Source organism: Variovorax boronicumulans (assembly GCF_040544675.1).
Classification (GTDB): domain Bacteria; phylum Pseudomonadota; class Gammaproteobacteria; order Burkholderiales; family Burkholderiaceae_C; genus Variovorax; species Variovorax boronicumulans_D.
In genome coordinates, this window is the sequence record NZ_JBEPKK010000001.1 from 334,060 (window position 1) to 389,805 (window position 55,746).

Annotated in this window: 51 protein-coding genes and 1 riboswitch (2 of these 52 cut by a window edge); of the genes, 18 read left to right on the forward strand and 33 right to left on the reverse strand. The window is 67.6% G+C overall.

Annotated elements, in window-relative coordinates:
- On the reverse strand, positions 1–1,575 hold the 5' portion of the coding sequence (locus ABIC90_RS01560) for an ABC transporter transmembrane domain-containing protein (protein WP_354352275.1). 210 nt of this gene lie to the left of the window's left edge; the window shows 1,575 of its 1,785 coding nt (coding positions 1–1,575); it begins with the start codon at positions 1,573–1,575; its stop codon lies off the left edge, out of view.
- Between the two features lie 76 nt (positions 1,576–1,651).
- On the opposite strand from ABIC90_RS01560, the gene ABIC90_RS01565 reads away from it, so the two are divergent.
- The 4 genes from ABIC90_RS01565 to ABIC90_RS01580 are packed head-to-tail and all read left to right on the forward strand — an operon-like array spanning position 1,652 to position 6,681.
- Complete coding sequence (locus tag ABIC90_RS01565; RefSeq protein ID WP_354352276.1) at positions 1,652–2,191, forward strand: MarR family winged helix-turn-helix transcriptional regulator; 540 nt, start codon at positions 1,652–1,654, stop codon at positions 2,189–2,191.
- Entirely contained in the window at positions 2,184–3,677 is a 1,494-nt protein-coding gene (locus ABIC90_RS01570) for an efflux transporter outer membrane subunit (protein ID WP_354352277.1), read from the forward strand. Before ABIC90_RS01565 ends, ABIC90_RS01570 begins: the two co-directional genes overlap by 8 nt.
- Positions 3,678–3,734: 57 nt before the next feature.
- A complete protein-coding gene (locus tag ABIC90_RS01575; RefSeq protein WP_354352278.1) occupies positions 3,735–5,081 on the forward strand; it encodes an HlyD family secretion protein in 1,347 nt (448 codons plus the stop codon).
- 37 nt (positions 5,082–5,118) lie between these two features.
- Complete coding sequence (locus ABIC90_RS01580; RefSeq protein ID WP_354352279.1) at positions 5,119–6,681, forward strand: DHA2 family efflux MFS transporter permease subunit; 1,563 nt, start codon at positions 5,119–5,121, stop codon at positions 6,679–6,681.
- 58 nt (positions 6,682–6,739) lie between these two features.
- Here ABIC90_RS01580 and ABIC90_RS01585 read toward each other — a convergent pair whose 3' ends face one another.
- The gene (locus ABIC90_RS01585) at positions 6,740–7,939 is read right to left on the reverse strand and encodes an AGE family epimerase/isomerase (RefSeq protein ID WP_354352280.1); all 1,200 of its coding nucleotides are present in this window, start codon (positions 7,937–7,939) and stop codon (positions 6,740–6,742) included.
- Between the two features lie 252 nt (positions 7,940–8,191).
- On the opposite strand from ABIC90_RS01585, the gene ABIC90_RS01590 reads away from it, so the two are divergent.
- The 6 genes from ABIC90_RS01590 (at position 8,192) to ABIC90_RS01615 (ending at position 14,152) form a co-directional block, all read left to right on the forward strand.
- Positions 8,192–8,962 (forward strand): ABC transporter ATP-binding protein, encoded by a 771-nt coding sequence (locus tag ABIC90_RS01590; RefSeq protein WP_354352281.1) that lies wholly within the window; start codon positions 8,192–8,194, stop codon positions 8,960–8,962.
- 87 nt (positions 8,963–9,049) lie between these two features.
- On the forward strand, positions 9,050–9,757 hold the full coding sequence (locus ABIC90_RS01595; RefSeq protein ID WP_354352282.1) for an ABC transporter ATP-binding protein: 708 nt from the start codon (positions 9,050–9,052) through the stop codon (positions 9,755–9,757).
- 48 nt (positions 9,758–9,805) lie between these two features.
- Entirely contained in the window at positions 9,806–11,005 is a 1,200-nt protein-coding gene (locus tag ABIC90_RS01600; protein ID WP_354352283.1) for an ABC transporter substrate-binding protein, read from the forward strand.
- A gap of 35 nt (positions 11,006–11,040) precedes the next feature.
- Entirely contained in the window at positions 11,041–12,234 is a 1,194-nt protein-coding gene (locus ABIC90_RS01605) for an ABC transporter substrate-binding protein (protein WP_354352284.1), read from the forward strand.
- A gap of 45 nt (positions 12,235–12,279) precedes the next feature.
- Positions 12,280–13,155 carry a branched-chain amino acid ABC transporter permease gene (locus ABIC90_RS01610; protein ID WP_042581796.1) on the forward strand — a complete coding sequence of 292 codons (876 nt, stop codon included), beginning with the start codon at positions 12,280–12,282 and terminating at the stop codon, positions 13,153–13,155.
- Between the two features lie 10 nt (positions 13,156–13,165).
- On the forward strand, positions 13,166–14,152 hold the full coding sequence (locus tag ABIC90_RS01615; RefSeq protein WP_354352285.1) for a branched-chain amino acid ABC transporter permease: 987 nt from the start codon (positions 13,166–13,168) through the stop codon (positions 14,150–14,152).
- 64 nt (positions 14,153–14,216) lie between these two features.
- Here ABIC90_RS01615 and ABIC90_RS01620 read toward each other — a convergent pair whose 3' ends face one another.
- Entirely contained in the window at positions 14,217–15,284 is a 1,068-nt protein-coding gene (locus ABIC90_RS01620; RefSeq protein ID WP_354352286.1) for a carotenoid 1,2-hydratase, read from the reverse strand.
- A 4-nt stretch (positions 15,285–15,288) separates the two neighbouring features.
- Positions 15,289–16,365 carry a PLP-dependent cysteine synthase family protein gene (locus ABIC90_RS01625; protein ID WP_354352287.1) on the reverse strand — a complete coding sequence of 359 codons (1,077 nt, stop codon included), beginning with the start codon at positions 16,363–16,365 and terminating at the stop codon, positions 15,289–15,291.
- A 130-nt stretch (positions 16,366–16,495) separates the two neighbouring features.
- On the opposite strand from ABIC90_RS01625, the gene ABIC90_RS01630 reads away from it, so the two are divergent.
- Both ABIC90_RS01630 and ABIC90_RS01635 read left to right on the forward strand, forming a co-directional pair.
- Entirely contained in the window at positions 16,496–19,003 is a 2,508-nt protein-coding gene (locus tag ABIC90_RS01630; RefSeq protein WP_436318165.1) for a penicillin acylase family protein, read from the forward strand.
- A gap of 5 nt (positions 19,004–19,008) precedes the next feature.
- Positions 19,009–19,728 (forward strand): O-methyltransferase, encoded by a 720-nt coding sequence (locus tag ABIC90_RS01635; RefSeq protein WP_354352289.1) that lies wholly within the window; start codon positions 19,009–19,011, stop codon positions 19,726–19,728.
- Between the two features lie 19 nt (positions 19,729–19,747).
- Here ABIC90_RS01635 and ABIC90_RS01640 read toward each other — a convergent pair whose 3' ends face one another.
- Positions 19,748–22,360, reverse strand: a complete 2,613-nt coding sequence (locus ABIC90_RS01640; protein WP_354352290.1) for an ABC transporter permease — start codon at positions 22,358–22,360, stop codon at positions 19,748–19,750.
- A 109-nt stretch (positions 22,361–22,469) separates the two neighbouring features.
- Here ABIC90_RS01640 and ABIC90_RS01645 point away from each other — a divergent pair, with 109 nt between their 5' ends.
- On the forward strand, positions 22,470–23,921 hold the full coding sequence (locus tag ABIC90_RS01645; RefSeq protein ID WP_354352291.1) for a serine hydrolase: 1,452 nt from the start codon (positions 22,470–22,472) through the stop codon (positions 23,919–23,921).
- Between the two features lie 19 nt (positions 23,922–23,940).
- On the opposite strand, the gene ABIC90_RS01650 is transcribed toward ABIC90_RS01645, so the two are convergent.
- From ABIC90_RS01650 to ABIC90_RS01660, 3 genes are read right to left on the reverse strand one after another with little or no spacing between them, the layout of a single operon-like run.
- Positions 23,941–24,840, reverse strand: a complete 900-nt coding sequence (locus ABIC90_RS01650) for an ADP-ribosylglycohydrolase family protein (protein WP_354352292.1) — start codon at positions 24,838–24,840, stop codon at positions 23,941–23,943.
- Entirely contained in the window at positions 24,837–25,412 is a 576-nt protein-coding gene (locus tag ABIC90_RS01655; protein ID WP_354352293.1) for an NADAR family protein, read from the reverse strand. The genes ABIC90_RS01650 and ABIC90_RS01655 overlap by 4 nt, the downstream gene beginning before the upstream one ends.
- 12 nt (positions 25,413–25,424) lie before the next feature.
- Complete coding sequence (locus tag ABIC90_RS01660; RefSeq protein WP_354352294.1) at positions 25,425–26,045, reverse strand: DUF4291 domain-containing protein; 621 nt, start codon at positions 26,043–26,045, stop codon at positions 25,425–25,427.
- A 182-nt stretch (positions 26,046–26,227) separates the two neighbouring features.
- Between ABIC90_RS01660 and ABIC90_RS01665 the strand changes: the two genes are divergently transcribed.
- The gene (locus ABIC90_RS01665) at positions 26,228–26,881 is read left to right on the forward strand and encodes an NUDIX hydrolase (RefSeq protein WP_354352605.1); all 654 of its coding nucleotides are present in this window, start codon (positions 26,228–26,230) and stop codon (positions 26,879–26,881) included.
- 9 nt (positions 26,882–26,890) lie between these two features.
- Here ABIC90_RS01665 and ABIC90_RS01670 read toward each other — a convergent pair whose 3' ends face one another.
- From ABIC90_RS01670 to ABIC90_RS01685, 4 genes are all read right to left on the reverse strand, one after another.
- Positions 26,891–28,126: an RNA polymerase sigma factor gene (locus tag ABIC90_RS01670; protein WP_354352606.1), complete on the reverse strand. Its 1,236-nt coding sequence runs from the start codon at positions 28,124–28,126 to the stop codon at positions 26,891–26,893.
- Positions 28,127–28,313: 187 nt separating this feature from the next.
- Positions 28,314–29,675, reverse strand: coding sequence for an NAD(P)H-dependent oxidoreductase (locus ABIC90_RS01675; RefSeq protein ID WP_354352295.1), 1,362 nt, complete (start codon positions 29,673–29,675; stop codon positions 28,314–28,316).
- A gap of 4 nt (positions 29,676–29,679) precedes the next feature.
- The gene (locus ABIC90_RS01680; RefSeq protein WP_354352296.1) at positions 29,680–30,555 is read right to left on the reverse strand and encodes a phytanoyl-CoA dioxygenase family protein; all 876 of its coding nucleotides are present in this window, start codon (positions 30,553–30,555) and stop codon (positions 29,680–29,682) included.
- Entirely contained in the window at positions 30,552–31,253 is a 702-nt protein-coding gene (locus ABIC90_RS01685) for a GntR family transcriptional regulator (protein WP_354352297.1), read from the reverse strand. Before ABIC90_RS01685 ends, ABIC90_RS01680 begins: the two co-directional genes overlap by 4 nt.
- A gap of 115 nt (positions 31,254–31,368) precedes the next feature.
- Here ABIC90_RS01685 and ABIC90_RS01690 point away from each other — a divergent pair, with 115 nt between their 5' ends.
- On the forward strand, positions 31,369–32,325 hold the full coding sequence (locus tag ABIC90_RS01690; protein ID WP_354352298.1) for a threo-3-hydroxy-L-aspartate ammonia-lyase: 957 nt from the start codon (positions 31,369–31,371) through the stop codon (positions 32,323–32,325).
- 9 nt (positions 32,326–32,334) lie between these two features.
- On the opposite strand, the gene ABIC90_RS01695 is transcribed toward ABIC90_RS01690, so the two are convergent.
- From ABIC90_RS01695 to ABIC90_RS01720, 6 genes are all read right to left on the reverse strand, one after another.
- Positions 32,335–32,988 carry an ABC transporter ATP-binding protein gene (locus ABIC90_RS01695; RefSeq protein WP_354352299.1) on the reverse strand — a complete coding sequence of 218 codons (654 nt, stop codon included), beginning with the start codon at positions 32,986–32,988 and terminating at the stop codon, positions 32,335–32,337.
- On the reverse strand, positions 32,985–34,010 hold the full coding sequence (gene miaA / locus ABIC90_RS01700; protein ID WP_354352300.1) for a tRNA (adenosine(37)-N6)-dimethylallyltransferase MiaA: 1,026 nt from the start codon (positions 34,008–34,010) through the stop codon (positions 32,985–32,987). The genes ABIC90_RS01695 and miaA overlap by 4 nt, the downstream gene beginning before the upstream one ends.
- Positions 34,011–34,087: 77 nt before the next feature.
- On the reverse strand, positions 34,088–35,065 hold the full coding sequence (locus ABIC90_RS01705; RefSeq protein WP_436318158.1) for an alpha/beta hydrolase: 978 nt from the start codon (positions 35,063–35,065) through the stop codon (positions 34,088–34,090).
- Between the two features lie 187 nt (positions 35,066–35,252).
- A complete protein-coding gene (gene mutL / locus ABIC90_RS01710; RefSeq protein WP_354352302.1) occupies positions 35,253–37,145 on the reverse strand; it encodes a DNA mismatch repair endonuclease MutL in 1,893 nt (630 codons plus the stop codon).
- A gap of 27 nt (positions 37,146–37,172) precedes the next feature.
- Positions 37,173–38,390 carry a dienelactone hydrolase family protein gene (locus ABIC90_RS01715; RefSeq protein WP_354352303.1) on the reverse strand — a complete coding sequence of 406 codons (1,218 nt, stop codon included), beginning with the start codon at positions 38,388–38,390 and terminating at the stop codon, positions 37,173–37,175.
- A 27-nt stretch (positions 38,391–38,417) separates the two neighbouring features.
- Positions 38,418–38,909 (reverse strand): GNAT family N-acetyltransferase, encoded by a 492-nt coding sequence (locus ABIC90_RS01720; protein WP_354352304.1) that lies wholly within the window; start codon positions 38,907–38,909, stop codon positions 38,418–38,420.
- 49 nt (positions 38,910–38,958) lie between these two features.
- Between ABIC90_RS01720 and ABIC90_RS01725 the strand changes: the two genes are divergently transcribed.
- A complete protein-coding gene (locus tag ABIC90_RS01725) occupies positions 38,959–39,618 on the forward strand; it encodes a DedA family protein (protein ID WP_354352305.1) in 660 nt (219 codons plus the stop codon).
- A 78-nt stretch (positions 39,619–39,696) separates the two neighbouring features.
- Here ABIC90_RS01725 and ABIC90_RS01730 read toward each other — a convergent pair whose 3' ends face one another.
- From ABIC90_RS01730 to tsaE, 3 genes are all read right to left on the reverse strand, one after another.
- On the reverse strand, positions 39,697–39,981 hold the full coding sequence (locus tag ABIC90_RS01730) for a glycine zipper domain-containing protein (RefSeq protein ID WP_354352306.1): 285 nt from the start codon (positions 39,979–39,981) through the stop codon (positions 39,697–39,699).
- A gap of 161 nt (positions 39,982–40,142) precedes the next feature.
- Positions 40,143–41,621, reverse strand: a complete 1,479-nt coding sequence (locus ABIC90_RS01735; RefSeq protein WP_354352307.1) for an N-acetylmuramoyl-L-alanine amidase — start codon at positions 41,619–41,621, stop codon at positions 40,143–40,145.
- A complete protein-coding gene (tsaE, locus tag ABIC90_RS01740; protein ID WP_354352308.1) occupies positions 41,618–42,127 on the reverse strand; it encodes a tRNA (adenosine(37)-N6)-threonylcarbamoyltransferase complex ATPase subunit type 1 TsaE in 510 nt (169 codons plus the stop codon). Before tsaE ends, ABIC90_RS01735 begins: the two co-directional genes overlap by 4 nt.
- On the opposite strand from tsaE, the gene queG reads away from it, so the two are divergent.
- The gene (gene queG, locus ABIC90_RS01745) at positions 42,113–43,192 is read left to right on the forward strand and encodes a tRNA epoxyqueuosine(34) reductase QueG (protein ID WP_354352309.1); all 1,080 of its coding nucleotides are present in this window, start codon (positions 42,113–42,115) and stop codon (positions 43,190–43,192) included. The genes tsaE and queG overlap by 15 nt on opposite strands.
- A gap of 47 nt (positions 43,193–43,239) precedes the next feature.
- Here queG and ABIC90_RS01750 read toward each other — a convergent pair whose 3' ends face one another.
- From ABIC90_RS01750 to ABIC90_RS01805, 12 genes are all read right to left on the reverse strand, one after another.
- Positions 43,240–43,917 (reverse strand): glutathione S-transferase family protein, encoded by a 678-nt coding sequence (locus tag ABIC90_RS01750; protein ID WP_354352310.1) that lies wholly within the window; start codon positions 43,915–43,917, stop codon positions 43,240–43,242.
- Positions 43,918–43,949: 32 nt separating this feature from the next.
- Positions 43,950–44,462, reverse strand: a complete 513-nt coding sequence (locus ABIC90_RS01755; RefSeq protein WP_354352311.1) for a 6,7-dimethyl-8-ribityllumazine synthase — start codon at positions 44,460–44,462, stop codon at positions 43,950–43,952.
- Positions 44,463–44,560: 98 nt separating this feature from the next.
- Positions 44,561–44,723, reverse strand: a riboswitch (FMN riboswitch).
- A gap of 99 nt (positions 44,724–44,822) precedes the next feature.
- Positions 44,823–45,914 (reverse strand): DNA glycosylase AlkZ-like family protein, encoded by a 1,092-nt coding sequence (locus tag ABIC90_RS01760; RefSeq protein WP_354352312.1) that lies wholly within the window; start codon positions 45,912–45,914, stop codon positions 44,823–44,825.
- 53 nt (positions 45,915–45,967) lie between these two features.
- Positions 45,968–46,855 (reverse strand): sugar phosphate isomerase/epimerase family protein, encoded by an 888-nt coding sequence (locus tag ABIC90_RS01765; RefSeq protein WP_354352313.1) that lies wholly within the window; start codon positions 46,853–46,855, stop codon positions 45,968–45,970.
- 8 nt (positions 46,856–46,863) lie between these two features.
- A complete protein-coding gene (locus ABIC90_RS01770) occupies positions 46,864–48,051 on the reverse strand; it encodes a dihydrodipicolinate synthase family protein (protein WP_354352314.1) in 1,188 nt (395 codons plus the stop codon).
- Positions 48,052–48,059: 8 nt separating this feature from the next.
- Positions 48,060–49,223 carry a Gfo/Idh/MocA family protein gene (locus ABIC90_RS01775; RefSeq protein WP_354352315.1) on the reverse strand — a complete coding sequence of 388 codons (1,164 nt, stop codon included), beginning with the start codon at positions 49,221–49,223 and terminating at the stop codon, positions 48,060–48,062.
- A gap of 42 nt (positions 49,224–49,265) precedes the next feature.
- Positions 49,266–50,696, reverse strand: a complete 1,431-nt coding sequence (locus ABIC90_RS01780; protein WP_354352316.1) for an enolase C-terminal domain-like protein — start codon at positions 50,694–50,696, stop codon at positions 49,266–49,268.
- A 9-nt stretch (positions 50,697–50,705) separates the two neighbouring features.
- Entirely contained in the window at positions 50,706–51,485 is a 780-nt protein-coding gene (locus tag ABIC90_RS01785) for an ABC transporter ATP-binding protein (protein ID WP_354352317.1), read from the reverse strand.
- Positions 51,486–51,640: 155 nt separating this feature from the next.
- A complete protein-coding gene (locus ABIC90_RS01790) occupies positions 51,641–52,651 on the reverse strand; it encodes an ABC transporter substrate-binding protein (protein ID WP_354352318.1) in 1,011 nt (336 codons plus the stop codon).
- Positions 52,652–52,692: 41 nt separating this feature from the next.
- A complete protein-coding gene (locus ABIC90_RS01795) occupies positions 52,693–53,466 on the reverse strand; it encodes an ABC transporter permease (RefSeq protein ID WP_354352319.1) in 774 nt (257 codons plus the stop codon).
- 41 nt (positions 53,467–53,507) lie between these two features.
- Positions 53,508–54,500 (reverse strand): tripartite tricarboxylate transporter substrate binding protein, encoded by a 993-nt coding sequence (locus tag ABIC90_RS01800; protein WP_354352320.1) that lies wholly within the window; start codon positions 54,498–54,500, stop codon positions 53,508–53,510.
- Between the two features lie 147 nt (positions 54,501–54,647).
- Positions 54,648–55,304, reverse strand: coding sequence for a TetR/AcrR family transcriptional regulator (locus tag ABIC90_RS01805; RefSeq protein ID WP_354352321.1), 657 nt, complete (start codon positions 55,302–55,304; stop codon positions 54,648–54,650).
- Between the two features lie 93 nt (positions 55,305–55,397).
- Between ABIC90_RS01805 and ABIC90_RS01810 the strand changes: the two genes are divergently transcribed.
- Positions 55,398–55,746, forward strand: the 5' portion of a protein-coding gene (locus ABIC90_RS01810; RefSeq protein ID WP_354352322.1) for a thiamine pyrophosphate-binding protein. 1,376 nt of this gene lie beyond the right edge of the window; only the first 349 of its 1,725 coding nucleotides appear in the window; it begins with the start codon at positions 55,398–55,400; its stop codon lies off the right edge, out of view.

Here is a 55,746-nt window from a genome sequence, read left to right on the forward strand (position 1 = left end):
CGCATCCAGCGCGCTGGTGGCTTCGTCCAGCAGCAGCAACGGCGGATTCTTGAGGATCGCGCGAGCGATCGCGATGCGCTGGCGCTGGCCGCCCGAGAGGCGCACGCCTCGTTCACCCAGGAAGGTGTCGTAGCCCTCGGGCAGGGCCGTCAGGAAGTCGTGCGCGAAGGCTGCGCGCGCGGCCGCATGCACCTCGTCGGCGGTGGCTTCGGGCCGGCCGTAGCGGATGTTCTCGAACGCGCTGGCCGAGAAGATCACCGCGTCCTGCGGCACGAGGCCGATGCGGGTGCGCAGGTCGGACAGGGCGAGCGAGGCGAGCGGGGCGCCGTCGAGCAGCAACTGGCCCGATTGCGGGTCGTAGTAGCGCAACAGCAGCTGGAACACCGTGCTCTTGCCCGCGCCGCTGGAGCCGACCAGCGCCACGGTTTCGCCGGGGGCAATGTCCAGGCTGAAGTCGCGCAGCGCCGGCGTGCCAGGCCGCGACGGGTAGTGAAAAGTCACCGCATCGAGCTTGATGGCGCTGCCCGCAGCCGGAATCGGCGTGACCGTGGGATTCTTCGGCGAGGTGATGGCGGCCGGCGCATGCAGCAGTTCCATCAGGCGTTCGGTGGCGCCGGCTGCACGCAGCAGATCGCCATAAACCTCGCCGAGCACGGCCGTGGCGCTCGCCAGGATGGCCACGTAGACCACGGTCTGGCCCAGATGCCCGGCCGTGATGTCGCCGCGCAGCACCGCTTGCGTGCCCTGGTACAGGCCCCACAGCAGCGCCGCCGAGGTCGCGATGATGATGAAAGCCACCAGCACCGAGCGTGCCTTGGTGCGGCGAACGGCGGTGCGGAATGCGTTTTCGGTGGAGGCGTCGAAACGGGCCGCCTCGCGCGATTCGGCGGTGTAGCTCTGCACCACCGGAATCGCATTGAGCACCTCGGCCGCGATGGCGCTCGAATCGGCCACCCGGTCCTGGCTGGCCCGCGAGAGCTTGCGCACGCGCCGCCCGAACCACATGCTCGGCAGCACCACCAGCACCAGGATGCCCAGCACCTGCACCATCACGTAAGGGTTGGTCCACACCAGCACCGCCAGTGCGCCCACGCCCATCACCGCGTTGCGAAGGCCCATGCTCAGGGACGAGCCCACGACCGTCTGCACCAGCGTCGTGTCGGCCGTCAGGCGCGAGAGCACTTCGCCGGTCTGCGTCGTTTCGAAGAAGGCCGGGCTCTGGTGCAGCACATGGCCGTAGACCGCGTTGCGCAGGTCCGCCGTGACCCGCTCGCCCAGCCAGCTCACCGTGTAGAAGCGCGCGGCTGAAAACAGGCCCAGCGCCACCGCCACGGCGAACAGGGCCCCGAAATGCTCGCGCAGCGCCATGGTCTGGGCGCCCTTGTCGGGGTTGATCAGTCCGCCGTCGATCAGGCTGCGCAGCGCCAGCGGAAAAGCCAGCGTCGTCACGGCCGCCATCACCAGAAAAACGCCCGCCAGCACGATCTGCACACGGTAGGGCCGAAGAAAGGGGCTCAGGCCCGACAGCGACCGGGGCGAGCCCTTGGCCATGGAAGACAGGGGGGAAGAAGCCATGCGGCGATTCTAACGATCCATTGCCCGCACAAAGGCAGCCTTGACAATAACTGCCATGACAACTAATATTTCGGCCATGAGCGATGCAAAGACCCCCAAAGACGAGCGGGCCCCTGAAGACGCTGCTGCGCTTCAGCCCGTTGATTTCTACCGGCCCGGCGCCTATCGGGCCGAAGAGAGCATCGGCTACCTGATGCGCCGCATCGTCACGGCGGTGTCGCAGTCGGTGTCGACGCGCATGTGCGAGCCCAGCAGCCCGACTTATCCGCAGTGGATGCCGCTCTACAAGTTGCACATGGGCTCCGCCACGACGGTGGCCGAGTTGGCGCGTGCCTGCGAGCTCGACACCGGTGCCATGACCCGGCTGCTCGACCGCTTAGAAGCCAAGGGCCTCTGCCGCCGGGTGCGTTCGCTCGAAGACCGCCGCGTGGTCAACATCGAGCTCACCGACGAGGGCCGCGCCGCCGCCAAGGAGGTGCCCCGTGTGCTGAGCCACGTGCAGAACGAGCATCTGGCCGGCTTTACCCATGAGGAGTGGGAGCAGCTCAAGGGCTACTTGCGCCGCATCCTCGACAACGCTCAGGCCCTCGCGGCCCGTGGAGAGAAGAATGACTGATTCCCCCGCCGTGCGCGCTGTGCGCCGCACACCCGTCGTGGCCGCCGCGTTGCTGCTGGTCGCACTGGCCGGTTGTGCCGACATGTCCGGCATCGGCTCGCAGGCCAGGCTGCGCGACGCATCGTCGCTCGGGCTCGGCGTTGCGCCCGACACCGCCGCCGTGCCTGTGTCCAGGCTCGACAGCCAGTGGTGGCTTGCCTTCGGCGACACCCAGCTCAATGCGCTGATCGACCAGGCCGTGGCCGGCAATCCGAACCTGCAGGTCGCGCAGGCCCGCCTCGCGCGCGCGCAGGCCTCGGCGGACATCGCCGGCGCGGCCCTCAAGCCGCAGGTCAAGGGCGACCTCGACCTGAACCGCCAGAAGTTCAACAGCAACTACATCTACCCCGCACCGCTGGGCGGCTCCACGCAGAACATCGGCCTGCTGCAGCTGGGCGCGAGTTGGGAGCTCGACTTCTTCGGCAAGAACCGCAGCGCGCTGGCCACCGCCATCGGCGCCGCCAACGCCGCCGCAGCCGATGCCGAGGCCGCGCGCGTGCTGCTCGCCAGCAACGTGGCGCGCAGCTACTTCCAGTGGGCGCGCCTGAACGACCAGCTCGCGGTTGCGCAGCGCACCCTCGCGCAGCGCGACGAAACCCTGAAGCTGGTCCGCGACCGCGTCTCCGCCGGCCTGGACACCCGCCTGGAGCTGCGCCAGAGCGAAGGCGGCCTGCCCGAAGCACGCCAGCAGATCGAAGCGCTCAACGAGCAGATCGCGCTGCAGCAGCACGCGCTCGATGCGCTCGTGGGCCAGCCCAATGTGTCCGCGTCGCTCAAGCCGCCGGCGATCGCCGCGGTCAGGCCGATGGCGCTGCAGGCGAACATTCCGGCCGACCTGCTGGGCCGCCGCGCCGACATCGCCGCCGCGCGCTGGCGCGTCGAGGCCGCCACCAGCGACGTGGCGAACGCCAAGACCCAGTTCTATCCCAACGTGAACCTCACGGCCTTCGTCGGATTCCAGAGCCTGGGCTTCGGCAAGCTGCTCAAGTCGGGCAGCGAGCAGTGGGGCGTGGGCCCGGCCATCAGCCTGCCGATCTTCGAAGGCGGCAGGCTGCGCGCCAACCTGCGCGGCAAATCGGCCGACCTGGATGCTGCCGTCGAGAGCTACAACGCCACCGTGCTGGACGCGGTGCGCGATGCGGCCGACCAGGTCTCCAGCGCCCAGTCGATCACGCGCCAGCAGGCCGAGCAGCGCGCCGCGCAAACGGCGGCCGAAGGCGCCTACGACATCGCCGTGCAGCGCTATCGCGCGGGCCTGGGCAACTACCTCAACGTGCTGACGGCGGAGACCGCCGTGCTCGCGCAACGGCGCCTGGCGGTCGATCTGGCCGCGCGCGCGCTGGACACGCAGGTGGGCCTGGCGCGCGCGCTCGGGGGCGGCTGGCAGCCCTCGTCGACCACCAACGCCGCAGCCACCGCATCGGCGCCGACGGCCGCACTCCATTGAACTGAACTGAACGGGCCCGACGCCCGAACCTTCCTCGTTTTCGGAAAGAAATTCATCATGAGCGACAACAACACTCCGACGCCCGCTGCCTCCGCAGCCAATGCAGCACCTGAAGCGCCCGCCGGCAACGGCAAGCGCCGCCGCGCACTCACCGCCCTTGCGGCCGTGGTCATCGTGGCCGGCGGCGGCTGGGGTCTTTATGAATGGCTGGTCGCCAGCCACTACGAGGACACCGACAACGCCTACGTGCAGGGCAACGTCATCCAGATCACGCCGCAGATCGGCGGCACCGTCATGGCCATCAACGCCGACGACACCGACTTCGTGAAGGCCGGCCAGCCGCTGGTGCAGCTGGACCCGGCCGACGCCAAGGTGGCGCTCGAGCAGTCCGAGGCCGCGCTGGCGCAGGCCGTGCGCCAGGTGCGCACGCTGTATGCCAACAACGGCTCGCTGGCCGCGCAGGTTGCGCTGCGCCAGTCCGACATCGTCAAGGCGAAGAGCGACATCGCCAAGGCACAGGACGACCTGCAACGCCGCCGCTCGCTGTCTGGCAACGGCGCGGTGTCGAAGGAAGAACTCAACCACGCCGAAACACAGCTGGACACGGCCAAGAGCCAACTCGCCGCCGCGCAGGCCGGTGTCGCCGCCGCCAAGGAAGCGCTGGTGAGCAACCAGTCGCTGACCGAAGGCACCAGCGTGGCGCAGCACCCCAGCGTGCTGGCCGCCGCCGCCAAGGTGCGCGAGGCCTACCTCGCCACGCAGCGCGTGGCCATGCCCGCGCCGGTCGACGGCTATGTCGCCAAGCGCACCGTGCAACTGGGCCAGCGCGTGGCCGCGGGCACGCCGATGATGTCGATCGTGCCGCTCAACCAGCTGTGGGTCGACGCCAACTTCAAGGAAGTGCAGCTGCGCAACATCCGCATCGACCAGCCCGTGAAGCTCACGGCCGACGTCTACGGCAAGAAGGTCGAATACACCGGCAAGGTCGCGGGCCTGGGCGTGGGCACCGGCAGCGCGTTTGCATTGCTGCCCGCGCAGAACGCCACCGGCAACTGGATCAAGGTGGTTCAGCGCGTGCCCGTGCGCATCGCGCTCGATCCCGAGCAGCTCAAGGCCAACCCGCTGCGCATCGGCCTGTCGATGGACGCCGAGATCGACATCACGTCCAAGAGCGGCAAGATGCTCGCCGACGCACCGCGCGGCAGCGCGTTCACGCAGACCCAGGTGTACAGCCGGCTCGACCAGGGCGTCGATGCTGAAGTGAACCGCATCGTCGCGGCCAACCTCGGCCGCGCAGCGTCGGCGAACGCGGCCGCCGCGGCACCCACGGCCCAGCGCACTGCGCCGGCGGCGGCACCGTTAGCCGGCGCGCATGGGGCCGTGCACCAGGGCCAGCCCGGCTGATCGTCGCCCGCTTCGCTGAACTGAAAAAGCTCGCGCAATGGCCACCGCCGCTCCCGCTTACGTAGCGCACGCACCGCTCGAGGGCTCCGCCCGCGTGTGGGGCACGATCGCGCTGTCTGCGGCAACCTTCATGAACGTGCTCGATTCGTCGATCGCCAACGTGTCGTTGCCTGCCATCTCGGGCGACCTGGGCGTGAGCACCACGCAAGGCACCTGGGTCATCACCAGCTTCGCGGTGGCCAACGCCATCGCGGTGCCGCTCACGGGTTTCATGACGCAGCGCTTCGGCCAGGTGCGCCTGTTCATGGCCAGCGTGATCCTGTTCATGGTCGCTTCGCTGCTGTGCGGCCTGGCACCGAACATGACCACGCTCATCCTCTTTCGCGCGCTGCAGGGCTTTGTCGCGGGTCCGATGATTCCGCTGTCGCAGACGCTGCTGCTGTCGAGCTATCCGCGCGCCAAGGCCGGCCTGGCGATGGCGATGTGGTCGATGACCACGCTGGTCGCGCCGGTGATGGGGCCGCTGCTCGGCGGCTGGATCACCGACAACATCTCCTGGCCGTGGATCTTCTACATCAACATCCCGGTGGGCATCGTCGCGGCCTCCATCACCTGGGCGCTGTACCGCAAGCGCGAGAGCATCACGCGCAAGGTGCCCATCGACGCCATCGGCCTCGCACTGCTGGTGCTGTGGGTCGGCGCGATGCAGCTGATGCTCGACAAGGGCAAGGAGCTCGACTGGTTCCACTCGGCCGAGATCGTCGCGATGGCGGTGGTGGCGGTGGTCGGCTTCGCCTTCTTCCTGATCTGGGAGCTGACCGACAAGCACCCGGTGGTGGACCTGTCGCTCTTCAAGCGCCGCAACTTCTGGTCGGGCGCGGTGGCAACGGCGGTGGCCTACGGCCTCTTCTTCGGCAACGTGGTGCTGCTGCCGCTGTGGCTGCAGCAGTGGATGGGCTACACCGCCACGCAGGCGGGGATGATCATGGCGCCGGTGGGCTTGCTTGCGATCTTCTTCTCGCCGGTGGTGGGCCTCACCGTGGCCAAGATCGACCCGCGCCGCTATGCAACCTTCTCGTTCCTGGTGTTCGCGCTGGTGCTGTGGATGCGGTCGAACTTCAACACGCAGGCCGACTTCGTCACCATCATCATTCCGACGGTGATCCAGGGCATTGCGATGGCGTTCTTCTTCATTCCGCTGGTGACCATCACGCTGTCGGGTCTCACGCCCGACCGCATTCCGGCCGCCTCGGGGTTGTCGAATTTCCTGCGGATCACGGCCGGTGCCATGGGCACCTCGCTCACCACCACGCTGTGGGACAACCGCGCGACGCTGCACCACGCGCAGCTTGCCGAGACCATCAACCAGGGCAACAACGCGGCGACCAGCGCGATGTCGGGTCTTGCCAGCAGCGGCCTGAGCACCGAGCAGGTGCTGGGGCAGATGAACCGCATCGTCGACCAGCAGGCCTACATGCTGGCCACGAACGACATCTTCTATGCCTCGGCGATCCTGTTCCTGCTGCTGATTCCGCTGGTGTGGCTGGCAAGGCCGCAAAAGGGCGGGGCGGGCAGCGACGCCGCTGCCGGCGCGCACTGACAGGCCAGGCATCCCGTTCGACAACGACCCCCAGGCTCCGCAAGGACCCTGGGGGTTTTCATTGGCCCAGGGCCCTCAGCACGTCGTGGCATGCGCCCATCGTGTGGTAATCGGTCTTGCCCGCCGGGCTTTTTTCGTCGCTGATCTTTGCGTTCTGCGGCGTCAGGATGCGGTACCAGGCACCGTGCGCGTGGTCGACGAAATGCGACCACGAATACGCCCAGATCCGGTCGTACCAGGCCCAGTAGCTCGCTTCGCCGGTGCGCACCGCGAGCAGTGCGGCGGCGGCAAAGCTCTCGGCCTGCACCCAGAAATACTTGTCGCCGTCATAGAGCGAGCCGTCTGGCGCGAAGCCGTAGACCAGCCCTGCGTTGTCCGCATCCCAGCCCCGGTGCATCGCCGTGTCGAAAAAGTGCCGGGCACGCGGCAGCACCCAGCTCGCGTCGCGGCCGTTTGCAAGCAGGTGCGGCTCCAGCTGCAGCAGCAGCTTGGCCCACTCGGTCAGGTGGCCGGTCTGGAAACCCCAGGGCTTGAAGATGTCGCTGCGGTCGCCGCGGTTGAAGTCCCAGTCGACCGACCAGTCCGCGCGGTAGTGCTCCCAGACCAGCCCGTCGGCCAACGCCGCCTGCCGGCCGGTGACGGCCTCGGCAAGGGCCAGTGCGCGGTCGAGGTAGCGCAGCTCGCCCGTCGCCTCGAAAGCCGCCATCGTCGCCTCGCAGGCATGCATGTTGGCGTTCTGGCCGCGGTAGGGCGCCACGCGCCAGTCGGCCGTGGCTTCGTCCGCATAGAGGCTGTGGCGCGGTTCCCAGAAATGCCGCTCCATCAGGTCCCAGGCCTGCGCCAGGCCTTCGCGGGCTTCGCTCACGCCCGCCATCAGCGCGTGCGCATGCGCGAGCAGCACGAAGGCCAGGCCATAGCAGTGCTGCGTGGCGTCCTGCACGGTCGCGCGGCCTTCGTGCCAGTCGATCTGCCAGGCGTAGCCGCCACCGGGAAGCGCGTGCGCGCGTTGAAGAAATGCAAGGCCGTGCCGCGTAGCGTCCAGGTCTGACGCGTTGCCGAAGCGGCGATACGCGGTCGCATGGTTGAACACGAAGCGCGCGCTGCTCACCAGGTGGCGCGTGCGGCGGTCGTACACCGTGCCGTCGTCCCTGAAGAAGTGGAAGAAGCCGCCCGACGGATCGAGGTCGCGCGGCTCGTAGAAGTCCAGCGTGTGCCGGACGTGGGCGACCAGGAATTCAGGTGAGCGAAAGTCTGGCATGGCAGGAGGACGTCGAATGTGGATGTGGCGTGCGGTCGCATTGTCACTGCGACGACAGTCGCGATGGGGTAGGGGCAGGCACGCGGTGCGGCAGGGCTCGCACGTTGCACGCAGGTTGCAGTGCAGCATAGGCATTTGCCCCAGTATCCAAGCGAGGAGCGCCCACGAACAATCGGGCCGCGCTCCATGGTGGCGCGTCAAGATGGATTGCATGACCGACTTCTTTTTTCCGAACCCGGGCGAGCTCGCGAGATGAGCGACGTCATTCTCGAAACACGCCAGCTCACCAAGGAATTCAAGGGGTTCACCGCGGTCAGCAAGGTCAACCTCTCGGTGGTGCGCGGCTCGATCCACGCGCTCATCGGCCCGAATGGCGCCGGCAAGACAACCTGCTTCAACCTGCTCACCAAGTTCCTGGAGCCGACCACGGGCACGATCCTGTTCAACGGCCAGGACATCACCGGCGAGCGCCCGGCGCAGATCGCGCGGCGCGGCATCATCCGCTCGTTCCAGATCTCGGCCGTGTTCCCGCACCTCACGCTGCTGGAGAACGTGCGCCTGGGCCTGCAGCGCCGGCTGGGTACCTCGTACCACTTCTGGAAGAGCGAGAAGTCGCTCAAGCCGCTGGATGCCAGGGCCCGCGAGCTGCTGGCTGAAGTCGGCCTCGAAGCACTCGCAGACGAGCAGACCGTCAACCTGCCTTACGGCAGCAAGCGCGCGCTGGAGATCGCCACCACCCTGGCAATGGAGCCCGAGCTGATGCTGCTCGACGAACCCACCCAGGGCATGGGCCATGAAGACGTGCACCGCGTGGCCGAACTCATCAAGCGCGTGTCGGCCGGCCGCACCATCCTCATGGTCGAACACAACATGAGCGTTGTCTCCACCATTGCCGACACCATCACCGTGCTGCAACGCGGCGCGGTGCTCGCCGAAGGGCCCTACGCCGAAGTCTCGAAGAACCCGCAGGTCATGGAGGCCTACATGGGCACCACCGACGGCGAAATGCAGGGCGCGCATTGATATGAACCCCCACGCTCATCACTTCGTGTATTCGCTGCCCCCCGAGGGGGCGCGAGCCTCCCTTGGGGCGGCCCGGCGGGAGGCTCAATGACCGCCGCACTCGAAATCAAGGGCCTCCAGGCCTGGTACGGCGAATCGCACGTGCTGCATGGCGTCGACATGGTCGTGCAGCCCGGCGAAGTCGTCACGCTGCTGGGCCGCAACGGCGCGGGCCGCACCACCACGCTGCGCGCCATCATGGGCCTCACCGGCGCCCGCAAGGGCAGCATCGAGGTGCATGGCAAGGAAACCATCGCGATGCCGACGCACCGCATCGCGCACCTGGGCATCGGCTATTGCCCCGAAGAGCGCGGCATCTTCGCAAGCCTCTCGTGCGAAGAAAACCTGTTGCTGCCCCCCGCGCTCAACGGCGCGGGGCCGGGCATGTCGGTCGAAGAGATCTACGCCATGTTCCCCAACCTGGCCGAGCGCCGCCACAGCCAGGGCACGCGCCTGTCGGGCGGCGAGCAGCAGATGCTGGCGGTGGCGCGCATCCTGCGCACCGGTGCCAAGCTGCTGTTGCTGGACGAAATCTCCGAAGGCCTCGCACCGGTCATCGTGCAGGCGCTGGCCCGCATGATCACCACGCTGCGCGCCAAGGGCTACACCATCGTGATGGTGGAGCAGAACTTCCGCTTCGCCGCGCCGCTGGCCGACCGCTTCTATGTCATGGAGCACGGCCGCATCGTCGAGAAGTTCGGCGCGGCCGAGCTCGAAGCCAAGATGCCTGTGCTCACCGAGCTGCTCGGCGTCTAGGTGCTTTCCCCGTTCGTTGTTCACCCTTTGCTACCGCTGGAGACAAACATGAAAAATCGGCTCACCGCATTCGCCCTGGCTTTCGGCGCTTTGACGCTCGCCGCGTCCGGACAGGCGCAAGCGCAGGACAAGATCAAGATCGGCTTCATCACCGACATGTCCAGCCTCTATGCCGACCTCGAAGGAAAGAACGGCGCGCTCGCCATCCAGATGGCCATCGACGACTTCGGCGGCAAGGCGGCCGGCAAGCCGGTCGAGCTGCTCACCGTCGACCACCAGAACAAGCCCGACATCGCCGCCTCCAAGGCGCGCGAGTGGATCGACACGCAGGGCCTGAGCATGGTGTTCGGCGGCACGAACTCCGGCGTGGGCCTGGCGCTTGCCAAGGTGGCGGCCGAGAAGAAGCGGGTGTACTTCAACAACGGCGCCGCGTCTTCCGCGCTCACCAACGAACAGTGCTCGCCCTACACGGTGCACTACGCCTACGACACCGTGGCGCTTGCCAAGGGCACCGGCGCGGCCGTGGTCGACGGCGGCGGCAAGACCTGGTTCTTCCTGACCGCCGACTACGCCTTCGGCCATGCGCTGGAAGCCGACACCTCCACCGTCGTGAAGGCCAAGGGCGGCACCATCGTGGGCGCGGTGCGCCATCCGCTCAACGCGTCCGACTTCTCGTCGTTCCTGTTGCAGGCGCAGAACTCCAAGGCGCAGATCCTGGGCCTGGCCAATGCGGGCGGCGACACGGTCAACAGCATCAAGGCGGCCAAGGAGTTCGGCATCGGCAAGACGATGAAGCTCGCCGGCCTGCTGATCTTTCTGAGCGACGTGCACAGCCTGGGCCTGAAGAACACCGAGGGCCTGCAGTTCACCACCAGCTGGTACTGGGACCTGAACGACGACACGCGCAAGTTCGCCAAGCGCTTCTTCGACAAGACCCAGCGCATGCCCACCGAGATCCAGGCGGCCGACTACTCGGCCACCATGACCTACCTGAAGGCCGTGGACGCGGCCAAGTCGGACGATGCCGACAAGGTGATGGCCGAGCTCAAGAAGATGAAGATCAACGACTTCTTCGGCTCCGGAGAGATCCGCCCCGACGGCCGCTACGTGCACGACATGTACCTCATGCAGGTCAAGTCGCCCTCGGAGTCGAAGGCGCCGTGGGACTACTACAAGCTCGTGAAGAAGCTGCCCGGCGACACGGTCTTCACCACGAAGGCCGAGTCCAAGTGCGCGCTCTGGAAGTAACCCCCCGATACCCGATACCCCCTTCAGGATCTCTCATGAAAAAAGCATTCGCCTTCACCGCCGTTTTCGCCGCCGCAGCATTGGCCGCCGGCGCCGCCCAGGCGCAGGACAAGGTCAAGATCGGTTTCATCACCGACATGTCCAGCCTCTACGCGGACGTGGAGGGCAAGAACGGTGCCCTGGCGATCCAGATGGCCATCGACGACTTCGGCGGCAAGGTCAACGGCATGCCCATCGAGCTCCTGACGGCCGACCACCAGAACAAGGCCGACATCGCCGCCTCCAAGGCGCGCGAGTGGATCGACACGCAGGGCCTGACGATGCTGTTCGGCGGCACCAGCTCCGGCACCGCCCTGGCCATGGCCAAGGTGGCGCAGGAGAAGAAGCGCGTGTTCGTGGTCAACGGCGCCGGTAGCTCCGCGCTCACCAACGAACAGTGCACGCCCTACACCGTGCACTACGCCTACGACACCGTCGCGCTGGCCAAGGGCACCGGCAGCGCGGTGATCGCGCGCGGCGACAAGAGCTGGTATTTCCTCACCGCCGACTACGCCTTCGGCCAGGCCCTGGAAGCCGACGCCACCAAGGTGGTGAAGGAAAAGGGCGGCTCGGTGCTCGGCAGCGTGAAGCACCCGCTCAACACGTCGGACTTCTCGTCGTTCCTGCTGCAGGCGCAGAACTCCAAGGCGCAGGTGCTGGCGCTGGCCAATGCCGGCGGCGACACCATCAACTCGATCAAGGCGGCCAAGGAATTCGGCATCACCAAGACCATGAAGATGGTGGGCCTCCTGGTGTTCGTGACCGACGTGCACAGCCTGGGCCTGAAGAACACCGAGGGCCTGCTGCTCACCACCAGCTGGGACTGGAACCTGGACGACAAGACGCGCGCCTTCGGCAAGCGCTTCTTCGACAAGACCAAGCGCATGCCCACCGACATCCAGGCAGCCGACTACTCGGCCACCATGACCTACCTGAAGGCGGTGCAGGCTGCCAAGACGATCGATGCCGACAAGGTGATGGAGACCATCAAGTCCACGCCCATCGACGATTTCTACGCCAAGGGCACGGTGCGCCCCGACGGCCGCTTCGTGCACGACATGTACCTGGTGCAGGTCAAGTCGCCCGCCGAATCCAAGCAGCCCTGGGACTACTACAAGGTGATCCAGAAGCTCAAGGGCGAAGACGTCTTCACGACCAAGGCCGAGAGCAAGTGCGCCCTCTGGAAGTGACCTCCCGCGGGCGCCGTCGCGGCGCCCGGGTTCGTTGAAACGCTTATGAACATTTCCCTTCCCGCCTTGTTGAGCCAGCTCCTCCTGGGGCTGGTCAACGGCTCGTTCTACGCCATCCTGAGCCTCGGGCTGGCGGTGATCTTCGGCTTGCTCAACGTCATCAACTTCGCGCACGGCGCGCTGTTCATGCTCGGGGCCGTCCTCACATGGATGGCCATGGAGTATTTCGGCATCAACTACTGGGTGATGCTGATCGCGGCGCCCATCCTCATCGGCCTGTTCGGCGTGGTGATCGAGCGGCTCCTGCTGCGCTGGATCTACAAGCTGGACCATCTCTATGGCTTGCTGCTCACGCTGGGCCTCACGCTGCTGATCGAAGGCGTGTTCCGCTCGGTCTACGGCGTCTCGGGCCTGCCCTACGACGCGCCCGATGCGCTGTCGAGCGCCACCGACCTGGGCTTCATGGTGCTGCCCAACTACCGCGCCTGGGTGGTCGTCGCATCGCTGGTGATCTGCTTTGCAACCTGGTACGTGATCGAGAAAACCCGCTTGGGCGCCTACCTGCGCGCCGGCACCGAAAACCCGCGCCTGGTCGAAGCCTTCGGCGTCAACGTGCCGCTGATGATCACGCTGACCTACGCCTTCGGCTGCGCGCTCGCAGCCTTCGCCGGCGTGCTGGCCGCGCCGGTGATGCAGGTGTCGCCGCTGATGGGGCAGAACCTCATCATCGTGGTGTTCGCAGTCGTCGTGATCGGCGGCATGGGTTCGATCATGGGCGCGATCCTCACGGGCCTCGGGCTCGGAGTGATCGAAGGGCTCACCAAGGTTTTTTATCCGGAGGCTTCCTCCACCGTCGTCTTCGTGATCATGGTCATCGTGCTGCTCATCCGCCCCGCCGGCCTGTTCGGCAAAGAGAAATAAGGCGGACGGCATGAACATGAAAAAGATCTCCACCGTCGTCTACGCCTTGCTGCTGGTCGCGCTCATCGCGGCGCCGTTCTTCGGCGCCTATCCGGTGTTCGTGATGAAGCTCATGTGCTTCGCGCTGTTCGCCGCGGCTTTCAACCTGCTGCTGGGCTTTACGGGCCTGCTGTCCTTCGGGCACGCGGCCTTCCTGGGCGGCTCGGCCTACGTCGCGGGCCATGCGATGAAGGTCTGGGGCCTCACGCCCGAACTCGGCCTGATCGCAGGCACGCTCACCGGCGCCTTGCTCGGCTGGCTGTTCGGCATCCTGGCCATCCGCCGCCAGGGCATCTACTTCGCGATGATCACGCTGGCGCTCGCGCAGATGATGTTCTTCGTCGCGCTGCAGGCCAAGTTCACCGGCGGCGAAGACGGCCTGCAGGGCGTGCCGCGCGGCAAGCTCTTCGGCCTGGTCGATCTGTCGAACGACCTCACGATGTACTACGTGGCGCTGGCCGTGGTCGTGCTGGCCTTCCTCCTGATCGTGCGCACCATCCACTCGCCGTTCGGGCAGGTGTTGAAGGGCATCAAGGAGAACGAGCCGCGTGCCTTGTCGCTGGGCTACGACGTAAGCCGCTTCAAGCTGCTGGCCTTCGTGATCTCGGCTGCGCTCTCGGGCCTGGCCGGTTCGCTCAAGACGCTGGTGCTGGGCTTCGCCACGCTGTCGGACGTGCACTGGACCGCCTCGGGCCAGGTCATCCTGATGACGCTGGTGGGCGGCCTCGGCACGCTGTCGGGCCCGCTGGTGGGCTCGGCGGTGGTGGTGCTGCTGGAGAACAAGATCGGCGAACTCGGCAACTTCCTTGCGCGCATCACCACGGTCGATTGGTTCAACACGCTGGGCGAGTCGGTGACCATGGTCACGGGCCTGATCTTCGTGATCTGCGTGCTGGCCTTCCGCAAGGGGATCATGGGCGAGATCATTGCGTTCATCGACAGGCGACGGGCAAAGTAGGCCGGCTGCCTGAAAACCATCACATGGGGAGCTTCGGCTCCCTTTGTTTTTTGGCGCGGCAGCGCTACAGCCTCAGCGGAGCGGCGTAGCCGGTCATCTCCAGATACCCGCGCCCCACGCGCCGCCCGTGTGCATCGAGCAGATCGCTGAGGCCTTCCCAGTAAACGCCGCCGGTCGATCCGCGGCTGTCGAGTTCCTGATCGTCCAGCAGCGCGCGCACCTCGAAGTTGCCGGACGGTGTCTGCACGCGCCACTGCGTCGGGTAGCTGGCTTGCGTGCGCGGGCTGTTCCACGACTTGATCGACTCGAAGCGCACCTCGTCGTTGCGGAAGACGCGCAGGGCCCCGTCGCGCGTGCGGAACGAACCGCCGCCCCACAGCGCGCTCCCGTCCTTGCGCCGCAGGTGAAACGCGGTGAGGGCGCTGCCGTCGTCCAGGTTCATGCCGATCCAGTCCCAGCCCACGGCCTCGGGGTGCATCAGCGCCTCGCTCCATTCGTGGTCGAGCCAGGCGGTACCGTTCACCTCGAAGGCTTGGCCCTTGAGCGTGAGCTTGCCCTGCGTCCTGAGTTGCGGCTCGCTGTAGTAGTAGCTGGCCTGCGATTCGCCGGGGCCCTTGCGGGAGAGGCCGGCGTTGCCTTGGAGCAGCACGGGCTGCGTGGGCGTGAAGCGCAGGTCGATGGTGAACTCGCCGGCCGGGATGCGCGCCGCATAGCCGCCGTTCGTGCGTGCCAGCGACCAGTCGCGCAGGCGCACGTCGGTGTCGGCTTCGCTCGCCGATGCAACGCCGAAGCCTGCGCGCGCGATGCGCTGGTCGTGCAGCAGCACGCGGCCTTCGAGGTCGGTGACGGCCGCATGCGCGAACACGAGGTTCTTCGCGGCGAAAGCCGAGCGCATGTTCTGGGCCGCATCGACGCGCGAACGGAAAAAGGTCACCTGAAAACCGAACTCGCGCCCCGCCACGTTTTTGGCATGGCCGGTGATGTACCACCACTCGGTGCGCAACTCGGGGTGGCTGCCGAAGTCACGCGGGAACTGCAGCGTGCGCAGCGGCAGCGCCCAACTGGCGGGTGCCGCGGCCAGCGCGGCGAGCAAAATGCCGCGCCGGGAAAGGCCGAACGGACCCGAAGGCATCACATCACCCCGCCACCAGCGCGTCGATGCGCTGCTGCGCCGGCCCGATGTCGCCGAACGCGTTTTGCACCCATGTGGCGTCGTGGTAGCTCGGCAGATAGCGCTCGCCCGCATCGCACAGCAGCGAGAGGATCGAGCCCTGCCGCCCGGCTGCGCGCATTTCCCCTGCCACGGCCAGCATGCCGATGAAATTGGTGCCGGTCGACGGCCCCACCTTGCGCCCCAGCAACGCCGACAGCGCATGCATCGCCGCCACCGAATCGAGATTGGGCACCTCGATCATCCGGTCGACCAGCGTGCGGATGAAGCTGGGCTCCACGCGCGGCCGGCCGATGCCTTCGATGCGCGAGCCCGCCGCCGTGAGCGTGGCATCGCCCGAGCGGTGGTAGGCCGAGAACACCGAGCCCTCGGGGTCGGGCACGCACACCTGCGTGTCGTGGCAGCGAAAGCGAAGGTAGCGGCCGATGGTGGCGCTGGTGCCGCCCGTGCCCGCGCCCACCACGATCCACGCCGGCACCGGATGGCGCTCCCGCGCCATTTGCTGGAACATGCTCTCGGCGATGTTGTTGTTGCCGCGCCAGTCGGTCGCGCGCTCGGCGTAGGTGAACTGGTCCATGTAGTGGCCGCCGGTGCGCTCGGCCAGCGCGCGGGCTTCTTCGTACACCTGTGCGGCATGGTCGACGAAGTGGCAGCTCGCGCCGTAGAAGGCGATCTGCGCGACCTTCTCGGGCGAGGTGCTGCGCGGCATCACCGCGATGAAGGGCAGGCCCAGGAGCCGCGCGAAGTAGGCCTCGCTCACCGCCGTGGAGCCGCTCGAAGCCTCGACGATGGTCGTGCCTTCGCGCACCCAGCCGTTGCACAGCGCATAGAGAAAGAGCGAGCGTGCGAGCCGGTGCTTCAGGCTGCCGGTCGGGTGGGTGGATTCGTCTTTCAGGTACAGGTCGATGCCCGCTGCCGCGAGTGCGGGCATGGGAAGCGGGATGAGGTGCGTGTCGGCGCTGCGCTGGTAGTCGGCTTCGATGCGGCGGATGGCGCTGCCGAGCCAGCCGCTGCAGGAGGGAGATGTAGGGGTGGATTGCATAGCGCGCCAGTCTACAAGCCATGCCTTGTAACCCGACAGCCGGTGGAAATCGGGATACTGTGCGCTGCCATCCACAAGGCAGGAGACGAGACACATGAAAAGAACGAGCCCGCGCCTCGCAGCGCGACGCATGCCGAGCCATCGGCTTTCCATCGGCGCACTTGCCGCCATCGCCCTCGCCGGGTGTGCGTCCAGCCCTCCGGGCAGCGACACACCCGCGCGCCCCTCCTCATCCTTCGCCGTCCCCGACCTCGAGAAGCCCGCCGAAGTGCTGGTCGACCGCTGGGGCGTGCCGCACCTGTACGCCGGCACGCTCTACGACGCCTTCGTGGCGCAGGGCTTCATCGCCGCGCGCGACCGGCTCTGGCAGATGGACCTGTGGCGCAAGCGCGGCCTCGGCGAAATGGCCAAGGATTTCGGCCCCGCCTGGGTGGAGAGCGACCGCGCCGCGCGCGCCGTGCTCTATCGCGGCGACATGTACCGCGAATGGCTCGCCTACGGCTCCGATGCCAAGCGCGTGGCCGAGGCCTTCACCGCTGGCGTCAATGCCTACGTCGCGCAGGTTCGTGCCCAGCCTGCGCTGCTGCCGACCGAGTTCGCGCTGCTGGGCTACCAGCCGGCGACGTGGTCGCCCGAGGACGTGGTGCGGATTCGGCACCACGGGCTCACGCTCAATTTCACCTCCGAGGTCGATCGTGCACGCGCCTTCTGCGCCGGCGGCCCCGGCGTCAAGGCCGACTGGCTGCGCCGCGAGCTCGATCCACCGGTCACGCCCAAGGTGCCTGTGGGGTTCGACCCCTGCACCATCCCCGCAGCGGAACTGCGCGCGGCCTACCTGCGGGCGACCGATTCGCCGCGCTTCACCAAGGAGAACACGCGAGTCGGCTTGAACACGGGCGCGGCCGCCGCGCCGGTGGCGCTGTTGCCCGGCAGCGCCGAATCCATCGCTGCAAAGGCCGAGCAGGACGAGGCACAGCAGCAGGCCCTGCAAGGCGACCCCACGGCCGCCTACGGCAGCAACAACTGGGTCATCGCGCCGAAGCTCACCGCCACGGGCCGGCCCATCCTGGCCAACGATCCGCACCGCTCGCACGGCGCGCCGAGCCTGCGCTACATGACGCACCTGAGCGCGCCCGGCATGGACGCGATCGGCGCCGGCGAGCCGTTCCTGCCGGGCCTGTCGATCGGCCACAACGGCACCATCGCCTTCGGCCTCACGCGCTTCTACATGGACCAGGAAGACCTGTACGTGTACCAGCTCAACCCCAAGAACCCCAACGAGTACCGCTACCAGGGCCGCTGGGAGCCGATGACCCGCGTCACCGAGCGTATCGCGGTGCGCGGCGAGAGCGCGCCGCGCGAAGTGGTCAACACCTTCACGCGCCATGGCCCCGTGCTGCTTTCCGAGCCCGGCAAGCGCCGCGCGTATGCATTGCGCGCCGCCTGGCTGGAGCCCGGCATGGCGCCGTACTTCGGTTCGATGGACTACATGCGCGCGCGCAACTGGGACCAGTTCCGCGCCGCGATGAACCGCTGGGGTGCGCCCGGCGAGAACCAGGTCTATGCCGACAGCAGCGGCAACGTCGGCTGGATTCCGGGCGGGCTCACGCCGATCCGGCCCAACTGGGACGGCCTCATGCCCGTGCCGGGCGACGGCCGCTACGAGTGGTCGGGCTTTCGCAACGGCGATGAACTGCCTTCGGAGTTCAACCCCGCGCGCGGCTATGTGGTGACCGCGAACGAGAACAACATTCCGCCCGACCATCCGGCCGCGAAGAAGGGCGTCGGCTACGAATGGAGCGATGCGGCCCGCGCGCGGCGTTTGAAAGAGCTGTTCGCAGCGAAGGTGGCGGCGGGGTCGCGCTTCACCATCGAGGACTCCGAGCGCATGCAGAACGACATCGTCGCGACGCCCGCGCAGCGGCTCCTGAAGCTGCTGGCGGGCCTGCGCAGCGACGACGCGCAGACCGCAGTCGGCCTGCGCCTGCTGCAAGGCTGGGACGGCACGATGGACCGCGACAGCGCCGCGGCCGCCCTCTACGAGGTGTGGAGCAGCAAGCCGCTGCGCGCGGCGGTGCTCAAGGCCGGCGCGGGCGATGTGGGCGCGCCGCTGGCGGCGCCCGGCGACAACACGCGCATGGTGCTGCTGCTCGAGAGCCCGTTCGGCTGGATCACCGACGCGCAGCGCGATGCCCTGCTGCTGCAGACCCTGCCCCCCGCGATGCAGGAGCTCACCGCAAAGCTCGGCCCCGATATGAAGACGTGGAAGTGGGGCACGCTGCACCGCGCGGAATTCCGGCACCCGCTCGCCGGCGTGGTCGACGCCGCCACACGCAAGAAGCTCGACGTGGGCGACTGGCCGATGTCCGGCTCCAGCTTCACGCCGATGGCCGCGAGCTACCGGGCCAGCGACTACAAGCTGACCTCGGGCGCATCGTTCCGCATGGTGCTCGACGTGGGCAACTGGGACGCCTCGCGCGTGATCAACACACCGGGCCAGTCGGGCAATCCCGACAGCCCGAACTACCGCGACCTCGCGCCGCTGTGGCTCGAAGGCAAGTACGTGCCGCTGGTCTACAGCCGCGGGGCGGTCGAAAAGGAGACGGTGGAGCGGATCCAGTTGACGCCCGCAAAATAGGCGCCATGACCGTCGACGAACTCAACCGGAAATTTGCCGAAGTCCCCGCGCGCCACAAGGAGGTCTCGATCATCGCGAGCATGGATGACGAGCCCGCCCGGCCCAGCCGACGCCTGATGGACATCGCCCTCAAGGCGTGCTCGGTGGCGATGGACGTGGCGTTGCCCATCTACGAAGGCCGCGCGTCGAAGGAGCCGCACTGGTTCGACACCTGGCCCGGCGAGCACTACCGCCTGCTCGCCGCGCTGGTGCGTACCTTGAGCCCGAAGACGGTGATCGAGATCGGCACCTTCACCGGCATGGGCACGCTGGCGCTCGCGCAGGAGTTGCAGCCATCGGGCACCCTGACCACCTTCGACCTGCTGGCATGGGACAGCTTCCCCGACACCTGGCTCGCGGCTTCCGACTTCGCTGGAGGCCGCGTGCGGCAGGTGCTGCACGACATCTCCACGCCGGGCGGCATCGAGCCGCATCGCGCGCTGTTCGAGTCGGCCGACCTGATCTTTGTCGATGGGCCCAAGGACGGGCGCACCGAAGCGGACATCCTCGTCAACCTGGCCACGTTGAACCTGTCGCGCGATGCGGTGATCGTGTTCGACGACATTCGCGTCGTGAACATGATCGACATCTGGCGCCGCATCGCGCAGCCCAAGATGGACCTCACCTCCTTCGGCCACTGGAGCGGCACCGGCCTGATCGACTGGAACGGAACCTCCGATCTCTGAGCGTTGATGGAAGAGGGCGCTACCAGTCCTCTTTCACAGCCAGCACCACATCCTTTCCCGCAGCCGCCCGCCCCGCCAGCCACGCGGTGACAGTACCCGCCACCACCACCGCGCCGCACAGCGCGAAGAGCCGCACCCAGGGCACCAGCAGGTCCATCGTCCAGTGAAAGCTCTGCGGGTTGACCACCTTCACGAGCACCACCGAGACCGCCAGCCCGAGGGCGAGCCCCGCGACCGCGCCGATGGCCGTCCACGCCGCGCCTTCGCCGGCCACCACGGCCAGCACCTGCCGCCGCGTGAAGCCCAGGTGCGCCAGCAGGCCGAACTCCTTGCGCCGCGACAGCACCTGCGCGCTGAAGCTCGCCGCAATGCCGAAGAGGCCGATGGCGATGGCCACCGCCTGGAGCCAGTAGGTGACGGCAAAGCTGCGGTCGAAGATGCGCAGCGAGGTCGCGCGGATCTGCCCGACCGATGCGATCTCCACCGACTCCGGCGAGCCACCGCCCTGGCGCGCCGCGAGCGCACGCACCGCCGTCTGCACCGCGCCTTCGGATGCGCCCGGCGCGAGCCACAGCGAGATGTCGCTCACGTCGCGCTCGCCGGTGATGCGCTCGAAGTCGCGCGCGTCCATGGTGACGGTGCCGAACTGCCGCGCGTAGTCGCGCCACACGCCGGCCACGAAGAAGCTGTTGGCCGGTTTGGACGCCGCGGGGGCGGTCGCGGCCAACGTGGCGGCCAGCGGCGCGAAGGTGCTGCCCGGCTTCGCGCCGTAGAGATCCACCATCGGCTCGCTCACATAGATGCCGATCTGCCCTTCGGGCACGGGCAGGGGCGCGCCCACCAGCGGCAGCGATTGCGACGCGCTGCCCTCCAGGCTGCGCGCGATCAGCACCACGGCCGGCCGGGACGCATCGAGTTGCAGCGAGCGCGTGCGCAGCGTGCCGGTGCGCGCCACGCCGGGCAGTTGCGCCAGCGCCTGCACGAAGGCCGGCGCAAAGGTGGCGGTGTCGGTGCTGCTGGTGCCGCCGCTGTTGCCGCCGCGTCCGCCCGAGGTGGCGCGCACGTACAGGTCGGCAGGCAGCACCACGTCGAGCCAGTGCGTGACCGAGTCGCGAAAGCTCGCGACCATCACCGTGAGCGCGACCGCCAGGCTCAGGCTCGCGACCACGCCGCTCACCGCCACTGCGGCGGTGCCGCGCATGCGCCGCGCCCGCTCCACGGCCAGCATCGGCAGCACGCGCCCGGCGAACATCGGCGCGATGCGGTCGTACAGCAGCGCGATGAGCCAGGGCAGAGCGGTGATGCCGCCCACCAGCAGGCAGGCGACCGACAGGTACGCCGCCACCGGGATGCCGCCGATGGCCGGAATGTTTGCCAGCGCCACGCTCAGCGCGATCATCCCCAGCGCGAGCCAATGCCCCCGGCTCTGCGTGGGCGCGGCGCCCAGGCCCTTGAGGGTCTGCGCCTCCGGCAGCGCCTGTGCGGCGCGCGCGGGCCACCAGCCGCCCACCAGGGCGGCGAGCACGCCGAGCCCGCCGTAAAGCAGCGCCGACCCGCTGCTCCAGTGCAGCTTGGGCGCGACACCTTCGAAGTAGCCACCGCCCAGGTCGCCGCCCAGCACCTTGAGCGCGAAGGCCGCGAGCGCAGCGCCCAGCGCAAGGCCGGCGGCGCTGCCGACCAGCCCCAGCACCAGCGACTCGGCCAGCACCAGCCGCAGCCGCTCGCGCGGTGTGAGGCCCAGCACGCCGAGCAGTGCGAACTGCTGCGCGCGCTTGGCCACGCTGAGCGCGAGCACCGAGAACACCAAAAACGCGCCGGTGAACAAGGCCACCAGCGCCAGCACCGTGAGGTTGACGCGGTAGGCACGCGACAGGTTGCTCACGCGCTCGGCCGCATCGCCCGGCTCCGCGAACTGCACGCCCGCGGGCCAGCCGGGTGCGTTTCGCAGCGAGGCCATGAACGCCGCGCGGTCGGTGCCGGGCGCGAGGCGCAGGTCGATGCGGCTCAGGCGCCCGACCTGGTCGAACAGGTCCTGCGCGGCGGCGATGTCCATCACCGCGAGGGCGCTGCCGCTGGCGGCGACGTGGCCGGCGATGTCCAGCTTGCGCCATGCGTTGCCGCTGCGCAGTTGCACGGTTTCTGGTGCGCCGCTGCCCGCTTCGGCCGGCAGGCCCAGCACGGTGCGCGCCGCGGCGTTGAGGAACACATGGCCCGGCGCGAAGAGCGCGAAGCGATCGGCGCCGGCGGCGGGTTGTGGCATCAGCGCGGGCGCGATGGTGGGGAGCACCAGCGCATCGACGCCGATCACGCGCATCGGCACCTGCCGTTCGCCGTCGGCCATTGCCAGGGCCTGGAACTCGAGCACCGGGCTCGCGAGCGTCACTTGCGGATGGCGGGCCAGTTGCGCGAACACGGCCTCGTCGAAGCCGCCTTGCACGGCACGCACTTCCAGGTCGGGCTGGCCGTTCACCGAGCGCACCGCGCTGGAAAACTCGTCGAGCGCCGAGGCGTTGATCAGCTGCACCGAGAACGCCAGCGCCACCCCCAGCATCACGGCCAGCACGGCCGCCGCGTTGCGCCAGGGGTGATGGCGCAGTTCCTGCCAGGAGAAGGTGGAGAGCAGTGCACGCATGCGCCGATTGTGGCCGGTGGGCGCGTGTTACATCGGCGTGGCACGATGCGCTCTGTTCGACGACGACGCCCCGAGGAATCTTTCGATGCGGCTACTGCCCCCGGCCTCCGTGCCAGCCTGGAACCCGGCCGTGTTGCGCCGGTCGTTCGCGGCCTGGCTTCTGGCACTGCTGCTGGCCGGCAGCGCGGCCGCCCAGCTTCAGCCGCCGCAGCTGCCGCCGTCGCAAGCGCAGCCGCTGTCGCTGGCCAGCGATCCGAGCCTGCTGGCAAGGACCGCGCTGGCGGCCGAGCGGGGCACGCTGGTCGTCGGTGTCCTGCGCAACGGCAAGGCCTCGTACGGCGCGGCCTACAACCCCGAGCCGCTCTCGCCGCCGCGCCCCATCGAGCCCCGCAGCGCCGAGCAGCCGATGTTCGAGATCGGCTCCGTCACCAAGGTCTTCACCGGCCTCCTGCTCGCGCAGGCGGTGGAGCGCGGCGACCTGAAGCTGGACGACACCGTGGGCAAGCTGCTTGCGGGCAAGGTGCAGGACGTGCCGGCGGCCGTGGCCGGCGTGACCTTGAAGCAGCTGGTCACCCACACCGGCTGCATGCCCGTGATGGCCGATGGCGTGGCCGGCGGTCCGGCGCTGGCCGCGCAGTTGCGCACCTTCGACAAGCCGATGTTCTGGGCGGCGCTGTCGCGCATCAAGCTCACCGCGCCGACGCCGCCGTGCGAAGCCAGGTACAGCAACTTCGGCATGGCGCTGCTCGGGCAGGTGCTGGCCGAGCGCTACGGCACCTCGTGGGGCGAGCTGGTGCGCGCCCGCATCACCGAGCCGCTGGGCATGAACGACACCGTGATCCCGCTGGGCGACAAGGCCTCGCGCATGGCACCCGCCTTTGCAGGCGACCGGCGCCAGCAGTTGCTGGACATGATGGCCTACGCGCCCGCCAGTGCGCTGCGCTCCACCGCCGCCGACATGATGACCTTCAGCCGCGCGGTGCTCGCCGGCGCCGAGGGCCCGCTGGGCCCGGCCGCCGTGCGCATGCTCACCCCGCTGGCGCGCTACGAGGGCGCGCAGATCGGCTACGCCGTGATGGTGCGCGGCCCCGAAGGCGGCCGCCGCACCTACTTTCACGCGGGCCTCACCGAGGGCTACCGCACGCTGTGGCTGCTCGCGCCCGACACGGGCGAGGCGCTGATCGTGCTCAGCAGCAATGCGCGCGCGCCGCTGCAACCGGTGATGCTGGCTATCGGCAAGAGCCGCTACCCGGTGTCGACCGCCGAGGTGCCGGTCGATGCCAGGCAGCTGGAGGACTACAAGGGCGAGTACCGCATCAGCAAGGGCAAGGCCTTGAGCTTCACGGTGCGCAACGGCAAGCTGCTGGTGCGCGAAACAGGCCGCGGCTACAACGCCCTTACACCGACTGGCAACGACCGCTTTGCGGTCACCGCCATCGGCGCGCAGATCGAGTTCCAGCGCGGCCCGGGCAATGCGGTGGTGGGGGTGACGCTGGCGCAGGGCGGTAGCCAGCTCGAAGGGCGCAGGGCAGGCGAGGCTGTTGCGGTCCCGCAGCAGTGACTCGACTCCCGGCGCGCCCTCAGTGCGATGCCAATGCAAAGAGCTTGTCGGCCATCTGTGTGATCTCGTCGCGCATCACCAGTTGGTGCAGCCACTCGGGCGGTATGCCTTCCACGCCGTAAAAGGCGCCTGCGATCTGTCCGCAGATGGCTGCGGTGGTGTCCGCGTCGTCGCCCAGATTGACGGCTGCGAGCACGGCTTGCGCGAAGGAGTCGGTGTGCGCAAAGCACCAGAGGGCCGCTTCCAGCGATTCGACGCAGTAGCCCGAGCCCTTGATGCGCCCGACGGGCTTCGATGCATAGTCGCCGCGCGCGAGTGCCGCGACTTTTTCGCTCAACGGCGTCAGCGAACTGGTCGCGAGAATGGCCGCCTTGCTCTCGCCCTGAAGCGCCGCACGCAGTTGCAATGCGAAGAGCTGCGAGCATTCGATGGCTTCCTGCGCGCCGTGCGTGGTGCGGGTGCTTGCGCCAGCCTGTTGCCAGGTGGCTTCAGCGCTTGAGGCGTAGAACATCGGTACCGGCGCGAGCCGCATCAGCGCTCCGTTGCCGGCGCTGTGCGGGTCCGGGCTGCCTGCAAAGGGATCGCCGGAGTCGAGGTAGCGGCTGAGCGCCGCCGACACGGTGCCGCCGATGTCAAAGCAACGCCCGTTGCTGCTCATGTAACCCACATTGCGCCAGTTGCAATAGCGGTTCATCTGGTCGACGGCATTGAAGCCCTTGCAGTGGATCAGGCTTGCAGCAAGGCACAGAGCCATCGAGGTGTCGTCGGTCCATTCGCCAGGTTCCAGGCCGAACGGGCCACCCCCATGCATGCCGGTCACGGGAACGAAGCTGCCGCGCGCGCGGAACTCGACCGTGGTTCCCACCGCATCGCCGCAAGCCAAACCCAGCAGACTGCCCCGATAGCGTTCGGTGCTCATGCGGCCCTCCTCAGCGCATCGCGCGCAGCCATCAGCGCGTAGCCCAGCAGGTTCAGGCCTTGCCAACTGCGCGGGTCCTGCGCTGCCGCATCCGTCGCAGCCAGTCCGATGCCCCAGATCGCATCTACCGGACTGGCCTCGACGAGCACCTGATCGCCGGTGCCCAGCAGGAACGCGCCCAACGCCGGGTTCTGCGAGAACTTCGCGATGTTGCCGCGCGTCACCAGATCGAAGCGTGCGGCCAGCCACGTCGCGTCATCGAAGTTGCGGATCTGCCGACCCAGCTTCTTGGCCTCGCCGGGCGTGCGCGCGGCCAGGACCTTTTCGCGGGTGGCGTCGTCGTCGAAGAGCCGAGCCTTGCCGGCCATCATGAAATGCTCGGCGCTGCGGTACGTGTCGCCTTCGAGGGTGAAGGGCGCCTCGTACCACTGGCTGAAGCAGCTCTTGCCGACACTGCCATCCTTCGGAGCCTGGTGGCCCCAGAAGAGCAGGTAGTCGAACTGTCGGCCTTGGGCGATGTGTGCCAGCAGCTCTTCGTTGCTTCGCAACGCATGGGGTGTGTTTGTCGTCATTCCTGGTTGTCCTCAGGTTTCGAGCTCGAGCGGATGCTCCACCGGTAGTTGAAGTTCCGGGTTGTCGTTCTGCGCCATCGGGCGCTGTGCATCCACGAAAGCGCGCATGTCGATCACCTCGAGCAGTTCTTCGCGCGCGAAAGCCGCCAGCCTACGTCCGCGAAGGCCCAACTGGATCGCGCGGCGTTCCAGCTTGTTGCCCGCTGGCGCATGGTCCGGGTCCCATTGCAGCCGCACCTCGGAGGGGCCGACGGCCGCCTGCCAATCTTCGCGGCTCGGATAGCGCTCTTCATCGAACGTGGACGGCACGGCTTCGCGCACCACCTGCTCGAAGAATGCGCGGCGCAGCCGCAGGCCGAGCGTGACCTCCTGGCCTTCCTTTGTGCCCCAGCCGGAGCGGTACATCATCCAGAGAAAGTTGGGCTTGATCCAGCTCATGCGCGAGAGGCTGAAGTCCGGTCCGTCGAGACGGCCGTGGCGGACCGCGTATTCGCCGATGGCGGGGCGATAGGCCTGATAGACGACGACAGACTGCGCGTCGTGATGCGCCAGGATGTGTCTTCCACTTTGCGGCCACCGCTCGCGCTGGGCAAGGTGCGCTTCGGTGGGGAGGGGGTGACTCGGGTTGTTCATTGTTCTGATTCCTCTCGTTGTTCTTTTTTTGTTGATGTTCTGATTGGTTGCTCTGTACAACTAATTATGGGTTGTATAGTACAACTAATTAAATCGGCGTCAAGCTATCCGTTGTGAACCCACCTCTACCAAGCTTTACATCCTTGACCTTTCCGCGTCCGCTGGTCACGGTCGACGTGGTGATGTTCACCGTGCTCGACGATGCCTTGCAGGTCCTGCTGGTGCGCCGGCCGTCCGACATGACCGAGCCCTATCCGGGAAAGTGGGCGCTGCCGGGCGGCTTCGTGAATGTCGACGAAGATGCCTCGCTGCTCGACTGCGCATTGCGCAAGCTCCGCGAGAAGACCGGCGTGCTGGCACCTTACCTCGAGCAATTGGGCAGTTGGGGCGGTGTTGGGCGCGATCCGCGTGGATGGTCGGCCACGCACTGCTTCTATGCGCTGATTCCGGTGCAGGCCTTGCAATTGCGCAGCGGCGCCAATGCCGCGGAGGTGGCGTGGTTCCAGGTGGATGCCGCTTCGCGCAAGCGGCTGGCCTTCGACCATGGCGAACTGCTGGCTGCCGCCGTCGCCCGGCTGCGCAGCAAGGTCGAGTACACCTCGCTGCCGGCCTTCCTGATCGAGGAGCCTTTCACCCTGCCGGCGTTGCAACATACCTACGAGGTCGTGCTGGGCCGCGATATGGACAAGAGCGCCTTCCGCAAGCGAATGCTCGACGGCGACTTCATGGAAGAGGCAGGCATGGTCACCGGCAGCCTGGGCCGACCGGCCATGAGTTACCGCTTGCGCGATCGTTCCCAGGCAGCGCTGTTCCCACGAACCTTCAACGCGAAATGACTCCCCCGCTCAAAGCCGCGCCGACCTCGCATCGAGGTACGCGCGCACAGCCCCGTTGGTGCTGAGGCCGATGGCGCGGTCATAGGCCTGGCGCGCGGCGGCGCGCGCCCCGCCGGCTGCGAGCAGGTGCGCGCGCGCCGCCCAGTAGGGCTGGTAGCCGGCCACCTCGTGCGCGGGAATGGCTTCGAGCGCACGCAGGCCGATTTCCGGACCGCGCGCGTTCGCCAGGGCGCAGGCACGGCTGACTTGCGCGCCCAGGCTGGGCCGAAGGGCCAGCAGATCTTCGTACAGCGACACAAGCACCTCGGGCGCCACCGGCGCCCCCACGCGGCGCTCGCAATGCGCGGACAGGATGGCGGCCCTCAACTGGTACACGCCCGGCAATTTCATGTCCGATGCCCGGCGCAGGCAACGCTCGGCCTCCGCGAGCAGATCGGGGTCCCAGCGCATTGGGTCCTGCTGGTCGAACGGCACGTAGGCCCCGGTGTCGCTGAGCCGGGAGGCCGAACGGCTTTCGCAGAAGAGCATCAGCGCGAGCAGCCCCAGCGGCTCGGGCTGGTCCGGCATCAGGCTGCAGAGGATGCGGCAGAGGTCGATGGCTTCGGCCGTCAGGGCGCGCGGCAGGGCGTCGGCGCCGTCCACGTCGTCCCAGCCGGTGCCGTAGGCCGCGTAGATGCCGTCGAGCACATCCCGCCGCCGTTGCGGCAGCTCGCGTGCCTCCGGGTATTCGAAGGGAATGCCCGCGGTGCGTATGCGCGCCTTGGCCCGCACCAGCCGCTGGCCCAGCGTGGAGGGTGCGGTGAGAAAGGCGCTCGCCATGCGGGCTGCATCCAGGCCGAGCACGGTCTGCAGCATCAGCGGCGCACGGGCCGCGGCGTCGATGGCGGGATGGGCGCAGACGAACATCAGCCGCAGCCGCTCGTCGGGCACGGCGGGGCCTTCATGGGTGTCGGCCTCGTCCATCTCGCCGGCCAGCAGCAGCAGGGCCTGCGTTGCGTCGTCCTGCACGCGGCTGTGGCGCCAGGCGTCGAGCTTGCGGTGCCGCGCCAGGCTCAGGAGCCATGCGTCGGGTTGCGCCGGAACGCCGTCGGCGGGCCAGCGTTCGAGGGCACGCGCGAAGGCGTCGGCGAGCGCGTCTTCCGATGCGGCGATGTCGTGCGTGCGCACGCAAAGAATCGACAGCAGCCGCCCATACGACTCGCGTGCCGCCCGCTCGGCGACGCTGTTCGCCGCCGCGCCGGTCACGGGGAGGCCGCCGATCTGGAAGCGGGCCGATCGACCATCGACAGCTGCTGCATGGTGTCTCTCCGTCACGAAAAAATGACCGAGCAGGATCGCTCACCACAATGACGGACCGCCGCCGCTCATTCGGCACGGCGGTCCGTATCCAGCAGAATTTTTTACGCGATTCAGGTTTGGCGCAACTAGCCCTTTAGGCTGCCTTGACCTGATTGGATGGTGCGAACAGACTTTCCATCTCATTGCGCAGCTTGTAGGCGGCGGTCGAGGTGTCGATGGCCACGTCGGCCCAGCAGAGGCTCTGGCCCTTCTTCACCGCGCGCACCAGCTTCACGTTATGCGCCAGGCCCAGCGGCAGGCCGCCCAGGCGCATCGACCGCTCGGCCGGCAGCAGCTTGCCCCACACGGTATAGCCGCCTTCGCCGTCCAGCATTTCGCCCGGCGCAAGGTCGCGCTTGGCGGTGGCGACCACGTCGGCGTTCCAGCAAGTGGCCACGCCAGTGGCTTCGCCGCGTAGCGCCACGCTGGCGACCGACATGCCCACTTCCAGGCCGATCAGGTGCCAGCGCTTGTACAGCGTGAAGTAGCGGCCGCTCGGGTCGGTGTGCGCGTTGTATTCCTCGAAGCAGTTCTTGATGTAGTCGGTCTCGGCCTCGACCGTGACCCACACGCCCATGCGGATGTCGTAGGGAATCTTGCGTCCGTCGGCCTCGAGCGACGAGACCACCTCGACCATGCCCTTGCGCTCCAGCACGCCGCCTTCGCTTTGCGGGCGGGTCACGAAGGGAATGTCCTCCACGCTCGCGGGCGGATAGAGCAGCCCGTTCGAGGGCACGGTGAGGCCGGTGGCGTTGGCCACCGCCGAGCTTTCGATCGACGGCTTGGAGCCGTCGAGAAAGCTGTTGAACATCTTCGGGTTGAGCCCACCGCGCAGCGCCTGTTCGGGCGTGAGGCCGTAGTTGGCCCACACCGTCTCGGGCGTCGATTCGGTGAAGTGCGGCAGCCACTTGTGGCCGCGCCCGGCCGCCACCACCGGAAAGCCGCAGGTGCGCGCCCAGTCGACCAGGTCGCAGATCAGCGCCGGCTGGTCGCCGAAGGCCAGCGAATAGATCACACCCGCCTGCTGTGCCTTGTGCGCGAGCAGCGGGCCGCAGAAGGCATCGGCCTCCACCGTCACGTTGACCACGTGCTTGCCGTGCGCGAAGGCATCGAGGCAATGGTCCACGGCCGCCACCGGGTTGCCGGTGCACTCGACCACGATGTCGATGGACGGTTCGCGCGTCACCGCCTGCCAGTCGTCGGTGATCCAGGTGGTGCCGGTCTTGATGGCTTCCTGCACCGAGCCTGCGGCGGCGCGGCCCGGGGCCCAGCCCACGCGCTCCAGGTTGACGCGCGCCGCATCGGGCGAGAGGTCGGCAATCGCGACCAGCTGCACGCCGGGCGTGCGCGGAATCTGCGCGAGGTACATCGAGCCGAACTTGCCGGCACCGATCAGGCCGATGCGGATGGGACGGCCTTCGGCGGCGCGCTGCTGCAGGCGGGTGTGGAGGCTCATGGGATCAGGCCTCCGCGGTGTCGCGCACGTCGAGCGAAGTCTGCAGGGCGCTTTCGGGCAGGCCGTGCTTCCACGGCACATCGACGGGGTAGGGCTTCAGCAGGCAGTCGTCGGGCAGCATCTCGATGGGCGTGAAGTCGCGGTGCGCGATGTACTCGGGCCGCTTGTGGCGGCGGATGTGGTTGCTGACGGCGCACAGGCTCAGGTACACCGCCACCCGGTTGAAGGGCGAGAGGTTGCTGCCCGAGGCATGCACCAGGCAGCTGTGGAACAGGATCATCGAACCGGCCGGCCCCTTGGGCGAGACGATGCCGCCGTCCTTGCCGCCGGCGCGATCGACCAGTTGCGCAATCAGCTCGTTATCCACGGTCCAGAGCGGGTAGCTGGTGGTGGTGAGGTCATGCTTGGCATCGACCACGCCCTTGCGATGGCTGCCCGGAATGAACATCAGCGGACCGTTGTGCTCGTTCACGTCGTCCAGAAAGATCGCGACGTTCATCGCGCGCTCGGTGGGCATCAGGTCGTCGTTGAGCCAGGTGCCGTAGTCCTGGTGCCACTGCCACACCTGGCCTTCGAAGGCCATCTTTCCGTTGATCTTGAACTGGTGCATGTAGACCTCTTCCTCGAAGAGGTCCATCACCGGGCCGACCATGCGCGGATGGCGCGCCAGGCGGGCAAAGGGCTCGCTGATGAGGTGCGCGGCAAAGTTCGTGCGCACGGCGTCCGAGCCTTTCTCGCGCACGTTGAAGGCCTCGCGCTTGCTGTAGAGATCGGGCACCGCATCGGTGAGCGTCCTTGTCTCCTCGGGCGAGAAATGGCCGGGGAAGAACAGGTAGCCGTCGCGCTCGAACTGCGCGCGTTGCTCGGGGGTCAGCTTCATGCCTTGTCTCCTTTGTGGGTGGGGATGGATGCGTTGCGGGTCAGTTGTTCGGCCAGGCGCCGGGCCAGTGCTTCACTGGCTTGCGCCACGTGCTCTTCGCTCAGCTGTCCGGCGCGGTCCGCGTTGCCTTCGGCAATCGCGTCGGCGATGGCTTCGTGCTCGTCCCAGAGCGACTCGCGCTGGGGCTCGGCCTGCAGCACCGCGCCCATCGCGCGGCGCAGGTGCCGCCAGTGCGGGTCGGCGCTCTGGCCGATCAGCGGGTTGCCCGAGGCGTCGTAGATCGCGCGGTGAAAGGCCACGTCGGCATCGATCATGGCTTCGACATTGCGCCCGCGCGCGGCGCGCCGGCCGCGCTCGATGAGCTTGGGGTCGATGCGAAAACGCTGGTGCGCCGCGAGCCGCGCGGCCAGCACGTCGAGCGCGCCGCGCACCTGGTAGATCTGTCGCATGCCCTCGGCGTCGAGCGGCGCCACCAGCACGCCGCGGCCGGGGGCATCGTGCACGAAGCCGTCTTTCTTGAGCAGGCGCAGCGCCTGCAGCACCGGCTGGCGCGACACCGACAGGCGCTGCGCGATGTCTTCCTGCGTGATGCGCTCGCCCGGCGCCAGCGAGCCGCTGCTGATCGCGCCGAGCAGGGCGCGGTAAACCTGATCGACGAGGTCGGGGGCAATTTCGATGCTGACGAGCTGGGCGGGCATGGGCGGCTTTCTTCTGAACTCTGTATACAGAGTACGGATTTCGGTGCCGCCGCACCTACCGGGTTTTTACCCATGGGGACTGCAAAAGAACGTAAGCCCCCGCTAAGCTCGACCCATGCAACTCCCTACCTACAACGACGTCACCGCCGCGGCCGCGCGGCTCGAAGGCCATGCCCACCGCACGCCGGTGCTGCAATCGACCACCGCCAACGAACGCTGGGGCGCCAGCTTCTTCTTCAAGTGCGAGAACTTCCAGCGCATGGGCGCGTTCAAGTTCCGCGGCGCGTTCAACGCGCTCTCCAGATTCGATGACGCGCAGCGCAAGGGCGGCGTGATCGCTTTTTCGTCGGGCAACCACGCACAGGCGATTGCGCTGTCAGCGCGGCTCTTGTCGATGCCCGCCGTGATCGTCATGCCCAAGGACGCGCCGGCCGCCAAGGTCGCGGCCACCAAGGGCTACGGCGCCGAAGTCGTCCTGTACGACCGCTTCACCGAAGACCGCGAAGCGGTCACCAGGCAACTGGCGCAGGAACGCGGCATGACGATGATTCCGCCCTACGACCATCCCGATGTGCTGTCGGGGCAGGGCACGGCGGTGAAAGAACTGATCGAGGAAACCGGGCCGCTTGACCACCTGTTCGTGTGCCTGGGCGGCGGCGGGCTGTTGTCGGGCTCGGCGCTGTCGGCGCGCGCGCTGTCGCCCGATTGCAAGATCTACGGCGTCGAGCCCGAGGCGGGCAACGACGGGCAGCAGTCGTTTCGCACGGGGAAGATCGTGCACATCGAGACGCCCAAGACCATCGCCGATGGCGCGCAGACGCAGCACCTGGGTCAGTACACCTTCGGCATCATCCAGCGCGACGTGGACGACATCTTCACCGTGACGGACGACCAGCTCGTCGAGGCGATGCGCTTCTTTGCCGAGCGCATGAAGATGGTGGTGGAGCCGACCGGTTGCCTCGCGTTCGCGGGTGCCATCGCTGCGGGACAGGCCATCGCTGGCAAGCGCGTGGGCATCGTGATCAGCGGCGGCAACGTCGATCTCTCGCGCTACGCATCGCTGCTGGCCTGAAATTCAGGTTCAGGCGCGGATGCCTGTGGCGGTCAGATGCAGCAGTCGGTCGGCGCGGGCGGCCGCGCTTTCGGAGTGCGTCACCAGCACCAGCGAGGCACCGTGCTCGCGGGTCTGGCCGACCAGCAGCTCCATCACCTTCGCCGCGGTCGTCGGGTCGAGGTTGCCCGTGGGCTCGTCGGCCAGCAGCAGCGCGGGCCGGTGCACCAGCGCGCGTGCAATCGCCACGCGCTGCAACTGACCGCCCGAGAGCGTCTGCGGCAGCCGCGCGTCCATGCCGGGCAGGCCGACCGCTTCGAGCATCTGCGCGACGCGCGGGTCGTCCTTTTTCTGCTGGCCCAGCAACATGAGGGGCAGCGACACGTTCTGCGCCACGTCCAGATGCGGCAGTACGTGAAACGCCTGGAACACAAAGCCGACATGCTTGCGCCGCCAGAGCGCGCAGGCTTCGCCGTCGAGCGCGCCGATGTCGGTGCCGTCGTGCGTCACCGTGCCCTGGTCCCAGCTGTCCAGGCCCGCCATGCAGTTGAGCAGCGTCGACTTGCCCACGCCCGATTCGCCCACGATCGCGACGAACTCGCCGGGCTGGACCTCCAGCGTCACGTTCTCGAAGACCGGTGCTTCGCCGTAATGCTTGCCGAGGTTGGTAATGCGCAGCGTCATCCGGGCCTGGTCGTCTTTGAAATCAGTTGAACGGCGGTGTGCACCGCGTCGGGCGCGTCGCAGGCGATCACGGTGCGCTGCGGCATGCTGCGCAGCCAGGTGATCTGCCGCTTGGCGAGTTGGCGCGTGGCGGCGATGCCGCGTTCGCGCAGGTCGTTCAATGCCTTGGCATCGGGCGCGGAGTTGCCGCAGGCATCGAGCATTTCCCACGCCTGCCGGTAGCCGACGCAGCGCATCGAAGGCAGGTCGGTCGACAGGTCGCCGCGTGCGCGCAGCGCCTTCACTTCGTCAAGCAAGCCCGCTGACAGCATCGCGTCGAAACGGTCGGCGATGCGCGCGTGCAGCCAGGCGCGGTCGGTGGGTTCCAGCGAAAAGAGAACCCCGCCGTCGACGGCCTTCGCCGTCTTGTTCTCGCTCGCATGAAAACTCGAGAGCGGCTGCCCGCTGCTCTCCCACACTTCGAGCGCGCGCTGGATGCGCTGGCTGTCCTGCGGCGCGAGGCGCGCGGCGGTGACCGGATCGACCTGGGCGAGCCGCGCGTGCATCGCAGGCCAGCCCAACTCGGCTGCTTGTGCGTCGATGCGCGCCCGTACGGCCGCATCGGCTGCAGGCATCGCATCGATGCCGTCGAACAGCGCCTTGAAGTACAGCATCGTGCCGCCCACCAGCAGCGGCAGCGCGCCGCGCGCGCGGATCTCGCCGATGAGCCGTGTCGCGTCGGCCACGAAGGCGGCGGCGCTGTAGCTCTCGCGCGCATCGAGGATGTCGATCAGGTGATGCGGCACGGCGGTCCGTTCGGCGGCCGTGGGCTTGGCGGTGCCGATGTCCATGCCGCGGTAGACCAGCGCGGAATCCACCGAGATGATTTCAACCGGCTGCAGGCGCGCGAGCGCCAGTGCGGCGGCTGTCTTGCCCGATGCGGTGGGGCCGGCGAGCGCAACGTAGCGCGTCGGACCAGAGGGCGCAGCGGCGGGCGATGCCGGAGGAACGGCCTCGGCGGCCGGTGCGGAGCGGGGAAACATGATGCGCCGAGGGTAGCAAATGGCGCATGCCCGTCAGCAGGCCGGGGCGGCAACTGCCTTTCGCGAACGGCTGGGCGTCAGATCGCCGCAGGCACGCTGCTCGCGCGCGCCTCGCCGCGCACATCCTGCGGCGCCACTGCCGGTGGCAGCGGCAGTGCCAGCGAGGGCGGCGACAGCTTGGGCTGGTTGCGCGCCACCATGTTGTCGGGCTTCATGCGGAACAGCTGCGTCAGCGCCGCGCGGTACTGCGTTTCGCCCACCGAGTTGGTGTTGTGGTGCGAGCCGCCCTCGACCAGCACGAACAGCTTGGGCACGACGGCCGCGTCATAGAGCTTGCGGCCCAGCGTGGGGTTGATCAGGCTGTCGGCCGTGCCATGCACCACCAGGAGCGGCGAGCCGATGTCCTTGACGGTGTTGATGGCCTCGAAGCGCTGCGTGATGAGGGGGCCGAAGGGCAGCCAGCCCCATTTGAAGCTGCTCACCACGTCGGCGATGGAGGTGAAGGTGCTCTCGACGATGGTGCCGCTCTCGTCGTTCACATGCGCCGCCAGGTCGATGCCGATGGCGCCGCCCAGCGAGTGGCCGAAGATGTAACGGTGCTGCTTGGGGTGGCGAGCGGCCAGCCAGGTCCAGGCGGCGCGGGCGTCTTCGCGGGCCGATTCTTCCGAAGGCAGGCCCTTGGAGCTTTTGCCGAAGCCGCGGTAGTCGATGGCCAGCACCGAAAAACCCAGCTCGTGCATGCGCTTGATGCGCGGGGCCGATCCGGCCACGTTGTAGCGGGCGCCGTGCAGATAAAGGAGAACGGGGGTGTCGGTGGTCTCGGGCGCACCGCCCAGCCACAGGCCGTGCAGCCGCGCGGGTTCGCCGGTGATGGAAGACTGGAAGTCGATCCAGACGTCCTGCATCCCTTCAGTCATCAGAGCCGAATTGCCCCAGCTGCGGTCGCTGGGCTGAAAAATCCATTCGCGTTGCCGTTCGTCGAGCGTGGAGCAACCCGCCGCGAGCAAGGCGCACAGGGAAAGGACAGACGCGAGGAGGGTCCAGCGTTTCATCATGGGTGTGAGGGACAGCGATGCCGGCCGAAAGTTTCATCCGCTCTCACCAGGTTGCGCCGACGTTGCACCCTGGTAACCCCCCGAAACAACGCTCAACGGCGCTTTGTGGAGACCATGCAACGTGCGTGCCCGCTTGGCGGATGACCCGGCCGAATCCTCGAAAACCCTGAAAAACCGGCCGATTCGGCTATCTGCCGCGCATGAACAGCGAATCGAGCTCGCGAATCGACAGCTGCCGCCAGGTCGGCCGGCCATGGTTGCACTGGTCCGAACGCTCGGTCGCTTCCATTTGGCGTAACAGTGCGTTCATCTCGTCGATGGTGAGCTTGCGGTTGGCCCGCACCGCGCCGTGGCAGGCCATGGTGGACAGCAGTTCGTTCTGCGCGCGCTGCACCACGGTGCTGGCGTCATGCTGGCCCAGCTCGGCGAGCACGCTGCGCGCGAGCTCGACCGGATCGCCGTCGGCCAGCGTGCCGGGCACGGCGCGCACCGCGAGCGTGCGCGCGGAAAACGCGGTGATCTCCAGCCCCAGCGTGGGCAGCACCTCGGCGCAGGCCTCGGCCGTGGCCACTTCCTGCGGCGTGGCCGCGAAGGTGGCCGGAATCAGCAAAGGCTGGCTGGTGATGGCGGCACCGTCGAGCTGCGTCTTGAGGCGCTCGTAGACGATGCGCTCGTGGGCTGCGTGCATGTCGACCACCACCAGGCCCTGCGTGTTCTCGGCCAGGATGTAGATGCCCTGAAGCTGGGCCAGCGCGCGGCCCAGGGGCCAGGCGTCTTCGTTGGTGGCGGCGGGGGCACCGGCGCTCTCCGTGTCCAGGGGCTGGCCCACGGGCGTGCGGAAGCTCATCGGCGCCGCGCCGGTCAGCGGCCAGTGCGAGGGCGTGGCGTCCGGTGCGTGCCCGAGTTCGTCGGTGCGGCGCGGCCACATGGCCTCGAAATCGCCGGCGCCGCGTTCCTTTGCCACGAACTGCATGGCGGGCTGCGACCAGCTCGCGCTCTCGGGCAGCGCGGCGGCCTTGAAAAAAGGCTGCGGCGCACCGGCCGGCGCGACGGCGTCGCCGGCGCGCGGGGCGGCCAGCGCGTCCTCGATGGCGTGGCGCACCGCCTGGTGCACCTCGCGACCGTCGCGAAAGCGCACCTCGATCTTGGTCGGGTGCACGTTCACGTCGACGCGCGACGGATCGATCTCCAGGTACAGCGCGTAGATGGGCTGGCGCTGGCCGTGCAGCACGTCTTCGTAGGCGCTGCGCACCGCGTGCGAGAGCACCTTGTCGCGCACGAAGCGGCCGTTGACGTAGAAGAACTGCTGGTCGCCGCGCGAGCGTGCCGCATCGGGAATGCCGGCACGGCCGACCACGCGCACCACGCCGCCCAGGTGCTCGACGGCCACGCTCTTCGCCACGAAGTCGTCGCCGAGCGCATCGGCCAGGCGCTGCTCGCGGGCCTCGGCGGCGCGCCATTGCTCGACCAGCTTGCCGTCGTGCCACACCGAGAAGCCCACCTCGGGCCGCGCCAGCGCATGGCGGCGCACGGCCTCGATGCAGTGGGCCAGCTCGGTGGCGTCGGTCTTCAAAAACTTGCGCCGCGCGGGCGTTGCGAAGAAAAGCTCGCGCACCTCGACGGTCGTGCCGACCGATCGCGCCACCGGACGCAGTTCGCCGGTGCGGCCATCGAGCGCGAAGGCGCTGTCGGCGCCGCCGAAGCGCGAGAGGATGCTGAGTTCGGCAATCGCATTGATGGCCGCGAGCGCTTCGCCGCGAAAGCCCATGGTGCCGACCGTCTCCAGGTCGTCCAGGCTCGCGATCTTGCTGGTGGCGTGGCGGCGCAGGGCCACGGTAAGTTCTTCGCGCGGAATGCCCAAGCCGTCGTCTTCGACCGAGATCAGCCGAACACCGCCCGAGGCCAGCCGCACCGTCACCTGGCGCGCGCCGGCATCCAGGGCGTTGTCGAGCAGCTCGCGCACCACCGAGGCCGGTCGTTCGACCACCTCGCCGGCGGCGATCTGGCTGATCAGCTCATCGGGGAGTTCCCGGATCGGGCGGCGGGGGGAGGGGGGGATGGAAGAGGGGAGTGCGCTCACCGGGGCATTTTAGGAGCCGTGCCGGTTTCAGCGCGGCATCAGCGTGTTCGACGGCAGCGTTTCATCGAGCAGCTTGCGCGCCGTCTCGATGCCCGCCACCGGCAGCAGCCGGGGGTCGAGCAGGCCGACCTGCACCAGCACGCTGGCCTGGTCCCAGTAGATGTGCTCGTGGTAGAGCTTGTTGCCGCGGAACTTGATGACCGCGAGCAGCGGCACCTCGACGCGCTTGCCCGTGGGCGCGATGCCGGGAAGCATCCATGGGATCTCGGTCGTGTGCGTGAAGCTGAAGAGCAACTCGTCGACCACCTGCGTCGCGCCCACGGTGCGCGAGATGGAGGTGAGCGCGGTGTCGGGCGGGTTGCTGTTGACGAAGTGGTTCGAGTAGAACGCGTGCAGCGCCTTGTAGCCCACGCCGCCGGTCATGGTGGGGATGTGGTTCACATACGGCTCGGCCACCATGGTGCCCATGGTGTCGTCGACGTTGCGCGTGCCGAACTCGTATTCGCAGTGCTTGTCCCAGAGCGCCGAGAGGTCGAAGTGCGGACCGATGGCACCCTTGAGCGTGGCGATGCTGCGCTCGTGCGCCATCAGCGCCGAGGGCTTGTGGAAGTGCTCGCCGCCGGCGCGCGCGAAGGCGTGGTCCATGCCGGGGTACACGTACAGCGAAACGCCGGGGCGGCCCGAGAGCGTCTGCACGATGCGGTCGCGGGCCTCGGGCGGGCAGAACTTGTCGAGCTCGGCAATGTGCAGCGTGAGCGGGCGCTTGATGTTGTCGGCCTCGTCCAGCGCGGCGTCGATGCCCACGCCGTAGTAGCCCACGACCGCGTCGGCATCGGTGCGGCAGGCCGCCAGGTAGGCCAGCTTGCCGCCCAGGCAGAAGCCGAGCACGCCGACCTTGCGCTCCGTCACTTCGGCGCGGCCGCGCAGTGCGTCGATGGCGGTCTGCATGTCGGCCATGCCCTTGGCTTCGTCGAAGCCGCCGTAGAGCGCGAAGGCGCGTTGCCAGTCGGCCTCGCTGTAGCCGAGCTCCACGTTGGGCTCCTGGCGCCAGAAGAGGTCGGGCACCAGCGCCACGTAGCCTTCTTCGGCGTAGTAGTCGGCCACCTCGCGCATGGTGTGGTTGATGCCGAAGATTTCCTGCGCGATCACCAGGCCTGGGCCGCTGCCCGATTCGGGCAAGGCGAGGTAGCCGCGAAAGGTGCCGCTGCCGTCGGCAGCGTTCATCTGGATGTATTGACCGGTCATTCGAGTTTCTCCGTGGGGTGGGTGTTTTTATTGCAACTGCTTGTACATGACGAAGGCATCCACGAACCCGTGCTCAGGATGCCGGAATGCGCCGGGCAGGGTGCCGACGATGGCAAAGCCCATCCTCTGCCAGAGCCGCACCGCGCGCTCGTTGGTGGACACCACAAAGTTGAACTGCATCGCACGAAAGCCCATGCGCCGTGCCTGCTGCTGCGAGTGTTCGCACAGCGCGGACGCCACGCCCAGGCCCCGTGCGGCCTCGGACACCACATAGCCGCAGTTGCCCACATGCGCGCCCTGGCCCGGCTGGTTGGGACGGATGACGTAGGTGCCGAGCACCGTGCCTTCTTCGTTGCAGGCCACGAAAGTTGCTGTGGGTACTTTCGTCCACCCGTGGCGCGCTTCTTCTTCGCTCACATCGGGCGGGTAGGTGTAGGTGTCGCCGCGTCTAAAGGTCGGCTCGAGCACCGCCCAGATGCCGGGCCAGTCCGCATCCAGGGCTTCGCGTATGTGGATCATGGGGTGATTCGAAAAGTGCGCAACACGTCAACAAGGATAATCCGCGGCCATGGAAATCATCAGCTTTCTCCTCGACTTCATCCTTCACGTCGACAAGCACCTCGAGGCCTTCGTCATCGCCTACGGCCCCTGGGTCTATGCGTTGCTGTTCCTGATCGTCTTCGTGGAGACCGGCGTGGTGGTGATGCCGTTCTTGCCGGGCGATTCGCTGCTGTTCATCGTCGGCGCGCTGTGCGGTGCGGGGCTCATGAATTTCCCGCTGGCCTGCGGCATCCTGATTGCCGCGGCCATCCTGGGCGACCAGTGCAACTATTCGATCGGCCGCTATTTCGGGCCTAAGGTCTTTCAGTGGGAGAACTCACGCTTCTTCAATCGCAAGGCCTTCGACCAGGCCCACGGCTTCTACGAACGCTACGGCGGCGTCACCATCATCCTCGCGCGCTTCATGCCCTTCATTCGCACCTTCGCGCCCTTCGTGGCCGGCGTGGCGGCCATGGACCGCGCGAAGTTCACCATGTACAACGTGGTCGGAGCGCTGATCTGGGTGCTCGGCATCGGAACCGCGGGCTACTTCTTCGGCAACCTGCCGTTCGTGCGCCAGCATCTGGACAAGATCATCTGGGCTCTCATCTTCGTGCCGGGGCTGCTGGCGATCTTCGGGGCCTGGCGCGCGTCGAAGGCAGAGAAGGCCCGGGCCGCCTCGGCCTGAAGCTCTCTTCACCGCCGCATCGCCCATGAAAAAGGCGCGCCACAGGGGCGCGCCTTTTTCATTCATGCGGTCCGCAACTCAATAGCGCGGGCCGTTGCTCGGGTAGTAGCCGCTGCCTTGCGGGTAGGTCTGGCGGTTGTAGTTGCGCTCGTCGACGTTGCGGCCCACCTGGTTGCCGATGATGCCGCCGATGGCTGCACCGCCGACCGTGGCTGCCGTGTTGCCGCCGATGGCATTGCCCACCAGCGCACCGCCGACCGCGCCTACGCCGGTGCCGAGGTTCTGATTGGGGCCGCTCGCGCAGCCCGCAATCGTCATGACCGAGGTGGCTGCAAATGCAGCGATCCAGAGACGTGTCTTCATGATGTGCCCTTTCGAGGAGTGATGGGTTCATCATCGTCAAAAGGGCCGCATGCACTGTGTAGGAGCCTGCCGCGCTTGCCTGTGCGGGGCAATGGGCCGAACCGCGTGGGACGGCAGGAGTGCTTTGGCTTTACAAAAATTCGCGCGGGGAAAGCGCGAACTCAGAGCTGCCGGCTGCGCGCGAGCGGCGGGTTCTGCGCAAAGTACCGTTGGATGCCGCGCATGAGCGCATCGGCCAGGCTCTCCTGGTAGGCGGCGCGGCGCAGGTTGGCTTCCTCCTCGGGGTTGCTGATGAAGGCCGTTTCCACCAGCACGCTCGGAATGTCCGGCGCCTTCAGCACCGCGAAGCCGGCCTGCTCGACCTGGTTCTTGTGCAGCCGCGCGCCGATGCCCTTGATCTCGCCGAGCATCGCGCCGCCGAGCTTGAGGCTGTCGTTGATCTGCGCCGTGGTGCTCATGTCCAGCAGCGCGCGCTGCACCTGCGCCTCGTGGTTGCCGACGTTGACGCCGCCCACCTTGTCGGCATCGTTTTCCTTGTTGGCCAGCCAGCGCGCCGCGCTGCTCGATGCGCCGCTCTGGCTGAGCGCGAACACGCTCGCACCGCGCGCGGCGGGCGTGGTGAACGCGTCGGCATGGATGCTGATGAACAGGTCGGCCTGCACGCGCCGCGCCTTCTGCACGCGCACGCCCAGCGGCACGAAGAAGTCGGCGTCGCGCGTGAGAAAGGCGCGCATCGGGTTGCCGTTGACGGTGCTCGCGTTGATGCGCTCGCGCAGGCGATGCGCAACCTGCAGCACGATGTCTTTTTCGCGCGTGCCGGCCGGGCCGATGGCGCCGGGGTCTTCGCCGCCGTGGCCGGGGTCCAGCGCGACGATGATGATGCGGTCGGTGCGGCTCGCGGTCGCGCCGCCGCGTGCGGCCGCAACAGGGGGAAGCGCCGGAGGAGGGGGCGGCCTGATTGGCGCCGTGCCCAGCACGGGCGGCGGCGCGGGGCGATCGTTGCCCGCCACCACGGGCGGCGCGGGCGCTGCCGGGCCGGGGCGCATCGACTGCTGCGCCATCAGCTCGCCCAGCGGATCGACCGCGGGTGGGGCACCGGCCGGCGCCGCGGGCGCGGGGGGCGCGATGCCGGCCACGGTCGAGCCGGCGGCGCTGTCGCCCTTGGGCGCATCGCGCAGGCGTTCGGCAATCAGCGCTTCCATCGGGTCGACGGCCTGCTCGGGGTACAGGTCGAGCACCAGGCGGTGCCTGTACGCCGCCACGGGCGCGAGCGAGAAGACCTGCGGCCGCACCGTCTGCTTCAGGTCGAACACGATGCGCACGACGTTCGGCGCGTTCTGCCCGACGCGCAGGCCGTTGATGTACGGGTCGCCGGGCTTGATCTTGCCGACCAGTTCGCGCAGCTCGGTGTTGAGTTCGATGCCTTCGACATCGACCGCCAGCCGCGGCGGGCTGCCGACCACCAGCTGCTGCGAACTCAGGCGTGCATCGGACTCGATGGTCACGCGGGTGTAGTCGGCCGCGGGCCAGACGCGCACCGCGAGGATGGTGGCGCCGCGCGCGATGTGGTGCACGCCGAGCATCAAGGCCACGCTGCCGCCCTGCAGCAGCACGCGTCGTTTCAGGCCGCCCGCCTTCATGCGGCGATGTGCGCCAGCAGGTCGCTGCCGCGCGGGGTGTTCGCCAGGAGGGTCACGCTGCGTGTGTCGTCTGTCATTGCTTCAATTTTAATAGCTAAGTCTGCAGGTGGGGTGCGGCCCGCGGCGTTTTCAGGCCACTCGGCCAGCTTGAGGCCCGGGCCCGCGAAGATGTCGCGGAAGCCGGCGTCGTCCCATTCGCGCGGATCGGCGAAGCGATAGAAGTCGAAATGGAAAATGGCCAGGCCGTCGGGCGCTTCATGCGGCTCGACCACCGCATAGGTGGGGCTCTTGATGCGGCCTTCGATGCCCAGTGCGCGCAGCAGATGTCGCACGAAAGTGGTCTTGCCGGCGCCCAGGTCGCCCTCCAGCGCGATGAAAGCGTCGCGCAATGCGGGGGCAGCCGCGAGCGATCGTGCGAAGGCGTCGGTGTCGGCTTCGCTGCACCAGCGCAGCATGCGTGTGGTGCCCTTGGGCGTTTCTACAATCGGCAAGTGATCGTCAGCCATCCACTCGTTGTTCGTATTCAGGCTTTGGCCCGGGAACTCGGATTCTCCCAAATCGGAATCGCGGGCGTCGATTTATCGAGCGCCGAGGCCGGTCTGATGCAATGGCTGGCCCATGGGTTCCATGGAGAAATGCAATACATGGCAACGCATGGCACGCGCCGCGCGCGGCCGGCGGAGCTGGTGCCGGGCACAGTGAGCGTGATCACCGCGCGCATGGACTACCTGCCGCGCGACACACCGCCCGACTGGCAGGCCGTCGAATTCGACCGCCTCGCGCGGCCCGGCGAGGCCATCGTGTCGGTCTATGCGCGGGGCCGCGACTATCACAAGGTGCTGCGCAACCGCCTCGCAAAGCTGGCCGAGCGCATCGCCGAAGAAGTCGGCCCCTTCGGCCATCGCGCCTTCACCGATTCGGCGCCCGTGCTGGAGGCCGAGCTGGCTTCGCGCAGCGGCCAGGGCTGGCGCGGCAAGCACACGCTGGTGCTGGACCGCGATGCGGGCTCGATGTTCTTTCTCGGCGAGATCTACGTCGACATGGCGCTGCCCGAGAGCGAACCCGTCACCGCGCATTGCGGCAGCTGCAGCGCCTGCATCGACGTGTGCCCCACGCGGGCCATCGTCGCGCCGCAGCGGCTCGATGCGCGGCGCTGCATCTCGTACCTCACCATCGAGCACGGCGGGCCCATTCCGCTGGAGCTTCGGCCCCTGATGGCCAACCGCATCTACGGCTGCGACGACTGCCAGCTCATCTGCCCGTGGAACAAGTTCGCCAAAAAGAGCGAGCTGCCCGACTTCGATGCGCGCGAAGGCCTCACCGGCCGCGCGCTGGCCGAGCTTTTCGCGTGGACCGAGGAAGACTTTCTGCGTCGCACCGAGGGCAGCCCGATACGCCGCATCGGCCACGAGCGGTGGCTGCGCAACATCGCGGTGGCGCTGGGCAATGCGGTGCGATCAGGCGAGGGCAGTGCGAGCGAAGCGCTGGCAACGCGCGCCGGGCACGCCAGCGAACTCGTGCGAGAGCATGTCGCGTGGGGCCTGGCGCAACAGGCGGGCGAGCCCGTTTAGGCGGGCAGGATTTTGCGCACGCGACCGACTTCAGTTCGATCGTGAGGTCACGGTGCCCCGGGGTCGGTCGTGAAGGGAAAGCGCGCGGCCCAGAAGTCCGCCAGCCTGGGGTCGGCATCCACACACCGCACCACAGGAGCCATGCGCGGCGCCACGCGGTAGAAGCGCCGTCGCTGCGGCGTCCAGCGCGACATCACCGTCACGTACAGGTCGAGCATGCCGAGCTTCTCGCCGAGCAGGTAGGGCGCGGGTTCGTCGATCTGGGTGTCCATCAGATGCCAGCAGTGCGCAATGCGCTCGGCCGAGCGTTCGAGCATCGCGGGCTGCGCCGCGGGGTCGGGCACGAGGCGGTCGGGATCGTCGCGCACCCAATACAGCGAATAGATGGCCGCCGACAGATAGACCATCCAGCGAAGGTAGCGCGCACGCTTCGGATCGCCGGGTGCGGGGCACAGTCCGGCTTCGGGGTATCGGTCGCCGAGCCAGATCAGGATGGCCGCGCTCTCGGTCATCACCTCGCCCGAAGGCAGCACGAGCGCAGGCACCTGCCGCATCGGATTGACGCCCGACATGCGCGCGCGCTCGGATTCGCCTTCCCATGTGGCGACGTCGACCGCATCGACCTGCGCGCCGATCAGCGTCAGCGCCGCATGGACCGGCGTGGCGCCCGAGCCGGGCGCGCCGTAGAGGGTGTAGCGATCTCTGGAAGCGGATGTAGAGGCCATCCGCGCAGATTACTGCGGACGGATGCCCGTTGTCACGCGGCCAGCGCGGCGTCCACCTTCTTCAGCGCTTCCAGCGTCTTGAAGCAGGCCTCGGCCACTTCGGTGCCCTTGATCGCGAAATGGCGATGGAAGTACTTGCGGTGCTCCACGTGCTCGTGAAAGTGGTGCGGGGTGAGCACGGCCGAGAAGATCGGCACGTCGGTTTCCAGCTGCAATTGCATCAGCGTGTTGACGACGGTGTTCGCCACGAACTCGTGGCGGTAGATGCCGCCGTCCACCACCAGCGCGCAGCCGATGATGGCCGCGTACTTGCCCGAGTTGGCCAGGCGCTTGGCGTGCAGCGGAATCTCGAAGGCGCCGGGCACATCGAAGATGTCGATGCGCTCGCGGGCCACACCCAGGCGCACCATTTCTTCGAGGAAGGCGTCGCGTGCCTGGTGGACGATGTCCGAATGCCACTGCGCCTCGACAAAAGCGATGCGCTCGCCGCGCGATGCATTCGACGCGGTGATGGCGGAGAGGGGAAGGTCGTTGATCTGACTCATGGTGTGCCTCTGAAAAGCAGGTTTCCTGAATCAGGGCGCACGAAACCGCAAGGCAGACCGCGCGCTCATGGCAGAGCGCGCGGGCACACGCCCGCATTTCGCGCTCTCTTTCATCCGGACTGTGACCGTCGGCTTCGGAATCGCACCGAAATCTGCTGACCCCGAAGCCTGCTTGCGCAGGCCCGGGCGCTCGCGGGCTTGTGCGACTTGGAGGTCGCCATCACCGCCGGTGGGGAATTGCACCCCGCCCTGAGAACGCTTGCCCCGGCTTGCGCCGGAACGACGGGGATTCTAGGCAAGACCGCAAAGGCGCGCTGTCACGCAAGAGGCATAACCCCTCGGCGCGCCGAGGCGAGGCGCTCAGCGGCCGGCGAGGAACAGCGTCATGTGGTGGAGTTCGTCGTCGAGCGCCGCGCGAAACGCCGCATCGCGGGGCTTCTTGCCGGCATAGCCGAAGGCCGGTTGCAACTGCCCACAGTGCGCGCTCACGTTGGCCCAGCCGATCACGCGGTCGTGCCGCAGCATCGGCAGCGCGTAGTAGCCGAACTGGCGCTTCGGCGCGGGGGTGTAGGCCTCGAACTTGTACGCCCATCCCCACAGCAGCTCGAAGCGCCGCCGGTCCCACACGACCGGGTCGAAGGGTGCAAGCAGGCGCACGGCGTCGTCGGGCGTGTGCCGTTTCGAGGCGGGGTTGTCGCCGGCCGGCCAATACCAGGTGGTGCCGTCGATGCGGCAACTCGCGAGCTCTTCGCGCGCGAGACGCAAGGCCGCCTGCGTCTGCGCCGACAGGTGCGGCGCGCCGTAGCCCAGCAGGCGAACGAGGTAGGTGAGGCTGGCGGCCGGCAGCGGCGCGTACTTGCGCACCACCAGTTCAACGAGTGCGGCGGCACGCTGCGCGCGTCCCGCGGGGCTCTCGTCGGCGGGCAGGTGCGTCACCGCTTCATAGACCCGCGTGCCGCTGTCGCGCCGCACCACGCGCAGCATGCCGCGGTAGTGCAGGCCGTCGAGCAGGTGCGTGGTCGCGTTGCTCGAACCGCCCCAGTAGTTCTTGACGCGGCCGTGTGCGAAATGCAGTTCGACCTGGCGCGGATGCACCGCGCCGTGCTCGCGCACATAGGCGAGCACATCGGCGGCCTTGCGCCGCGTGTCGTCGTCCCAGACGCGCTTGGCTTCGCGCGGGTGCATCAAGGCCAGGTGCTCGCGCGGCAGGAAGCCGTAGTTGACGAGGCAGTCTTCCTCGATCGCCAGGCGGGTGTAGCGGCTTTCGAGATCGCCCGCGCGGTAGTCCTTCACGCGGTGGCGCAAGGTCAGGTCTTGCGCGCGCGCCGGGGCGCGGATGGGGTCGGCCTGCACGAAGCCGAGCTGGCGGATCGCACTAGGCAACGTGGTGGGCTTGAAGAGCGTGCGCGCCACCGCGTAGCGGCGCAGGTCGTCGAGGGTCGGGTCAGCCATGGGGCGAATTGCAGCACAAGCGGCTGCGCTTCGCTTCGCTTCGGCGCAAGGCTTCAGACCGCGCTGCAATGCCGCTCGATGCACATGTCGAGTGTTTCGGCGCCGGGCCGTTGCCACCAGTCGAGGTTGGAGAAGATCTCTACCTCGCTGAAGCCCGCGAAGCCCGCGTCTTCGACCCAGCCGCGGATCTTCTTGAGCTCGACCACGCCGTCGCCCATCATCCCGCGGTCGGAGAGCAGGTCGCGCGTGGGCGTGAGCCAGTCGCAGACGTGGTACGCCAGCAGGCGCGTGTGCTTCGCGTTGCCGGCACGGGCGATCTGCTGCTGCAGCTTCGGGTCCCACCAGACGTGATAGATGTCGAGCGCCACACCGAGCATGCCGCTCTGGCCTGCGTCGAGTTCGTCGCAGATGTCGAGCGCATGTTCCAGTGTGTTGATGCACGCGCGGTCGGCCGCCTGCATGGGGTGCAGGGGCTCGATGGCGAGGGGCATGCCGACTTCGCGGGCGTATTCGAGTGAGGCGGCGATGCCGTCGCGTACCTCGCTGCGCGCGCGGGCGATGTCCTTGTACGCGGCCTTGCTTTCGAGCGCGCCGGGCAATGCGCCGACCACCAGCACGAGGCAGGGCGCATCCAGCGTCTTGGCTTCGTCGATGGCGCGGCGGTTGTCTTCGAGCGCGGCCTTCAGGCCTGCCGCATCGGCAGCCGGAAAGAAGCCACCGCGGCAGTAGCCGGAGAGGCCGATGCCGTGGGCCTTCAACTGCTTTGCCACCTTGTCGAGGCCGACTGCGGCCACCTGATCCCGCCACGGGCTGATCGCGCGGATGCCGCGTTCGGCGCACTGGTCGATGATGCGGTCCAGCGGCACCTCGGCGCCCGATTGCTTGCGCACGGTCGCGGTGTTGATCGACAGCCAGTCGTGGTTACCAGAGAAATCGCGCATGGGCTGGTTCAACCTTCCACGCCGTGCAGCGCCAGCAACGTCTTCATGCGCCGCACCGCGAGTTCGGGCTGCTCCAGCAGATTCGCCGCATCGGCCAGGCGAAACAGCTCCGCAAAGTGCTGTAGCGAGCGCGTGCTCTGCTGACCCCCCACCATCGTGAAGTGCTTCTGGTGGCCGTTGAGCCAGGCCATGAACACGACGCCGGTCTTGTAGAAGCGCGTAGGCGCCGCGAAGATGTGGCGCGACAGCGGCACGGTGGGGCCGAGGATCGCGTGGAACTTCTCGGTGTTGCCTTGTGCGAGTGCGCCCAGCGCCGCACTCGCAGCAGGAGCGATGGCGTCGAAGATGCCGAGCAGCGCATCGCTCTTGCCGTGCGTGGGTTCGCTTCCGAAGCCATCGCCGGCGATCAATTCGGCATAGTTGAAGTCGTCGCCGGTGTACATGCGCACGCCCTTTGGCAAGCGGCGGCGCATCGCGATTTCCTTGTCCTTGTCGAGCAGCGAAATCTTGATGCCATCGACCTTGTCTGGATGCGCCGCGATGATGCCCACGGCCGTGTCCATCGCGGCATCGACATCCTTCGTGCCCCAGTAGCCCGCGAGCGCCGGGTCGAACATGTCGCCGAGCCAGTGCAGCACCACGGGTTGCTTCGCCTGGCTCAGGATGCGGTCGTACACGCGTTCGTAGTCGGCAGGGCTCTTTGCCACGCGGGCCAGCGCGCGGCTGGCCATCACGATCAGTTTGCCGCCCAGCGCTTCGATGGCGGCCATCTGCTCTTCGTAGCCGCGGATCACGTCGTCCACGCTCTTCACATCGTCGATGTTCAGGTGGTCGGTGCCGCAGCCGGATGCGACCAGCGCACCAGGCACGTCCTTCGCCGCGTCGAGCGAACGTCGGATCAGTTCGAGCGATGTGGGCCAGTCCAGCCCCATCCCGCGCTGCGCCGTGTCCATCGCCTCGGCCACGCCCAGGCCCAGCGAGAACAGGTGGCGGCGGTAGGCGATGGTGGTGTCCCAGTCGATGGCCGATTGCAGCCACGGGTCGATGGCCGCGAGCGGGTCGGCCACGACGTGGGCGGCCGAGTAGGCGATGCGGTTGAACTTGACGCCCGCATCGGGCTTCACCGGCGCGGTGCCGCAGAGGGCGTAGGGCGCGAGCGTGCCGCTCGCGGTGGGGAGGGTCAGCGACAGTGCCATGGCCGGCCTCAAACCTTCAGCGCGGGCACGTCGATCCAGCGGCGGTCCTTCCACGACTCGAGCGCGGCCTCGACCAGCTGCACGCCCTTGGCGCCTTCGGGCAGCGTCCACTTGTACGGCTCGTTCTCGACCACGTGGCGGATGAAGTGTTCCCACTGGATCTTGAAGCCGTTGTCGTAGAGCTGCGAGTCCGGAATCTCCTGCCACTGGTCGAAGAAATTCATCATCTGCTTCTCGTCGGGGTTCCACACCGGACGCGGCGTGGCCACGCGCGACTGGGCGCGGCAGCTGGAGAGGCCCGCGACGGCCGAGCCATTGGTGCCATCGACGTGGAAGGTCACGAGGTCGTCGCGGCGCACGCGCGTGGCCCAGCTCATGTTGATCTGCGCGATCACCGGCTCGCCGTTGTGGCCGGTGAGCTCGCAGGTGGCGTAGGCCGCGTCGTCGGCGGTGGCGTCGTACGGCTTGCCGGCTTCGTCCCATCGCGTGGGGATGTGGGTGGCGCCAATGCACGAGACCGACTTCACCTCGCCGAACAGGTTGTCCAGCACATAGCGCCAGTGGCACATCATGTCCAGGATCATGCCGCCGCCGTCTTCCTTGCGGTAGTTCCAGCTCGGGCGCTGGATGGGCTGTAGGTCGCCCTCGAACACCCAGTAGCCGAACTCCAGGCGCACGCTGAGCATGCGGCCGAAGAAGCCCGCGCGGCGCAGCATGTCGAGCTTGCGAAGACCTGGCAGGAAGAGCTTGTCCTGCACCGCGCCGTGCTTGAGGCCCGAGCCTTCGGCGAGCCGCGCGATCTCCACGGCTTCGTTCAGGTTCGTGGCGATCGGCTTCTCGCAGTACACGTGCTTGCCGGCGCGGATGGCCTTGGCCAGCAGCGTGGGGCGCATCTGCGTGGTGCCGGCGTCGAAGAAGATGGTGTCGTCCTTGTTCTCCAGCGCCTTGTCGAGGTCGGTGCCGCAGCGCGCGATGTTGTGGGCCTTGGCGAGCGCTTCCATCTTCTCGGCGTTGCGGCCGATGAGGATGGGGTCGGGCATCACCTTGTCGCCGTTCGACAGCGTGACGCCGCCTTGGGCGCGAATGGCACAGATCGAGCGGATCAGATGCTGGTTCATGCCCATGCGGCCGGTGACGCCGTGCATGATGATTCCTAGTCGTTGGGTGGCCATCGTTTTCTTCCTTGAGATGCGAGAGAGATAAGAAGGGGTGCTTCAGTAGACGGAACGCATGGCGTCCCACGAGATGCCGGCGCCCGGTTGGCCGGTGGCAAAGCCGGGCGCGGTGGCGAGCGACGACAGGGCAAGCTGTCCGCCGCGGATGGCGAGGCGCACGGAGCCGTCGCTGGTTTCGTAGAGATCGTGGTGCAGCTTCAGCAGGGCTTGCTGCTCGGCTTCAGGCACGGCCGCGAGACCGTTGACGTAGTGGTGGCCGTTGCGCTCCACATGCGAGAGGCCGAGCCAGCCGACGAGCGCGAGGTCTTGCTGCACGCCGATGCCGGCCTGCATGGTCAGGTCTTCGCCGGAGAGGAAATAGCGCGGCTTGTCTTCTGCCGCGTTCCAGTGCGCACAGCGCGCCGCGTTGACGACCGACTTGTAGAAGCCCTTGCAGCTCTTGCTCGACACGCCCGTGTAGCCGAGCGCACGGGCCTGCACGAAGGCATCGAGCGTGGCGTCGGATTCGTCGATCAGCAATGGAATGCGCTTGCCCAGCGCCGACACATTGCGATCCAGAGCGGCGTCGCGGCGGATCGGTTGTTCGACGAAGACGGTCTTCTGCGCGAGCTTCCACAGCACGGGCGTCGACAGCATGCGGTCGAGGAAGACAGCGAAGTCGTCGGCATCGGCGTACTGCTCGTTGCCATCGAGCGTGACGAGCTGCGCATGGTTGTCGATCACGCGGGCGATGCGCTGGAGCCGGTCGATGTCCTGCGCGGTGTTGCCGCAGAGCTTGAGCTTGAAGTGGGTGAGGCCGTAGCGCTTCACCGCCGCGGCGAGCGTGGTCGGCAGTCCATCGGTGGGCGCGTCGGGCAGCGCATCGCTGTCGTCGATGGCATCGGCCAGCCCGACGGTGTGGCGCGCAGCGATGCTGGCGCGCGGCGACTGGCTGGCCAGAAAGGCCGTCATGTCGAAGCCCACGAGATCGTCAGCCAGGCCGCTGCCCGCGATGTCGATGCCGCAGAGGTTGGCGCTCATGGCCGTTGCGAAGCTGGTGCCGGTGTGCAGGCACAGCGCGTCCATCACGGCACGGTCGATGAGCGCGGGGCCGTAGCTGGCCACCAGCGCCTGCAGGCCCTTGGTCTTCGCGCTCGCCTGCAGTGCGGCGTAGTTCGATGCGAAGTGCGTCCACGCGGTCTGCGCATCGTCTTCGGCGACATAGGCGGTGCGTGCATCGCGCAGCGCAAAGCGAAGCTGCTCGAAGTTCTGTTCGTTGGTGAGGGCGGGGTTCTTGTCGAACCACTTGGGCACCATCATCTCGGCCGCGCAGCCCTCTGCAGTGCCGCCGTTCTCGAAACGGATGCGGGCCCGCACGTAGAGCTGCGGGCAGGCGGTGACGGTGGCAGCGCCGAAGCGAAACGGCAGCCGCAGCGCCACGTCGCGCTCGGAAAAGCGGATCTCTTCGATGTGAAAGCGGGGGGCGTCCATGTCTGTGGCTCAGTGGTCCAGGATGCCCTGAGAGAAGAAATGCGCGCGCACCACCTTCGTGTACGCACCGAACTCGGCCGAGGCCATCATGTCCAGCGTGCGCGGGCGGGGCAGCTCGATGTCGTATACGGCGGCAATGGAGCCGGGGCGCTCGCTCATCACGATCACGCGGTCCGACAGAAAGATCGCCTCGGGGATGCTGTGGGTGATCAGCATCACGGTCTTCTTCGAGGCCATCCAGATGCGCTGCAGCTCCAGGTTCATCTTCTCGCGCGTCATCGCATCGAGCGCGCCGAAGGGCTCGTCCATCAGCAGCACCGAGGGGTCGTGCAGCAGAGCGCGGCAGATCGAGGCGCGTTGCTGCATGCCGCCCGAGAGCTGCCAGGGGTACTTGCCCTCGAAGCCTTTCAGGCCGGCCATCTCCATGAGTTCGCGCGCCCGGGCCTGCGACGCGGCCTTGGGCAGGTGGCGCATCTCGGCCTGCAACAGGATGTTGTCTTCCACGCTGCGCCAGGGCAGCAGCACCGCGCTCTGGAACACGATGCCCACGTCCTTCTGCGGCCCCTTGATCGGCTTGCCGGCCAGCGTGAGCTCGCCGCCGCTGATGGGCAACAGGCCCGCGACCATCTTGAGCAGCGTGCTCTTGCCGCAGCCCGAAGGACCGACGACGGAGACGAACTCGCCCTCGCGAATCGCAAAGTCCAGGGGCCTGAGCGACTCGACCGGGCCGTCCTTGCTCTGGTAGGTTTTGGCGACGCCGCGCGCTTCGATCAGGGCATTGGTGGACATGGAGATTGAAGAAGGAGCGAAAGCTGGCGAACTGGAAAAGAAGCGTTTGGCTTTTTCGGGAGACACCGCGGAACCGGCTTTGCCGGGCCGCTGGTGTCGCCCCCGGAAGGGGGGGGGGAGAAGCGACACGAAGTGCGCGCAGCCTGGGGGTGAACCTATTGCGGCAGGAAGTCGAGGGTCACGTAGTCCTCGGGTTTGCCGCGCGTGGACGGGTCCATGCCGCCGTACTGCACCAAGAGGTCCAGCGAGTCGTTCACGTTCTTCATCGCCACGCGGAACGGCCGCTGGTTCGCCGTGTCCTTCGTGTGATACAGCGCCACGCTCTGCTTCATGCCGACGATCAGCGTGTCGCGCACGCCGGCCTTCGGGTTGGCCTTGAGCATGGCGTCGACCGCGGCCTCGGGGCTCTTCTCGGCGGCTTCGGCGGCCTTGGTGGAGGCGCGCATGAAGCGCTTCACCAGGTCGGGGTTCTCGGTCAGCAGGTTCTTGTTGGCGATGATCCCGGAGCTGATCTGGTTGACGCCCGAGTCGGCAAAGCGGATCGGCGTCACGGGCTTGCCGGTGGCGTCCTGCAGCTTGATGGCCTGGTCCATCACGTAGCCCAGCAGCAGGTCGGCCTGGCCGTTGGTCACTGCATTCAGCTTGGTCTGGCCATCGCCAGAGACGATCTTCACCTGGTCAGCCGTGATGTTGTTGACCTTGAGGAACAGCGGCCACATCTGCGACATCGAATCGCCGGGCGTGACGGCCACGGTCTTGCCGATGATGTCCTTGGGCGTCTTGATGTTCTTCTCTGAAAAGCCCATGACCGACATCGGGCTCACCTGGAACAGCACGCCGGTCGACTTGAGCGGCGCGCCCTTGGCGGCGGCCTTGATCATGGTGGTGACGTCGATGTAGCCGAAGGTGGCGGACTTGGCGGCCACCGCCTGCGCGGTGACGGCGGAGCCGCGGCCTTCCTGGATGTCGAGGTCGATGCCTTCCTCGGCGTAGAAACCCTTTTCCCTGCCGAGGAAGAAGGGCGCGTGCTCGCTGTAGAGGTACCAGTTGAGCATCAGCGTGACCTTGTCCTTCGGCTTATCAGCTTGGGCATGGGCGGGTGCGATGGCAAATGTGGCCAGCGCAGTCACGGCGACGGCAAGCATCGAGGGAAGCAGTTTCTTCATGGCGGTTGTCTCCGGGAGTTTTTTGGATATGACGAGAGAACTCAGTGTGCGGGGCGCTGCGAGGCGTGCCACGGAATCATCAGGCGTTCGACCAGGTCGACCGCGACGAAAAGAATCACGCCGATGCTCGACAGCACCACCAGCGCAGCGAACATCAGCGGCAGGTCGAAGTTGCCGTTGGCCACCTGCAGCACATAGCCGATGCCCGAGTTGGAGCCGACGAATTCGCCGACCACCGCACCCACCACGGCCAGCGTGACCGACACCTTCAGACCGCTGAAGATCGCGGGCAGCGCCTGCGGCAAGCTGATCTTGAAGAAGGTCTGCAGGCGGCTCGCGCCCATCGAGCGCGCCAGGTCGAGCATGTCGGGCTCCACCGACTTGAAGCCCATCACCGTGGACACCACCACCGGAAAGAAGCCCAGCAGGAAGGCGCTGATCACCTTGGGCAGGATGCCGAAGCCGAACCACACCACGAAGAGCGGCGCGATCGCCACCTTGGGAATGCTCTGCGAGAACACCAGCAGCGGGTACACATACGACTCGACCAGACGCGAGTAGGCGATGACCATCGCGATCGGAATGCCGATGACGATCGTCAGGCCAAAGCCGCCCAGAGTGGCGAGCGTGGTCTTCCAGGCTTCGCTCAAGAGGCGCGGCCATTCGGCCACCAGCTGCTTCACGACCTCCCACGGCGGGGGAATCAGGTAGGCCGGAATCTTGAAGAGGCGGATCGTCAGATCCCACAGCACCAGCAACAAAAGGATCAGCAGGAAGGGGCGCAGGGCCGGGAAGAGCAGGAACTTGCTGAGCATGGCGGTGCTGCTGGGCGCTTGAAATAAAAAAAAAGGCCGGCTTACTGCTGGACCTGCAGGCCCGCGGCCTTCACGAGTTGCGCGTTGCTCGCGATCTCGTCCTTGATGTAGGCGTCGAACTGCTCGGGCTTGAGCGTCCAGGCGTCGGCGCCCAGCTTGAGAAAGCGCTCCTTCACCTCGGGCGTGGCCAGTGCCTTGGCCACTTCGTCGTGCAGGCGGTTGACGAGGTCGCGCGGCGTCTTGGCGGGCGCCATCATGCCGATCCAGAAGTTGAACTCGGAGCCGGGCACGCCGGCTTCGGTGGTGGTGGGCACGTCGGGCAGCGCGGCGGCGCGCTTGGGCGAGCCGACGGCCAGGGCGAGCAACTGGCCGTCCTTGATCTGGCCGATGACCGGTGCGATGGGCGAGAAGTAGTAGTCGACACGGCCCGAGAGCACCTCGGACACGGCCTCGCCCGATCCCTTGAAGGGGATGTTGGTGGCATCTATCTTCGCAGCCATCTTGAACTTCTCGGCGTTCAGGTGCGTGGCGCTGCCTTGCCCGGCCGAGGCGAAGTTCATGCTGCCGGGCTTGGCGCGCGCGGCGGCCAGCAGTTGCGGCAGCGTCTTGATGTTCTTGGTGGGCGAGATGACCAGCGCGTTGGGCAGCGACGAGATCGGCGTGACGCCGGCGAAGTCGCCCACCGTGTCGAACGGCAGCTTGGCGAAGGTCGAGGGACTCACCGTGTGCGAGGACGAGTGAATCATGATCGTGTAGCCGTCCGGCGCGGCCGTGGCCACCGCCTGCTGGCCGATGGTGCCGCTGGCGCCGCCGCGGTTGTCGATGACCAGCGTCTGGCCCATGCTGGTGCCCATCTTGTCGGCGATGGCGCGGGCAATGATGTCGGTGGTGCTGCCCGCCGCAAAGGGCACGATCACGCGGATCGGCTTGGTGGGGTAGCCGTTCTGCGCGGATGCCAGGCCCGGCAGCAGGGCGGCCAGGCAGGTGAGCGTTGTAAGAGCTGCGGTTGCAGTGGTGCGTGCAAATGGCTTCATGGGTGTCTGTCTCCGCGCGGTCGGGCCGCTGTCTTGAAGGGTTCAATTCACCAATAAGTGAATTAACGATTTTAGGAACGGCTGCGCCGCAGCGTCAACCGACGCCGCCTAGTGAATACCCGCAGGGGTTTGTAAACGCCCGTGCGCTCAGCGCAGGACGTAGCCCAGGACCAGGTCGGTCATGTGCGAGAGGCGCTGGGCCATCGCCTTGGGCGCACGCAGGTCACGGCCGAAGATGGCCGAGAGCGTGTGGTTGTTCGACAGGTAGAAGTAGCACAGCGACGCGATCGAGATGTAGAGCTGCACGGGGTCCACGCCGGCGCGGAACAGGTTGTCCTTCTTGCCGCGCTCGAGCACGGTGTCCAGCAGTTGCACCAGCGGCGAGTTCATCTCCTGGATGCGCTCAGAGCGCTTCAGGTGCGCGGCGCGGTGCAGGTTTTCGCTGTTGAGCAGCGTGATGAACTCCGGGTGCTCCAGGTAGTAGTGCCAGGTGAACGAGACCAGCTGGCGCACGGCCTCGACCGGCTCGATCTCGTCCAGGTGCAGGCGCTGCTCGGCTTCGCGGATGTCGGCATAGGTGCGCTCCAGCACCGCAAGGAACAGGTCGTCCTTGCTGCCGAAGTAGTAGTAGATGAGGCGCTTGTTCAGGCCCGCGCGCGTGGCGATGCTGTCCATGCGCGCACCGGCCAGGCCCAGCTGCGAGAACTCCTCGCGCGCCGCCGCGAGGATGGCGAGCTGCGACCGGTCGGCATCGCGGGAGCGCGGCTCCAGTGTCTCGGGCGGGGAATCCTTGGGGGCCTTCATGGCGCGAATTTAACCAATTGGGGAATTAACGCAAGGCGTGAGGAGCAGACGCACATAATTGCCGGAGACATTGCAGCTGAGGTTCGACTTCTCATGAGTACATCACAACCCGCGGGCCACTTGATCGTCGAGTGCCTCATCGCCCAAGGCATGGAGATCGCGTTCGGCGTGCCTGGCGAAAGCTTTCTGGCCGTGCTCGACGGCTTTCACACCTACGGCGACCGCGCGCGCTTCATCGTGAACCGGCAGGAGGGCGGCGCGGCCTTCATGGCCGAGGCGCACGGCAAGCTGACGGGGCGGCCGGGCGTGTGCTTCGTCACCCGCGGGCCTGGCGCCACCAACGCATCCATCGGCGTGCACAACGCCTTCCAGGACTCCACGCCGATGGTGCTGCTGGTGGGCGATGTCGGCAGCGACTTCCGCGACCGCGAAGCCTTTCAGG

Coding starts and splice junctions, on each gene's coding strand:
- ABIC90_RS01565 (WP_354352276.1), top strand. CDS start 1,652: ATGAGCGATGCAAAGACCCCCAAAGACGAGCGGGCCCCTGAAGACGCT.
- ABIC90_RS01570 (WP_354352277.1), top strand. CDS start 2,184: ATGACTGATTCCCCCGCCGTGCGCGCTGTGCGCCGCACACCCGTCGTG.
- ABIC90_RS01575 (WP_354352278.1), top strand. CDS start 3,735: ATGAGCGACAACAACACTCCGACGCCCGCTGCCTCCGCAGCCAATGCA.
- ABIC90_RS01580 (WP_354352279.1), top strand. CDS start 5,119: ATGGCCACCGCCGCTCCCGCTTACGTAGCGCACGCACCGCTCGAGGGC.
- ABIC90_RS01585 (WP_354352280.1), bottom strand. CDS start 7,939: ATGCCAGACTTTCGCTCACCTGAATTCCTGGTCGCCCACGTCCGGCAC.
- ABIC90_RS01590 (WP_354352281.1), top strand. CDS start 8,192: ATGAGCGACGTCATTCTCGAAACACGCCAGCTCACCAAGGAATTCAAG.
- ABIC90_RS01595 (WP_354352282.1), top strand. CDS start 9,050: ATGACCGCCGCACTCGAAATCAAGGGCCTCCAGGCCTGGTACGGCGAA.
- ABIC90_RS01600 (WP_354352283.1), top strand. CDS start 9,806: ATGAAAAATCGGCTCACCGCATTCGCCCTGGCTTTCGGCGCTTTGACG.
- ABIC90_RS01605 (WP_354352284.1), top strand. CDS start 11,041: ATGAAAAAAGCATTCGCCTTCACCGCCGTTTTCGCCGCCGCAGCATTG.
- ABIC90_RS01610 (WP_042581796.1), top strand. CDS start 12,280: ATGAACATTTCCCTTCCCGCCTTGTTGAGCCAGCTCCTCCTGGGGCTG.
- ABIC90_RS01615 (WP_354352285.1), top strand. CDS start 13,166: ATGAACATGAAAAAGATCTCCACCGTCGTCTACGCCTTGCTGCTGGTC.
- ABIC90_RS01620 (WP_354352286.1), bottom strand. CDS start 15,284: ATGCCTTCGGGTCCGTTCGGCCTTTCCCGGCGCGGCATTTTGCTCGCC.
- ABIC90_RS01625 (WP_354352287.1), bottom strand. CDS start 16,365: ATGCAATCCACCCCTACATCTCCCTCCTGCAGCGGCTGGCTCGGCAGC.
- ABIC90_RS01630 (WP_436318165.1), top strand. CDS start 16,496: ATGCCGAGCCATCGGCTTTCCATCGGCGCACTTGCCGCCATCGCCCTC.
- ABIC90_RS01635 (WP_354352289.1), top strand. CDS start 19,009: ATGACCGTCGACGAACTCAACCGGAAATTTGCCGAAGTCCCCGCGCGC.
- ABIC90_RS01640 (WP_354352290.1), bottom strand. CDS start 22,360: ATGCGTGCACTGCTCTCCACCTTCTCCTGGCAGGAACTGCGCCATCAC.
- ABIC90_RS01650 (WP_354352292.1), bottom strand. CDS start 24,840: ATGAGCACCGAACGCTATCGGGGCAGTCTGCTGGGTTTGGCTTGCGGC.
- ABIC90_RS01655 (WP_354352293.1), bottom strand. CDS start 25,412: ATGACGACAAACACACCCCATGCGTTGCGAAGCAACGAAGAGCTGCTG.
- ABIC90_RS01660 (WP_354352294.1), bottom strand. CDS start 26,045: ATGAACAACCCGAGTCACCCCCTCCCCACCGAAGCGCACCTTGCCCAG.
- ABIC90_RS01665 (WP_354352605.1), top strand. CDS start 26,228: ATGTTCACCGTGCTCGACGATGCCTTGCAGGTCCTGCTGGTGCGCCGG.
- ABIC90_RS01675 (WP_354352295.1), bottom strand. CDS start 29,675: ATGAGCCTCCACACCCGCCTGCAGCAGCGCGCCGCCGAAGGCCGTCCC.
- ABIC90_RS01680 (WP_354352296.1), bottom strand. CDS start 30,555: ATGAAGCTGACCCCCGAGCAACGCGCGCAGTTCGAGCGCGACGGCTAC.
- ABIC90_RS01685 (WP_354352297.1), bottom strand. CDS start 31,253: ATGCCCGCCCAGCTCGTCAGCATCGAAATTGCCCCCGACCTCGTCGAT.
- ABIC90_RS01690 (WP_354352298.1), top strand. CDS start 31,369: ATGCAACTCCCTACCTACAACGACGTCACCGCCGCGGCCGCGCGGCTC.
- ABIC90_RS01695 (WP_354352299.1), bottom strand. CDS start 32,988: ATGACGCTGCGCATTACCAACCTCGGCAAGCATTACGGCGAAGCACCG.
- miaA (WP_354352300.1), bottom strand. CDS start 34,010: ATGTTTCCCCGCTCCGCACCGGCCGCCGAGGCCGTTCCTCCGGCATCG.
- ABIC90_RS01705 (WP_436318158.1), bottom strand. CDS start 35,065: ATGATGAAACGCTGGACCCTCCTCGCGTCTGTCCTTTCCCTGTGCGCC.
- ABIC90_RS01715 (WP_354352303.1), bottom strand. CDS start 38,390: ATGACCGGTCAATACATCCAGATGAACGCTGCCGACGGCAGCGGCACC.
- ABIC90_RS01720 (WP_354352304.1), bottom strand. CDS start 38,909: ATGATCCACATACGCGAAGCCCTGGATGCGGACTGGCCCGGCATCTGG.
- ABIC90_RS01725 (WP_354352305.1), top strand. CDS start 38,959: ATGGAAATCATCAGCTTTCTCCTCGACTTCATCCTTCACGTCGACAAG.
- ABIC90_RS01730 (WP_354352306.1), bottom strand. CDS start 39,981: ATGAAGACACGTCTCTGGATCGCTGCATTTGCAGCCACCTCGGTCATG.
- ABIC90_RS01735 (WP_354352307.1), bottom strand. CDS start 41,621: ATGAAGGCGGGCGGCCTGAAACGACGCGTGCTGCTGCAGGGCGGCAGC.
- tsaE (WP_354352308.1), bottom strand. CDS start 42,127: ATGGCTGACGATCACTTGCCGATTGTAGAAACGCCCAAGGGCACCACA.
- ABIC90_RS01750 (WP_354352310.1), bottom strand. CDS start 43,917: ATGGCCTCTACATCCGCTTCCAGAGATCGCTACACCCTCTACGGCGCG.
- ABIC90_RS01755 (WP_354352311.1), bottom strand. CDS start 44,462: ATGAGTCAGATCAACGACCTTCCCCTCTCCGCCATCACCGCGTCGAAT.
- ABIC90_RS01760 (WP_354352312.1), bottom strand. CDS start 45,914: ATGGCTGACCCGACCCTCGACGACCTGCGCCGCTACGCGGTGGCGCGC.
- ABIC90_RS01765 (WP_354352313.1), bottom strand. CDS start 46,855: ATGCGCGATTTCTCTGGTAACCACGACTGGCTGTCGATCAACACCGCG.
- ABIC90_RS01770 (WP_354352314.1), bottom strand. CDS start 48,051: ATGGCACTGTCGCTGACCCTCCCCACCGCGAGCGGCACGCTCGCGCCC.
- ABIC90_RS01775 (WP_354352315.1), bottom strand. CDS start 49,223: ATGGCCACCCAACGACTAGGAATCATCATGCACGGCGTCACCGGCCGC.
- ABIC90_RS01780 (WP_354352316.1), bottom strand. CDS start 50,696: ATGGACGCCCCCCGCTTTCACATCGAAGAGATCCGCTTTTCCGAGCGC.
- ABIC90_RS01785 (WP_354352317.1), bottom strand. CDS start 51,485: ATGTCCACCAATGCCCTGATCGAAGCGCGCGGCGTCGCCAAAACCTAC.
- ABIC90_RS01790 (WP_354352318.1), bottom strand. CDS start 52,651: ATGAAGAAACTGCTTCCCTCGATGCTTGCCGTCGCCGTGACTGCGCTG.
- ABIC90_RS01795 (WP_354352319.1), bottom strand. CDS start 53,466: ATGCTCAGCAAGTTCCTGCTCTTCCCGGCCCTGCGCCCCTTCCTGCTG.
- ABIC90_RS01800 (WP_354352320.1), bottom strand. CDS start 54,500: ATGAAGCCATTTGCACGCACCACTGCAACCGCAGCTCTTACAACGCTC.
- ABIC90_RS01805 (WP_354352321.1), bottom strand. CDS start 55,304: ATGAAGGCCCCCAAGGATTCCCCGCCCGAGACACTGGAGCCGCGCTCC.